This window comes from Bradyrhizobium monzae (assembly GCF_021458635.1).
In the GTDB taxonomy this organism is placed as follows: Bacteria; Pseudomonadota; Alphaproteobacteria; order Rhizobiales; family Xanthobacteraceae; genus Bradyrhizobium.
This window is the reverse complement of sequence record NZ_JAIRDQ010000005.1, coordinates 225766-283436: the sequence shown is the minus strand read 5'-3', so window position 1 is coordinate 283436 and position 57671 is coordinate 225766. Positions and strand designations below refer to the sequence as shown.

Here is a 57671-nt window from a genome sequence, read left to right as displayed (position 1 = left end):
GGCAGGTCGTGTACCGGCAGATAGGCACCGGGCTCCCTCGGATGCGACGGCGTGTCAGCGGCCGACATGTCCGCGAGCTGGCTCGAACAGCCGCCCAGCGCGAGCGCCGCCATCAGCAGCACGCCGCCGGCAAGCCGCGACTTTTGCAGGTCCCACAACGCAAACACCTGGGAATTCCCCTACTCGTCCCATGCGAGGCTGCGGGAGCTTAACCCAACAACCTGCCCAAGCTCAAACCATTGCTGCCCACAAATGGTACGAGCGAGAAATCATCCAAGGCCCACATCTGAAGAGGTGCACTGCGATTGTGACAAAAGCAAGAAGCCTTCTCGCAGTGCAGCACATCTTCGCGCGTGTTTAACGCGAAACCAGCGAGCTTCGCGGTGACGAATACGGAATGAATCGTTACTGTCGCGTCATGAGTAGCGCCACGACCGACACGCCCAAATCCGGGACAAAATTTGAAACGAAGTTCGATGCGGAAGCCTTCGCGATGAATGTCGCGCGGGCGATGGAGAGCGGCGGCAAGGCGCTCGCCGCGTATCTGAAGCCGCGCGAAACCGGCGAGGTGCAGGACCGCCCGCCGGCCGAGCTCGCCGAAGTCGTCAAGACCTTCACGTCGGTCGCCGAATACTGGCTGTCGGACCAATCGCGTGCGTCCGACCTCCAGACCAAGCTCGCCAAGGACTATCTCGATCTCTGGGGCTCGGCGGCCCGGCGGATGGCCGGCCAGGAGGTCCAGCCCGCGATCGCGCCCTCGCCGCGCGACAAGCGCTTTGCCGACCCGGAATGGAAGTCGAACCAGTTCTTCGATTTCATGATGCAACTCTATCTGCTCACGACCAAATGGGCGCAGGAGCTGGTGCAGGATGCCGAGCTCGATCCGCAGACCCGGCGCAAGGCCGAGTTCTATATGCAGCAGCTCACCAACGCGATCTCGCCGTCGAATTTCGTGCTGACCAATCCGGAAGTGCTGCGCGAGACGCTTGCAAGCAGCGGCGAGAACCTCGCGCGCGGCCTGACGATGCTGGCGGAGGACATCGCCGCCGGCAAGGGCATGCTGAAGATCCGCCAGTCCAACCCGGACAATCTCGTGGTCGGGGTCAACATGGCGACGACGCCGGGCAAGGTGATCTACCAGAACGAGATGATGCAGCTGATCCAATATTCTCCGACCACGGAGAAGGTGCTGCGCACGCCGCTGCTGATCGTGCCGCCATGGATCAACAAGTTCTACATTCTCGATCTCAAGCCGGAGAAATCCTACATCAAGTGGTGCGTCGACCAGGGCATCACCGTGTTCGTGATCTCATGGGTCAATCCCGACAAGCGGCTCGGTGCCAAGAGCTGGGAAGACTACATGAAGGAAGGGCCGCTCACGGCAATGGACGTGATCGAGCGGGTCACCGGCGAGATGAAGGTCCACGCCGCCGGCTATTGCGTCGGCGGCACCATGCTCGCCACCACGCTGGCCTGGCTCGCCGAGAAACGGCGCCAGCGCGTGACCTCGGCGACCTTCTTTGCCGCCCAGGTCGATTTCACCCATGCCGGCGATCTCCTGGTGTTCGTCGACGAAGACCAGATCGCAGCGCTCGAGCAGGACATGAAGGCGTCCGGGGTGCTCGAAGGCTCCAAGATGGCGATGGCCTTCAACATGCTGCGCTCCAACGACCTGATCTGGTCCTATGTGGTCAGCAACTATCTCAAAGGCCAGCAGCCGAGCGCGTTCGACCTGCTGCACTGGAATTCCGACGCGACGCGGATGACCCAGGCGAACCATTCCTATTATTTGCGCAACTGCTACCTGGAGAACCGCCTCTCGACCGGCACCATGGTGCTCGACAACACGCTGCTCGACCTCTCGAAAGTCATGGTGCCCGTCTACAACCTCGCCACGCGCGAAGACCACATCGCACCGGCGGAATCGGTGCTGTACGGCTCGCAGTTCTTCGGCGGGCCCGTGAAATACGTGCTGTCCGGCTCCGGCCACATCGCCGGCGTGGTCAATCCGCCGGCCTCGAACAAGTATCAGTACTGGACCAACGATATCATCAAGGACGTCAACGTCGCCGAGTGGATGAAGGGCGCGGTGGAGCACAAGGGCTCGTGGTGGCCGGACTGGCGCGAATGGCTGGGCGGGCTCGATCCGGAGGAAGTGCCTGCGCGCGGCGTCGGGACCGGGGCGTTGCCGCCGATCGAGGACGCCCCGGGCAGCTATGTCAGGGTTCGCGCATAGCGCAATGGCGCGCGCTTTCGTATAAGCTCACGACATCGATTTGGAGGGGACCGGGTTATGACGCGTGAATTGTTCTGGCTGACGTGCACGGTGATCCTGACCGGGATCCTCTGGATTCCCTACACCATTAACCGCTGCCAGATTCGCGGGCTCGGTGGCGCGATGGCCAATCCCTCGCGCGGCGACAAGCCGCAGTCGGAGTGGGCGAACCGCCTGATGTTCGCGCACGACAATGCGGTCGAGAACCTCGTGCTGTTCGCCCCGCTGGTGCTGATCCTGAACGCAATCGATTATTCCTCGAAATGGACGGTGCTCGCCTGCGTGGTCTATTTCTGGTCGCGCGTCGCGCACCTGATCGTCTATGCCCTCGGCGTCCCGGTGTTCCGGACGCTGGCCTTCACGGTCGGCTTCCTCGCGCAGGCCGTGCTGGCGCTGGCGATCTTCAAGGTGTTCTGACCGCGCGTCCCCGGGATGCACGGCGATGCCTAGCGAATCCAGCCGGGATTTCGTTCAGCTCCACGATCTCGGCGCGGACACGATCCTGTCGATCATCGATCGCGCGCAGATCCTCGCGGCAGCGTGGCTCGACCGCGCCATGCCCCAAAGTCTCTCCGGCAAGCGCGTCGCGCTCATCGTCGACGATGGCGGGTGGAGAAACACGACCGCCTTCGATCTCGGCGTCCAGGCGATGGGTGGCATCTGCGTCCGTTCGCCCGTCAGGCTGAATGCCGCCGAGACAACGGCCGATCTGGCGCAATATCTCGACAATTGGTTTGACATCACGGTCGTGCGCACGCGTGAACTGTCAGCCCTGCGAGAGTTGGCGGCGAGCGCCCGCGCGCCGGTCGTCAATGCCAGAACGCGATCGAACCATCCTTGCGAAACGCTCGGCGATCTCGCCTATGTCAGGAGCAGGAGAGCCACGCTCGACGGCCTCAAGGTTGCCGGTGTTGCCCCCGACGCCAACATCCTGCGCTCCTGGGTTGAGGCCTCCATTGCCCTGCCGATCAAGGTGACCCAAGTTTACCCCGCGGATTGGCATGTCCGAGACATCGCAAGCCCACGATTTGAGACCAGCCCAGATCTCGACGCATTGTACGAGGCGGATGTGATCATCACGGATTGCTGGCCTGAAGCCGCACGCGCGGATCAGCTGCGCGACTATCAGCTATCGGCATCGCTGCTCGACAGATGCCGTCCCGACGTCATTTTCCTGCCCTGCCCGCCGGTGACCCGAGGCCAGGAGGTCAGCGCTGACGCGATATCGCATCGCGCCTGCCAGAGCCCGGCGGCCAAGGCCTACCTGCTGCACGCACAAAACGCGCTGCTGGAATGGATCGCCGCCTGATTGGCGCCGGGCGACGGGCGACGGTCGCGATCGCGCTGACGATCAGCCGGCCGGCTTGCGAACGAGGCGATTGAGCATGTTCGCCGGCGTCTGGTCGAAACTCTGGATCACGGACGTCTCCGACGTCAGTGTGATCCAGCGACCCGCGCTGGCGTAGGTCGCTTCAAGGCGGCCGGCATCACCGCGGCATGATTGCCGGCGCCGCAACCGAGTTCGAGGATCGCGCCGCCGGGCGGCAGCAAAGCGTGGACGCCCTTAAGCCGCGTGGACGGCGCCTTGGCCCAGTCAGCATAGGACTGGGCGTTCTGCCGACAGAAATGCAGCGTGCTCTCATCCACGGCGTCACTCGCTCCGGAAGGCTGCGGCACGCCTCCCTACCCTGCCGGCCGCCCGCCACCAACCGTAGCTGTTGCCGAAAAATAACACTGCGGCAAAAACCAACCGCCGCAACATTTTACCAGTACAGGTTGTCGCTCATCCACACCTATATTCAAGCATCGCAATTGCATCGATTCGAGGCAGACATGAATTTGAAGGTTGTATCCGCGCTCGGCGCGCTTTCGCTGGCAACCGTCGCGACCCAGGCCAACGCGGCGGATCTTGCTGCCCGCCCCTACACCAAGGCTCCGCCGATGATCGCGGCGGTCTATGATTGGAGCGGCTTCTACATCGGCGCCAACGGCGGCTATGGCACGTCGCGGAATTGCTGGGACGGCACTGTCGGTTTCCCGGCCGGCATCGCCGAAGGCTGCCATGATGCGACCGGCGCCGTCGCCGGCGGCCAGATCGGCTATCGCTGGCAGAGCAGCGCCTTCGTGTTCGGCCTTGAGGCTCAGGGCGACTGGGCCGACCTCTCGGGCCGGAATGCCAGCACGGTGTTCGGCGTCGCGAACCGCACCCACATCGACGCCTTCGGGCTGTTTACCGGCCAGCTTGGCTATGCCTGGAACAATGCGCTGCTCTATGTGAAGGGCGGCGCCGCGGTGACCAGCAACCAATACCGCGGGATCGGCACGGGCGGTCTGGCCGGAGCCGAGTTCGATACTGCCAACGAGACCCGCTGGGGCGGCGCAATCGGCGTCGGCTTCGAATACGGCTTTGCCCAAAACTGGTCGGTCGGCCTCGAATACGACCACCTGTTCATGGGTCACCACGACGTCACGCTCACGTCGAACGGCGCACTTGCGGCGGTCGGTACATTCTCGCGCACCGACCGTATCGGCCAGGACGTCGACCTGATCACCGCCCGCGTCAACTACCGGTTCGGTGGCCCGGTCGTCGCGAAGTACTGAAGTCTCGTGTCCCGGACTCGCGAAGCGTGAGCCGGGGCCAGAAAGATAAGTAAGCATGGGCCCCGGCTCTGCAGCGCATCACTGAAGAAGTGCTGCGCTGCGTCCGGGGCTCGAGCCTGTTCTACTCTTCCGGCAGGCCCAGCATCAGCCGCATGTTCTGCACGGCTGCGCCTGACGCACCCTTGCCGAGATTGTCCAGCCGCGCGACCAGCACCGCCTGATGGTACTTGTCGCTGGCGAAGACGTAGAGCTCGAGCATGTTGGTCTCGTTGAGCGCTTCCGGCTCGAGCCGGCCGCCCTTTGACGCTTCATTCTGCAACGGCATCGCCGAGACGTATTTTGAACCCGCGTAGCGCTTGGCGAGCGCCGCCTGCAAATCCGCACCGCTCGGCTTGCCCGGCAGCGTGTCGAGCTGGAGCGGGATCGAGACCAGCATGCCCTGCCGGTAATTGCCGACCGAAGGAATGAAGATCGGCCGCCGCGTCAGGTTCGAATAGAGCTGCAGCTCCGGCAGATGCTTGTGCTCGAAACCGAGGCCATAGAGCTCGAAGGACGGCGCGCTGCCGTCTTCAAAGCTCGCGATCATCGACTTGCCGCCGCCGGAATAGCCGCTCACCGCGTTGACGCTGATGGGATGGTCTGATGGCAACAGGCCGGCATCGACGATCGGCCGCAGCAGCGCGATGCCGCCGGTCGGATAGCAGCCGGGATTGGAGACCTTCTTCGCGGCCTTGATCTTGCCGGCCTGGTCCGGTGCCAGTTCCGGAAAACCATAGGCCCAGTCCGGCGCGACCCGGTACGCGGTCGAGGCGTCCAGCACCTTCGGCCCCGCTGCGCCCATGCTGTCGATCAGCGCAACCGTCTCCTTGGCGGCATCATCAGGCAGGCAGAGGATGACGAGATCCACCTCCTCCATCAGCGCCTTCTTGGCCGCGGGATCCTTGCGCTTGTCGTCGGCGATTGTCTTCACCACGACGTCGTTCTGGAGCTTGAGCCGCTCGTTGATGCCGAGCCCGGTGGTGCCGGAGCCGCCGTCGACGAAGACGGTGGCGGGCTTGCTGGCCGCGCTGGTGGTCCGAGCTTTGTGGGTATCAACGAGGCTGGTTTCAGAGAGGCTCATGGCACGCTCCTTTCGAGCTTGTTCGTGTCGTGTTCGAAAACTTGCGGCCTTGCCTGCCGCATCAACTGTGAAATCTGTTTTGCGTCGGCATCGCCCTCGCCGAGCGCAGTCGCGATCGCCGCATAGTCGGCGTCCGATTTGTGCTGGTTGAGCTTGAAGCTGCCTTCGACCTCTTCAACCGTCATGACCAGACCCACGATCGCCTTCTTCAACGTCTCGAACCGGCCTGCCGTCATCTTCGCCGAATTCCACGGCGTCTTCGGCAACAGCCAGCTCTCGAACTTGTCGCTGAGCGTGTCGATCTGCACCGCCAGCTCGTCGTCCGACAACGGCCGCACCGGGCCGCTCAGATGCACCGACTGGTAGAGCCAGGTCGGCACCTGATCCGGCGAGACGTACCAGTCGGGCGATACATAGGCATCGGGGCCGTTGATCGCGAGCAGCCAGGAGGTCGCGCCGTCCGCAAGCTTTACCAGTGGATTGTGACGGGCGACATGAAAGGCGGCCTGCGGTGTGCCGTCCGCGGCGTAGGTCAGATAGAACGGCAGCGGCGACGCGACCGGCTTATGGCCGTCGAAGGCGCACATGGTGCCGAAACCGCGGTCGCCTGCGAATTTCAGGCTCGCGGCGCGGTCCGGCTTGAAAAAGGGTGGCGTGTACATCGTGGTCTCCTGCTGGGCCTCCTCGGGGGCCGCCGGATCAGATCGCGCTGACAGGAGAGAGAATGCCGCGGATCGGATCCAGCGGCAAAGACGATGATCTCAAACGCGATCGACCGCCCAAACCGCTAAAGAGCGGCGGCGACGACGGGCGAACAGGATGGTCGCGGCGTTGATCATGGCGCGCGGCTATAAGGCCAAATCGGCCCGGCGTCAAGGATTTGGAACCATCATTCCACGCCGCCGCAGCCTTGCCGTCACTACCATCTGGCGAGCCCGAGATGACTGAAGAGTGTCCCCCAGAAGGAACCTCCGCGCGTCAGCTCATACAGATGAGCGCCTGCTTGCTCGTTTCCACGAGCCGAGGCCTTGCTGTACCAATTGATCGCCTGCTGGGTATCCTTCGGCACACCCGTACCACTCTCATAGGCCCACCCCAAATTGTATTGGGCCCAGCCGTCGTTCTGATCGGCGGCCTTGCGCAGCAGGGAAATGCCTTTGGCGAGGTCCTGCGGCACGCCTTCGCCTTTGATGTGCAACAGGCCGAGACCCGTCTGCGCGTATGTCGAGCCCTGCTCAGCCGCCCTCGAAAACAGATCGAAAGCGAGGGCAAAGTCCTGGGGAACACCTCGTCCGTCCCTGTACATGGCGGCGAGCCGGGTCTGGCTGTAGGCATTGCCCTGATCCGCTGCCTTGCCATACCAGTCGGCCGCCTGCTTTTCGTCGCGAGCCGTCCCCGTGCTCGTCTCGTAGAGATAGGCAAGTTGCTCCTGACTATAGGCATTGCCCTGTTCGGCGGAGAGACGAAACCACTTGATCGCCTCCGCGCGATCGCGCTTCGTCCCATTTCCGTCGCGATACATCGCGCCCAAATAGGACTGTGCGCGTGCATTGCCGATTTCGGCCAGCGGCTTCAGCCGCTCCATCGCGCGTTGGAAATCGTGAGCAAGATATGCGTTCGCACCATCGGTGAAGTCTGCACTGACCTCGACGACCGAGGCTGCTCCCTTCGGGGTCAGACCGATCAGCCCGTACTTGAACTCGTCGAGCTTATCGAACCCCTTCTCGATAGCCGGACCAAACTCCGCCGGGCAGACCGGTGCGTCGAGCGTAAGGCGAAGAAGCGCATTGGAGCGGATGGTTCGGCCATCGACAGCGATGGTGCCGTTCACCTCGATCCGGCCGTGGACCTCAGCGTTGCCCGTCCTGCCTTCGAACGTCGCCGAATAGGCGATCGGTGCCGGCTTCTCGTAAAAGAAGGTGTTTTCGGGAACCGTGAGTGAAGCGACCTCGCGGTAATCCATCGGTCGGCAGACAAAAGGCCGCCCATTCGTCTGGCGCGCAACCAACCGCAGGAAAGACTGTCTTGGATCGGTCAGAGGCAACATCCTGACGCGCGTGGGCCGGTCGAGATCGACCGGTTTGCTGATCTGGAACGTCGATGTGATCGCATAGTCGTCTGTCAGCTCGCGCGAATTCGGATAGGTGTAATCGCCGGTGCCGGTCAGACCGGCCTGCTCGATCAGCTTCCTGGCGGCCATGCGCCGGTCTTGACCATCCAGTCCCTGTGCGAGCGTGCGCCCCAGCTGCGCGCCGACGCCGGTGCCAGACAGGATCGAGCGGACTTCGCGTTTCCCATCATTGCCGAGGACGTAGTCCGTTTCCGCAGCCATCCGGAAGCGATCCGGACCAGCCATGGGGATACGGCCCAGAGTGCCCTTGTCGATGTTGAGAACCGGCTTCCGCGCAAGGTCCGGCGGCAGGGAGCCGAATGCGAACAGCGAAGCGGTCGGATCGAGATATTGGTCGATTTCCGGAACATAGGCGATCGCGTGGTCGAAGTTCGGCGTGGCGACTTCAGTAAGCGTGTATCTTGCGTCCGAGTTCACCGCGACAAAATTGGCTTCTATGCCCTGGGCGGCAAGCAACGCCTTGAACAGCGTCACATGCGCCTTGCAATCGCCGTAACGCGACGCAAGCACTGCCGAGGCAGGCTGCGATGTCCAGCCGCCGTCCTCAAGTCCGATCCCGACATAGCGGATGTTTCGAGCCACCCAATTGTAGAGGCGTTCGACCTTCGCGCGCGTGCCGACGGCGTCGCCCGCAATCTCCTGGGACAGTCGCGTCAACCTCTCGTCCGGTCGCGCCATCGGTGCGTTGCGTGCGTTCAGCATCGCCGCGAAAGCGGGATAGTCGGCAAATGTGCTCATTTCGAAACGCTCGGCATAGGCGAGAGTCTCGTCGTCGATCTGGTGGGGTCTGGGCACGTCGTGCTTGAAGCGCACGCGATGGACGATCCGATCGTTCACCCTCTCTTCACGGTGTTCGACATTGCGCAACGCGACCCGCAGTGGCCTGGATGCCGGTCCGTCAACGGTCACTTCGAGCACTTCGGGCGGCTGGCTCGCCGGCTCGCTCCAGAAGCGAGCAAACTCACCTGGAAATCTCGGCTGCTTCGCCTTGTAGACCAGACGCCCGCGGATGCTGTCGCCGGGAGCAACATGGGGATAGGCGATGATCCTGTTGCGAACCTCGTCGAAGTAGGGCGAGGAGGTATCTGTCGACGCCGGTTGATCGCGGATGGCGCGCTCATCGACCTCGATCACGGTGCCATCGGCCTTGAGAGTGGCAAGCGCCATCGACGACAAATCGTCAAAATAGCTGTTGTACTGAAAACTCTGCTGCGCGATCGCCTCGGCGCCCTTATCGTCGAGCGCCTTGATTTCGAACTCGAGGACCTCCGTACCCAGCCCCTTCTCGTCGAATGTCACGGCGTAGCGCGCCACCGTTCGCCGCCAGCCCGGATCGACCCAGCCGGGCCGATCAGCGCCGGATGATTCAGCGGCACACGATTTCGACCATGGCGACGCGAGGAGCAACGCCACCAGGAAAGCTGAACAAACGCGTACGATCATATGCTGAGCGCTCGGCTGTTATGTCGGCGCTCAACTAGCAGGCGAACATTACCAGCCACACTCTCGAAAAGAACGACTTTTAGATTTCTTCCGCCCCGCGGGCGCAACCCGTCCCGGGCTCGCTCAGATGACGCGCCAGAGCCATTCCATGATCTTCGCGATCACATCGCCGAACAGCAGGAGCGCCGCCGCCCAGACCAGCGCGGAGACAAAATTGGCGGCCTGAAAACTCCAGTAGGGCATCTCGAAAATGCCTGCCGCGAGCGGCACGGAAGCGCGCAAGGGGCCGAAGAAGCGGCCGATGAAGATGCTGGGCACGCCCCAGCTCCGCACGAAGGCCTCGCCCTTGGGCAGGATTTCCGGATAGCGCGACAGCGGCCACATCTGCGCGACCTTCTCCTTGTAGCGATAGCCGAACCAGTAGGAGACCCAGTCGCCCAGCGCCGCGCCGATCGCGCCTGCAATCCAGATCGGATAGAAGCTGATGCCGCTCACCCCGATCAGCGCGCCGATGGCGACCAGTGCGCCCCAGGCCGGGATCAACAGCGAGATGAAGGCCAGCGATTCCCCGAACGACAAGAGGAACACGATCGGAGCAGCCCAAGCCTGGTGAAGGCGCACGAAATCGGCCAGTGCGTGCGCGTACTGCTCCATTCCAGAATTGCCTTCCCGCCCCGCATCGAGGTCCTGTCAGATGGAAAAGACTGGTAAGCCAAGGGCTTGTGTGACATCAAGTCACAAAGCCCGGGTCGGGCGAGCCGGGGGGTCAAATTGCCGGCACTTGGTTAGCTTGCGGCGTAAATTCGCCGGGATTAGCTACCACCCCACAGCGCCCAAGCTGCCCTGCGGTAACCTTTCGAGGCCAGAAGTGGCATAGTCAGGCCAACCGATTCGCCGCCTTCGCGGCCCTCAGAACGCATCAAGATATATGTCCAAGCAGTTGAAAACAAAAAGTAAAGACGACTTGTTCGACGGCAATGAGCCGAAGGGACGCGCTAGTACCGCGAAGGCGGCCCCGCGCGCGACCGGTGGCGAGGCCGACTACACGGCCGCCGACATCGAGGTGCTCGAAGGCCTGGAACCGGTCCGGCGCAGGCCTGGCATGTATATCGGCGGCACCGACGAAAAGGCGCTGCATCATCTCTTCGCCGAAGTCATCGACAATTCGATGGACGAGGCGCTGGCCGGGCACGCGACCTTCATTGGCGTCGAGCTCTCCGCAGACGGCTTCCTCACCGTCACTGACAACGGTCGCGGCATCCCGATCGATCCGCACCCGAAGTTCCCGAAGAAGTCGGCGCTTGAAGTCATCATGTGCACGCTGCATTCGGGCGGCAAGTTCGACAGCAAGGTCTACGAGACCTCGGGCGGCCTGCACGGCGTCGGCATCTCCGTGGTGAATGCCCTCTCCTCGCGGCTCGAGGTCGAGGTCGCGCGCGGCCAGAAGCTGCATCGCATGACGTTCGAGCGCGGCCATCCCAAGGGCAAGCTCGAGGATCTCGGCAAGGTCAACAACCGCCGCGGCACGCGCGTGCGGTTCAAGCCTGACACCGACATCTTCGGCGCCAAGGCCGCGTTCAAGCCGCAGCGCCTGTTCAAGATGACGCGCTCGAAGGCCTATCTGTTCGGCGGCGTGGAGATACGCTGGAACTGCGCGCCCGACCTGCTCAAGGGCGTCGAGGACGTTCCGCCGGAAGCGACCTTCCATTTCCCCGGTGGCCTGAAGGATTACCTGGCGGCGGCGATCCACGCCGACACGCTAGTGCATCCCGACATCTTCTCCGGCAAGTCCGGCCGCAACGGCGCGCATGGCGCCTGCGAATGGGCCGTGGCCTGGACCGCGGATGCCGACGGCTTCCTGTCCTCCTACACCAACACCGTGCCGACGCCCGATGGCGGTACGCACGAATCCGGCCTGCGCAGCGCGCTGTTGCGCGGCCTGAAGGATCACGCCGAACGCGTCGGCCAGGGCAAGCGCGCTTCGTCCATCACCTCGGAAGACGTCATGGTGGGCGCCGCCGTGATGCTGTCAGTGTTCGTGCGCGAGCCTGAATTCCAGGGGCAGACCAAGGATCGTCTCGCCACTGCCGAGGCGCAGCGCATCGTCGAACAGGCGATGAAGGATCCGTTCGACCATTGGCTGTCGGGCAATCCGAACATGGCCAACCGGCTGCTCGACTTCGTGATCGACCGCGCCGAGGAGCGGCTGCGCCGGCGGCAGGAGAAAGAGACCGCGCGGAAAACCGCGGGCAAGAAGCTGCGCCTGCCCGGCAAGCTCGCCGACTGCACCGACGCGGGCACCGAAGGCTCCGAGCTCTTCATCGTCGAGGGTGACTCGGCCGGCGGCAGCGCCAAGCAGGCGCGCGACCGCAAGACGCAAGCGGTGCTGCCGTTGCGTGGCAAGATCCTCAACGTCGCCTCCGCCGGCAAGGACAAGCTGACGGCGAACGCCCAGCTCTCCGATCTCGTGCAGGCGATCGGCTGCGGCCAGCTTCTGCAATATCGCGAAGAGGATCTGCGCTATCAGCGCATCATCATCATGACCGACGCCGACGTCGACGGCGCGCACATCGCCTCGCTGCTGATCACGTTCTTCTACCGGCAGATGCCGAAGCTGATCGACGAAGGACATCTCTTCCTCGCGGTGCCGCCGCTGTACAAGCTGACCCACGGCCAGAAGTCGGTCTACGCCCGCGACGACAAGCACAAGGAAGAGCTGATCAAGAGCACGTTCACCGCCAACGCCAAGGTCGAGGTGAACCGCTTCAAAGGCCTCGGCGAGATGATGCCGGCGCAGCTCAAGGAAACCACCATGGATCCGGGCAAGCGGACGCTGCTCAAGGTGGTCCTGCTGCCCGACGACCGCGACACCACGGCGGATTCGGTGGAGCGCCTGATGGGCACCAAGGCCGAAGCGCGCTTCGCCTTCATCTCCGACAAGGCCGAGTTCGCCAGCGACGAGCTGCTCGACGTCTGACGCAGCGATTCCCGTCGAAAAGCCCCGGCCCGAAGCCGGGGCTTTTTCGTTTTTGGAGGACGTGCAGCGTTTTTCCCGATGATTCACCCGCCGCAATCCGGTCCTGAAGGTGCGACTCGGCCAACGACTCACAGCGCCAGGTCAGGTCCAAGGCTGAGGAGGATTGCCTCCGTTTCGGACAAAGGCGAATTCCTAATGAAAACTTACCTTGGACAAGGGTTCCGAAACTCGCCTAATCCATTGAAATTACGTATATTTTCTAACCAATGACGTTCGTACCCCGAAACCCGACCAGCTGGCGTTTCCCGGCGACTGTGCCTGCCCTGCAACAGCATTTCGGCGAGAACCGTCTATAGTCCGGGCATCAGATCACACGGACTTCAGTGCGCTCGCGCCTGCTACGAACCAAGGTTGGGGATTTTATCATGAAGAAGATTGCACTCGCACTGACCGCGATTGCGGCAATGACCGGTTCGGCTTCGGCGGCTGACCTTGCGGCCCGTCCCTACGTCAAGGCCCCGATGGTTGCTCCGGTTGCCAACTGGACCGGCTTCTACGTGTTCGGCGGCGGCGGCGGCGGTCTCTCGAACTCCGACCAGTCCGTCCAGTCGACCGTCGGCGCTGTTCCGCTGACCATCACCCAGCGTCAGGGTGGCTCGGGCTGGTTCGGCACCGTCGGCCTCGGCTACGACTGGCAGTTCAGCGGCACTTGGGTCGCCGGCGTGTTCGCTGACGGTCAGTTCGGCAGCATCCGCTCCACCGTGCAGGATCCGCTCACCGGCGTCACCGGCAACCAGAAGCTTGAAGACTCCTGGGCTGCGGGTGTCCGCCTCGGCTGGCTGGTCGCTCCGAACGTTCTCTCCTACGTCAACGGCGGTTACTCCGGCGCTCACTTCGGCAGCACCAACTTCATGACCCTGGCTGGCGTTCCCGCCGGTACCCATCTCAACGGCTACAACCGCAACGGCTGGTTCGTCGGCGGTGGTGTCGAGAACAGCCTGAACATCTTCGGTATCACCTCGCCCGGCTGGTTCATGAAGACCGAATATCGCTCCGCCTTCTACGATGCGAAGACCCAGGACGAGATCTCCAACGTCACCAACCTGCCGACGGGCATCAACAGCATCCGCGCCAACAGCTGGAACCAGACGATCTCGACCTCGCTGGTCTATCGCTTCAACTGGACCGGCCCGGTCGTCGCCAAGTACTGAGCTGAAAAGTACTGAGCTGATCTGAGATTCAGACGTTAAAGCCCCGGCACCGCCGGGGCTTTTTCGTCATGGGGCCCCGGCATCGTCGCACTCCCGCCGTAGGTCAGCGCCGTCACGGGCGCGCTCCGCGTCGCAGCGGTGCTCACGATCATCTTGCGCGCGGACATGCGTCCTCCCCGCGGCCCTGCGTCCGCAGCCATTGTATCCGAACCGAAGCTGCGGCTAGTCTGGCGGGAAGTTTTCGTGACCGGCGGTGATCGTTGATGCCGACGGTCGCGACAGAGTCAGACCGATAGGGAGGAATGCATGCGCAGATTTCTGCTTGTCGCAGGCCTGTTTGCCCTCGCCGTCGGGCTGCTCTGGATCGGACAGGGCACGGGCACCGTCGCCTGGCCGCGATCGAGCTTCATGGTCAACCAGCTGCAATGGGCCGGCTATGGCGCCGCCATGGCAGGCTTCGGGCTGGTGCTGATCTGGCAAAGCAACCAATAGAAGAAACCAGGAAGTGAAAGCATGACATCCAACCGGTTCGATCTCCGCGGCAAGGTCGCGATCGTCACAGGAGGCAATGGCGGCATCGGCCTCGGCCTCGCGCACGGGCTTGCGGACGCCGGCGCCGATATCGCCGTGGTCGGACGCAACGAAACCAAGTCGCTTGCTGCGGTTGCGGATCTCAAAGCGCGCGGCGTGAAAGCGATCGCCGTCACCACCGATGTCACCGACAAGGCGGCGATCGCCGCGATGGTCGAGCGTGTCGTCAAGGATCTCGGCCGCATCGACATCCTCATCAACAATGCCGGGATGAGCATCCGCAAACCGCCGCACGAGCTCGAGCTCGACGAGTGGAATACGGTGATCAATACCAACCTCACCAGCGCCTTTCTGTGCTCGAAGCTGGCTTATCCGGCGCTGAAGGCGTCGGGCAACGGCAAGGTGATCAACATCGGCTCGATGATGTCGATCTTCGGCGCGAGCTTCGCCACCGCATACGCGGCGAGCAAAGGCGGCATCGTGCAGTACACGCGCGCCTGCGCCAACGCCTGGGCGCCCGACAACATCCAGGTCAATGCCATCCTGCCGGGCTGGATCGACACCGATCTCACCCGCGGCGCGCGGAAGCAGGTGTCGGGCCTGCACGAGCGCGTGCTGGCGCGCACGCCCGCGGGGCGCTGGGGCGACATCGACGACTTCGCCGGCATCGCCGTATTCCTCGCCTCGTCCGCCTCGAACTTCGTCACGGGCACCGCGATCCCCGTCGACGGCGGTTTCTCGGTGATGGCGTAAGCCAACTCTCGTCGCATGAAAAAGCCCCGGCTCGCGCCGGGGCTTTGAAGCCGCGCTTGGCAGAAGAAACCAGTATTTCGCGACTACTGCCGTGGTGCCCCGTGCGACTCGCGTTCAAGTCGACGCAAAAAAGAAGCCCCGGGCGAAGCCGGGGCTTTGAATTGTTGGCAGAGCTTTTTTTAGGTAACCGGTTGTTCGTTGTCGCGCTCAGTAGCGCGCGATGACCGGCGCGTCGAACTTGTAGCTGGCGCGAACGACCGCCCACTGGATGTCGCGCGGCTTGGCATCGAAGGTGTAGTTCCCCGAGGTGCCACCGAGCTGATAGGTCTGGCTGCCGAAGGCCGCGTAATTGTACTCGAGGCCGACGATCCAGTTGCGGGTGATGCCGTATTCCCAGCCGGCGCCCACGGTCCAGCCGTTGGCCCAGTGGGTCTGACCGCCCGAACCCGTCGCCGCACCGACCGTGTCGGTCACCGACAGACGGTTGTTCACGCCGGCATAACCGCCCTTGATGTAGAACAGGTTGTTCTGAACCGCGAAGCCGGCGCGACCGACGACGGTCGCGAGCAGGTTCGCACGCCAGGTGAACACGTCGTCGCCCGCGCCGAACGCGTTGTTCACGACGGTGCCCTTGTTGTCGAGGCCGGAGATCGTGCCTTCCATGCCGAACACGTAGTTGTTGGCCTGCCAGTTGTAGCCGATCTGGGCGCCGCCCATGATGCCGGTACCACGCTGACGATAGCCCTGGCCGGGCGTCAGATCACCGAACGGCGCGCCGACGCCATTGTTGATGAACTGCTCATTGGTCCAGGCACCACCGATGTGGCCGCCGACATAGAAGCCGGTCCAGTTGAACAGCGGCTCGATATAAGCGGGCGCCTTGGTGTAGGGACGCGCGGCGAGATCGGCGGCGGAAGAGGCGCCGGCCGAAACCAGAGCTGTCGTGCAGGCGAAGGCAGCAATCAATTTGTTACGCATGGTACACCCCGTGTCCTCTGATGGGCGCACGCTCACACGCAGTTCTTACTCAAATTTGAATCAAGAAAGTTAAGGCGCAGGATTGGCACATCGCGGTCTTTGAATCCGCATCCGCTGTGGCACGAACGCAACGCAAAGCGCGCGATTTAACGCGGCATTATCCCTACCGAATCCCTGCGCTACGCCGCCGGCGCGGCTTTCGAATGCACGTGCTCTGGCCGCACACCGATGGCAAGGAAGCGCGCCGGAATGCCCTGAAGCCATGGCCATGCGGAGATCAACCGCAGGAGCAGCGGTACCTTGAGCGGACGATCGCCGCCCTGCAGCGCCCCGCTGATGATATGGTTCTGCACGATCACTTGCATCGCCTGCGTCATCTTCACGGGAAACTCGCGGCGGCGCCGCACGGCGTCGAGCTCATCCTCCGATGGACAGCCGCGCGTCAGCCTGTCCGCGAGCAGGTTGGCGGTTGCGACCGCATCCTGCACGGCAAGATTGACGCCGACGCCGCCGACGGGCGACATCGCATGCGCGGCGTCGCCGATGCAGAGCAATCCAGGTTGCGTCCAGCGGCTCAGGCGATTGATTGCGACCGTGAGAAGCTTGACGTCGTCAAAGCTCTTCACGTCGGCGATACCCTGCCTGAGAATCGGCGCCATGCGCACGACGTCGTCGAGCAGGGCCTGCAATCCCCTCGCCTTCACCGCATCGTATTGTCCCTTGGCGATGACATAGGCGCATTGCCAGTAATCACCGCGATCGAACGTGACCATCATCTTGCCGGGCTCGATCCGCGCGAAGAGTTTTTCGGTCTCGTCCGGCTTACGGCCGGCGCGAAACCAGAGCACGTCCATCGGCGCGCCGATCTCCTCGACGCCGAGGCCCGCGCGTTCGCGCACCGTCGAATGCCGGCCGTCACAGGCGATGGTGAGATCCGCCTCGATGTCGACGATGCCGTCGGGCCTCCTGGCGCGCACGCCGGCGACGGCATCACCGCGGCGGATCAGATCGACGGCTTCGGTGCTCATCAGCACCTCGAGCGAGGCGAACCGTCGGCCCGCGTCGCGCAGGAAATTGAGAAAATCCCACTGCGGCATGAAGGCGATGAACGGGTACTTCGTATTCAGCCGGCTGAGATCGGCGATCCGCACCTTGGTGCCGCCGAACAGACCGTCCATCTTCTGCAAGCGCTGGTGCGGCAGCTTGAGGAAGCCGTCAATGAGGCCGAGCTCGTCCATCACCTGAAGCGTCGAGGGATGCACGGTGTCGCCGCGAAAATCGCGAAAGAAATCGGCGTGCTTCTCCAGCACCACGACATCGATGCCGGCACGCCCCAGCAGGTAGCCGAGCATGATGCCGGCCGGTCCGCCGCCGACGATGCAGCAGCGGACTTTTCGGACGCGCGTTACGGGTTGATCCGGCGTGACTGTGTCCATGACCCGACTCTCACTGCTGCAATCGCTCGGGCGATTGTAGCGCCGGCGAGCGTCGGCAGCATGTTCAATCTGAGCAAGCGCTCAATTGTTGCTGCGGTTGGCCGTGCGAAAACTCTTGACCTCCGACACGCTGCCGTCGCGGTAGGTCAATTCGACGGACATGAACTGAGTCGCCGGCGGCAGCTTCTGGTACAGCAGCATGCCGGCCGTGATTGCCGAGGGATCGCGCAGATCGCATGGCGGCATCTTCAGCACCTTGTCCGGCACCGCCGTGTCGATGCCGATGCGCACCTCGCGGATCGCGCAGCGGTAGGAGACGAGATGCGTGTAATAGACCAGCAGCCCGTTGAACTCGCGGAACGACAACCAGCTCGTGGCGGTCATGTCGAGGATCTTGCGCTGATCGCGGACCAACGCCGCTTCGGGATCGAACTTGATCGGGAACGGACCCTGCATGTCGCCGGATGCGTCGACATAACGGACCTCGATGGTGCCGGCCTGCGCATCGGGGGGCAGCTCGATCGACGGGTTCGGCATCCGCTTGCGCGTGCGCGGATCCAGCGAGTCCATGAAGCCGGTTTCGCGGAAATCACCGCTGCCGGCCATGCGCCAGGACACCCCGAGCGTGGGATCGGCGAAGGAGAACGTCACGCTCCAGCCGCCATTGTGGCGCGAGAAGCTCGCGATCGGCGCGTTGGTGGTCTCCTCCTTCGGCACACGTGGCACCGAGACGGGCGGCAGCGCCGCGAGCTTCTGCTGCGGGGGATCGGCCGGGCGCGCGGCAGCGGCCGCCGCATCCTTTGCGGCACCGCTGAGGAAGACGTCGTCGACCATCTGGTCGAAATAGACCGGCACCTGCTTGTGCTTGACGGTGTCGGCCATCTCGCTGACCATGCGGCGCGTGCGCTGTGCGACCTGCACGAGGTTCTCGCCGGGCTGCAGCAGCTCCTTGGCAAAGGTGCGCGTGAACACCGAATTGGGATTGGCATCGTCGTTGGAGAGGCGATCGAGCGCGGTCTGCCGCGGGCCTGCCGAGAACACCGAGAACACGCCTTCGGGCAGCTGCGTCATCGGCGCCAGCCCGCCACCGCCGGCGACTGCGCGCGTGCCGCTGCGCTCGAACGGATTGTTGCGGCAGGCGTCGAACACCAGGATCGAGGTGCGCGCCTTCTTGTTCTGGAGTCGCTCGACGATACGGTCGGCGAGAATGGATGCGTCGCGCACCAGCTCTTCCTGGCCTTCAGTCGCCGCCGGCACGTCGGTCGGCAGCAGATAGTTCTGGCCCGCGATCTCGAAGCCGTGGCCGGCGTAGAAGAAGAATGCGGTGTCGCCGGGCTCGATCGCCCGATCGAAGGCGAGCAGCGTCTCGGAGAATTGCTGACGGTTCTGGTTTTCGGCGACCATCACGGTGAAGCCGAGTTGCTTCAGCGTATCGCCCATGGTGCGGGCGTCGTTGACGGCCTTCAGGAGCTTGGGAACGTTCTTGTAGTCGTTGTTGCCGACGACGAGCGCGACGCGCTTTTCGGCATGTGCGGCCCCCGCGAAGCCGCCGAGGCTCGCCGCCAGGCCGAGTGCTGCCAGAATTCTGAAAACCCGACGCATCATCGTGACATTCCCGTTGCGGAACGGCCCCCGTCGGCTCCATGCGGAACCCTACGCCGTTGATGTGATAGTCGGTCCAGCGGTAGCGGCGGTTCAACCGGTCCGAGCCCGCGATTCCACGATCTGGCCTATGGCAGATTCCCGTGGAATCTGCTTTTTTCATGGGCGGAATTCCGTTGGGGACGGGGGCTGCCGTGTATCGCTGGTGCACCGACGAAGTCGAGCCGCACGATCGCTTCGATTTTTGGCGCGAGGTGCGCGCCAAGGGGCTGTTCGGGGTCACGGCGGAACTCGAGCGCGAACAACGCCCAGGCTTTTACGGAGAGTTCTCGCTGAGCCAGGTCGGCAACGGAGCCCTCGTGGAGCTGAAAGCCTCGTCCTATGCGGTCGAGCGCAGCCAGGCCGACATCGGCTACGCGCCGGGTGACAGCATCTGCGTCTACCAGCAGCTCGGCGGCGGCGGCTGGTTCGGCGGCATGCGCTCCAGCGATTTCGCGATCGCCCATGGCGGCTTTGCCACCAGCCATACCGACCTGCCCTACCGCACGCGGCCGCTGGGCGATTCCGGTTTTCACCTGCGTATCCTGAAAATCCCCGTCAGCGGGCTCGCGACACAGGACAAGCGCACGCGTGAGCTTGCGCCCAGGGTTTTCAACGATCCCGCGCTCGCACCTCTGCTCGAAGCCTGCTTTGCCGACCTCGGCGAGACGGCGGCGAATGATGGTTCGTCCGGCGCGGTCCCGCTGGTGCAGGCGCTCGGGCATCTGGCGCTGATCGAGCGCGGCATCGTCAGGCCGGGCAGCCGGCGCGGACAGGCCGCGCTCCGGACCGCCCGCCTGTCACTGGCGCGGCGCCTGATCGCGCGCCATCTTCAAGACCCGGATCTGGCGCCAACGCGAGTGGCCGACCTGCTCGGCGTCTCCGTGCGCCATTTGCACATGCTGTTCGAAGCCGCCGACCGCAGCTTCTCGCAGACCGTGACGGAAGAGCGGCTAAAGCAGAGCCGCCGCTTGATGCGCGAAGCGCCGGAGCGGCTGATCGCCGACATCGCGAGCGCCTGCGGTTTCGAGAGCCTGGCGACCTATTACCGGGTCTTCAATGCCGCGTATGGCATGGCGCCTGGCGATTTCCGAGCCCAGGCCGCAGGGGCGCGTTAACCACCGGGCTTGCCGCCCGCGGCGAAAAGCCGAGCCGCGCCCGGTATTTGGGCAAAAACCTAAGGGTTTTTAGGACCTTCCCGCGCCTGCTCCATTGACTTTGGCCGATTCCGCCCTATGTTCCGGGTCGACGCGGCTCGGTATCGAAGAGCGATTCCTGAGCTTGGCGCTTTGTTCGCGTGAGTCAGCACCCCCAGCTTCTTTGAGAGCGCGCCGTTTCGGGGTGGAACGCGACAGCCTTATTACCCTCGATTCCGAACGGCGGTTTCGACCAGAGGCTCAATGTCCTTTTCCAATCTCGGACTATCCGAAAAAGTCCTCGCCGCAGTGGCGGCCACCGGTTACACCACCCCGACCCCCATTCAGGAACAGGCGATCCCCCACGTCCTCGCACGCAAGGACGTGCTCGGCATCGCCCAGACCGGCACCGGCAAGACCGCGGCCTTCGTGCTGCCGATGCTCACCATCCTCGAAAAGGGTCGCGCCCGCGCACGCATGCCGCGCACGCTGATCCTGGAGCCGACCCGCGAGCTCGCAGCGCAGGTGAAGGAAAACTTCGACCGCTACGGCGCCGGCCAGAAACTCAACGTCGCCCTGCTGATCGGCGGCGTCTCGTTCGGCGACCAGGATGCCAAGCTGACCCGCGGCGTCGACGTGCTGATCGCCACCCCGGGCCGGCTGCTCGACCATACCGAGCGAGGCGGCCTGCTGCTCACCGGCGTCGAGCTGCTCGTCATCGACGAAGCCGACCGCATGCTGGACATGGGCTTCATCCCGGACATCGAGCGCATCTGCAAGCTCGTCCCCTTCACGCGGCAGACCCTGTTCTTCACCGCGACCATGCCGCCGGAAATCCGGCGCATCACCGAAACCTTCCTGCACAATCCGCAGAAGGTCGAAGTCTCCAAGCCCGCGACCACCGCCGTTACCGTCACGCAGTCGCAGGTGCCTGCCGGACGCGAGGCGCATGAAAAGCGCGAGCTGCTGCGCCGCCTGCTGCGCGAGGCCAAGGATCTCAAGAACGCGATTATCTTCTGCAATCGCAAGCGCGAAGTCGCGGTCGTTCACAAGTCACTTCAGAAGCACGGTTTCAGCGTCGGCGCACTGCATGGCGACATGGATCAGCCGGCCCGCATGGCGGCCCTCGAGCAGTTCCGCAAGGGTGAGCTGCCGCTGCTGGTCGCCTCCGACGTCGCCGCCCGCGGCCTCGATATTCCCGAGGTCAGCCACGTCTTCAATTTCGACGTCCCCCATCATCCCGACGATTACGTCCATCGCGTCGGCCGCACCGGTCGTGCCGGCCGCACCGGCACCGCGATCTCGATCGTGACGCCGCTCGACCAGAAGTCGATGGTTGCGATCGAAAAGCTGATCGGCCAGAACATTCCCCGCGCCGAAGGCGAATACGAAGTCCACGCTGAAAGCGGCGAGCGGAGCGACCGTCCTCGCGAATCGCGCGGGCGCGATCGTGAACGTTCCCGCGGCGGACGCGGCAAGCCGCAGCGCGGTCGCGACCGTGAGCGCAGCCACGAGCCGCGCGAGGCGAGACACTCCTCCGAGGCAACGCCTTCGCCGGATGCAGCGCCTACCGCCGAAGCACGGCCCGCGCGCGAAGCGAGGCCTGCACGCGAGGCAAGGCCTCCGCGTGAAGCCAGGCAGTCCGCCGAGCCACGTCATGGCGCACGCCAGCAGGCCAGCAATTCCCATGTGCCGTCGATCGGTCGTCCCGAACCGCGCCGCCAGCGCGAAGCCGATACCGAGCCCGGCGATCACTCGCACCTCCCGGCGTTCCTGCTCCGACCGGTCCGCTCCCCCGCCGGGGCCTGAACCGACAATACACGTGCAAGTTGAACGGCCGGCCGTTTACCGACCGTTCACGATCATCCGTTAGCCTACGAACATAATTTAAGCATTGCTGCGGTCGTGAGCGCACCGACCGTCGTGGGGTATGTTCTGTGGTCAAGGTTCTCGATGAACATGAACGCACGATGGCGTTCGCCGAGGTGGCACTCGGTCAGATCAGGTCGCTGAAGCAGACCGCAATTCCCCGCAACTACGAGATCTGGTACGTTTACGCGACCGGTTACAATGCCCCGCTCAACAAGATCATCAACGAGACGCTGGCACGCAACGGCAAGCTGACCGAAGCCGATCTCGAGCAGATCTACGACACCTATCTCTCCCACATCAAAACGACCGACCGCATCGACAAGGTCGGTGCGCGCGTCATCGGCGAGATCGACGACGTGATGACCGTCTTGAGCGACGCGCTCGGCATGACCGGCGCCTACGACACCAGCCTGTCGGGCGCGACCGAGCAATTGTCCTCTGCGAAGACCCGCGAGCAGATCGAGACGATCGTCGAAGCGCTGCTACGTTCGACCGGCGAGATGCGCGAGACCAACAAGGCGCTGGAAGACCGGCTGACGCTATCGAAGAACGAGATCAGCAACCTCCAGCAAAGCCTCGAAGCGATCCGCGCCGAGAGCCTGACCGATCCGCTGACCGGCCTCGGCAACCGCAAATATTTCGACCGCATGATCGGCATGGCCGTGCAGAGCGCGCTCGCGAGCGGCGAGCCACTGTCGCTCCTGCTGTTCGACATCGACCATTTCAAATCGTTCAACGATTCCTACGGCCATCTCACCGGCGACCAGGTGCTCCGGCTCGTCGGCCTGTCCCTTAAGCAGACCATCAAAGGCCAGGATATCACCGCACGCTATGGCGGCGAGGAATTCGCGGTCGTGCTGCCCAACACCGCACTGCGCCAGGCTCTTACCGTCGCCGACCATATCCGCCGCGCCGTGATGGCGAAGGAGTTGAAGAAGAAGTCGACCGGCGAGATCCTCGGCCGCGTCACCATCTCCGTCGGCGTCTCGATGCTGAAGCAGGGCGACGACACCGACACGCTGATCGATCGTGCGGATGCCTGCCTCTACGCGGCCAAGCGCAACGGCCGCAACCGCGTGATCTGTGAAGTCGACCCCGAATACGCGGTCGAGACCCACAATCGGGTGGCGTGACGCAGAAGCGGCAGGCCGGTCAGCCGCCCGCGCTTGAAATTCCAACCTGACGACCGACATCTTTCTCACCACTTGCAGCGTCTGATCGCGCGTATCGAGGACTTGTTGTCGTGCCCAATCCTCATGATTTTCACAGGCCACAATCGTCCTACACCAGGGACGAACTGCTGAGATCGAGTGACGGCGGCTATTTCGGTCCGGGCAATGCGCAATTACCGGCGCCGCCGATGCTCATGATGGACCGCATCACCGAGATCAGCCTGGACGGCGGCGCGTTCGGCAAGGGGCACATCGTCGGCGAGCTCGACATTGTGCCGGACCACTGGTTCTTCGATTGTTACTATCGCGGTGACGCGATGATGCCGGGAAGTCTTGGCCTGGATGCGATGTGGCAGATGGTCGGCTACTGGCTCGGCTGGTCGGGCTCGCTGGGCAAGGGCCGCGCCATCGGCGCCGGCGAGGTTGAGGTCACCGGCGCCATCACGCCGGAGACGCGATCCGTGCGCTACGAGGTCGCCATGCGCATGGTCCGCCGCGGCAAGCTGGTGCTCGGCATTGCCGATGGCGGCGTGTTGGCCGACGGCACCTGCGTTTTTGTGGCGAAGAATATGCGAGTTGGTTTGACCAAGGCCGCGGATTAAGCCAGCGGTCTCGTTGGGTGGGCAAAGGCGCATAGCGCCGTGCCCGCCATTTTCCCGCGATTGATAATGTGGTGGGCACGCCGCGCTTTGTCCGTCCTACCGCACCGCTTTCTTGGTTGGCTTCTTGCCCGAACGCTTCTTCGCAACGGGCTTGTTTGGTGTGCCCTTACTCGCCTTCTTCGCCACGGCTTTCTTCTTCGGCCGCTTCTTCACCTTGGCGCGCTGGGCGGCGGCAAGCGCGGCCCTCGCCCACCGCGCCAGTTCCTCGGAATCGTCGAACAGGCGCGCCGGCAGCTCCCAATAGGAGTTCACCAGCACAGTCTTGGCGCGTGTCGAATACTGGAATGGTTTCGAGCCTTCCGCTTCAAAGTCCGGAATGGTCACCTCGTCGGCGCGAAAGAACAGGCCAGCACGCAGGGCGAGCGCGAAGTTGACGCCGTCGGCGGAGATGCCGTAGCCGGAGAACATCTTTCGGATGGCGACGGGGCCGAAATCGGCGAACAGGTCGATCAGGAATTCGCGGTCCATCGAGGGCTTTCCGGAGCGAGCAGGTCAGCCTTCATACCACTGCCGTCATTGCGAGCGAAGCGAAGCAATCCAGACTGTTTCCGCGGAGACAGTCTGGATTGCTTCGTCGCTTCGCTCCTCGCAATGACGTCCGGATTTACCCGTCGATCTTGGCCGGGCGAAGCTCGACCGACTCGCCGCAGCCGCAGGCGGAGATCTGGTTGGGGTTGTTGAAGACGAACTGGGCCTGCATCTTGTCGGCCTTGTAGTCCATCTCGGTGCCGAGCAGGAACAGCACGGCCTTGGGGTCGACCAGGATCTTGACGCCCTTGTCCTCGACGACCTCGTCGGTCGGGCGGACATCGTGGGCGTATTCGACCGTGTAGGACTGGCCGGCGCAGCCGCCGTTCTTCACGCCGACGCGCAGGCCGACGATCTCGGAGTCCGCGCGGTTCGTCAGTTCGCTGATGCGCTGGGCAGCGGCGTCCGTCAGCCGCATCACCTGCGGGCGGGGCCGCCGCGGCTTCGGAGTGGATGCTGGTGTTGAGCCGGACGAAATCTGTGTCATGTCAGTGATGTGGTCCGTTGCTGAGCGAATTCAATGCCGGAGGTACGCGTCACCACATATTGAGGACGAGGCGGGCCTCGTCGCTCATGCGTTCCGGCGTCCAGGCCGGCTCCCAGACCACCTTGACGTCGACCACGCCGACGCCGGGAACGCTGGCAACCGCGTTCTCAACCATGGTTGGCAGCTCGCCGGCGGCCGGACAGTTCGGCGTCGTCAGCGTCATCTGCACGTCAACGGAGCGATCGTCCTTGATTTCGACCTTGTAGATCAGGCCGAGCTCGTAGATGTCCGCCGGGATTTCCGGATCGAACACGGTCTTGAGCCCGGCGACGATCTCGGTGGTCAGGCGTTCGGTCTCCTCCGGCGGCAGCGCCGAATGGGTCTCCATCGGATTGGCTTTGATTTCGGCCGTGTCACTCATGCGAACAAATCCCGCGCCTTCAACAGCGCCTGTGCCAGATGATCGACTTCTTCCCGCGTATTATACATGCCGAACGAGGCGCGGCAGGTGGCAGTCACGTTGAACCGCTCTAAAAGCGGCATCACGCAGTGGGTCCCGGCGCGCACCGCGATGCCCTGGCGGTCGATCACGGTGGCGACGTCGTGGGCGTGCGCGCCCTTGAGCTCGAAGGAGATCACCGGGCCCTTGCCCCGCGCGGTACCGATCAGCCGCAGCGAGTTGATCTCGCGCAAGCGATCCTGGGCGTAGGTGACGAGATCGTGCTCGTGCGCGGCGATGCGCTCCTTGCCGATCGAATTGACGTAGTCGATAGCCGCACCAAGGCCGACGGCCTCGACGATCGCGGGTGTGCCCGCCTCGAATTTGTGCGGGGGATCGCCATAGGTGACGACGTCACGCGAGACCTCGCGGATCATCTCGCCGCCGCCGTTATACGGGCGCATCGCGACGAGGTGGTCGTATTTGGCCCAGAGCACGCCGATGCCGGTGGGACCGTACACCTTGTGGCCGGTGAAGACGTAGAAGTCGCAGCCGATGTCCTGAACGTCGACCGGCATATGCACGGCGCCCTGGCTGCCGTCGACCAACACGGGAATGCCGCGGGCGTGCGCAATCTTCACGACGTCCTTGACCGGCACGATGGTGCCGAGCGCGTTCGACATCTGCGTAATCGCGACCAGCTTGGTCTTCGCGGTCAACAGCTTCTCGAACTCGTCGATGAGGAAATTGCCCTCGTCGTCGACCGGCGCCCACTTGATCACGGCACCCTGACGTTCCCTGAGGAAATGCCATGGCACGATGTTGGAGTGGTGCTCCATGATCGAGATGACGATCTCGTCGCCCTCTTTGATATTCGGCCCGCCCCAGGACGAGGCGACCAGATTGATCGCTTCGGTGGCGTTGCGGGTGAAGATCACTTCCTCAGGTCGCGACGCGTTGATGAACTGCGCGGCCTTGGTCCGGCCGCCCTCGTAGGCTTCGGTCGCGGCATTGGCGAGGTAATGCAGGCCGCGATGCACGTTGGCGTATTCGGACTGATAAGCCCGCGTCATGCGCTCGAGCACAGCGCTCGGCTTCTGGGCGGACGCCGCGTTGTCGAGATAGACCAGCGGCTTGCCGTAGACCTGCATGGCCAGCGCCGGAAAATCCTGGCGCACGCGGGCAACGTCATAGGCGCCGTTCTTGACTGCGGGATGCGGCCTCATGACCGGCGCTCCAGCCAGCGCTCGGCAATGCCGATCACATGCTCGCGCAAGACATCATCGGCGATCTGCTCGACCGCTTCGCCGACGAAAGCCTGGATCAGCAGCGCCTGGGCCTGCTTCTCGGGCAAGCCACGCGCCTTCAGATAGAACAGCAGGCTGTCGTCCAGCGCGCCGGCGGTGGCGCCGTGGCCGCAGGAGACGTCGTCGGCAAAGATCTCGAGCTCGGGCTTGTTGTCGGCCTCGGCTTCGTCCGAGAGCAGCAACGCGCGGGTCATCATTTTGCCGTCGGTCTTCTGCGCATCGGGACGAACGATGATGCGGCCCTGGAACACCGAGTGCGCACGATCGTCGATCACCGCACGAAAAACCTCGCGGCTGACGCAGTTCGGGACAGCGTGGTCGACCACCAGCGTGGTGTCGCCATGCTCGGTCTTCTGCAACAGATTGACGCCGTTGGCCGAGAGCTCGCTACCCTCGCCCGCCAGCGTGATGAAGCCTTGCAGGCGGCTGACGGCAGCACCGGTGGTCATGTTGAAGAAATTGAATTTGACGTTGGCGCCGACCGTCACGAAATGCGAGGTCACGTTCAGCGCGTCGGGCGCATCGTCCATCAGGCGGATATGCGCGACATCGGCATCGTCACCGACCGTGACGAGCACGGCATCGTTGATCTGGTAGGCCTTGGCGCCAGCCGCAACGAAGCTCTCGACGATGGTGGCACGAACGCCCTTCCCGATCGCGACCTGCGAGCGGGTGAAGGCCGATGCGGAAGATGCGGTCGCGATGTGGATGACCTGGATCGGTGCGGACAGCTGGGCGCCGTCGGCGATCGACAGCACCACGCCATCGGTCGCCATCGCCGCGTTGAGCGCGATCACGGCATCGGTGGAGGCGGTCTGCAAGAGACCAGCATCCTTCTCCAGCGTCTCCCGCGACGTCTTGACGCCCGCCTCGGCGGTGAGCGCCTTGACGTCTGACAGATCAGCCACGAACACGCCATCGACCAGCACCAGCTTGCGCGCGCCCGCGATCGCATGCGCCTTCACGGCGTCTGCGGCGCGCTTCAGCGCGGCCGCATCGGGCGCGGCTGCCAGGGGCAGCACCTCGCCGACCAGCGCGCGGAGATCAGTGTATTTCCATTCCTCGATCCGGCGGTGCGGCAGGCCGAGACGCTCATAGGTCTCGAATGCCTCGCGGCGCACCGCGATCACGGAAGGCGAACCCGGCAAGCGGCCTTCTGCGCTGGTGAAGAGATCGCTCACCGCGCGGCCCTTTCCGGTCTTTGCCACAGCAACGTTCATTGCAAAATTCCTTACGCGGCATCCTCGAACTGGGCGTAGCCGGACTCTTCCAGCTCCAGCGCCAATTCCTTGCCGCCGCTCTTCACGACACGGCCCTTCGACATCACGTGCACGAAGTCGGGCACGATGTAGTTGAGAAGCCGCTGATAGTGGGTGATGACGACCATCGCACGCTTGGGCGAGTGCAGCGCGTTGACGCCGTCGGCGGCAATGCGCAGTGCGTCGATGTCAAGGCCGGAATCCATCTCGTCGAGGATGCAAAGGCTCGGCTCGAACAGCGCCATCTGCAGTACCTCGTTGCGCTTCTTCTCGCCGCCGGAGAAGCCGACATTGACGCCGCGCTTGAGCATGTCCTGCGGGATGTTCAGCGACTTCGAGACCTCGCGGACCTTCTTCAGGAAGTCCGGGGTGGAATATTCGCTCTCGCCGCGCGCCTTGCGTTGCGCGTTCAGCGCGGTGCGCAGGAAGGTCATGGTGGCAACGCCGGGAATCTCGACCGGATACTGGAACGCCAGGAACACACCCTTGGCGGCGCGCTCGTCCGGCGACATCTCCAGGAGGTCCTCGCCCTTGAACAGGATCTGGCCGTCGGTGACCTCGTAGCCCGGCTTGCCGGCGATGACGTGGGAGAGCGTCGATTTGCCGGAGCCATTCGGCCCCATGATCGCGTGGATCTCGCCCTCGTTCACGGTCAGCGTCAGCCCGTGGAGGATCTCACGCTCCTCGACACGAACCTTGAGGTCTTTCACTTCAAGCAAAGCCATCTTGGTATCCAGTTTATTCAATTGATGTTGGAGCGCGAGTTGCGCACCGCGAGGGTCGGCAATTAGCCAACCGACCCTTCAAGCGAGATCGAGATCAGCTTCTGCGCTTCCACCGCGAATTCCATCGGCAGCTGCTGAAGCACGTCCTTGACGAAGCCGTTGACGACGAGGCCGACGGCTTCTTCCTGCGTGAGGCCGCGCTGGATGCAGTAGAACAGCACGTCCTCGGAGATCTTCGATGTGGTCGCCTCGTGCTCGAACGTCGCCGACGAGTTCTTGGCCTCGATGTACGGCACGGTGTGCGCGCCGCATTTGTCGCCGATCAGCAGCGAATCACAGGCGGTGAAGTTGCGCGCGCCGGTCGCTTTCCGGTGCGCGGTGACGAGGCCGCGATAGGTGTTCTGCGACTTGCCGGCGGCGATGCCCTTGGAGATGATGCGGCTCGACGTGTTCTTGCCGAGATGGATCATCTTGGTGCCCGAATCGACCTGCTGGAAGCCGTTCGAGATCGCGATCGAGTAGAACTCGCCGCGCGAATTATCACCGCGGAGAATGCAGCTCGGATACTTCCAGGTGATCGCCGAACCGGTCTCGACCTGGGTCCAGGAGATCTTGGAATTGTTGCCGCGGCAGTCGCCACGCTTGGTGACGAAATTGTAGATGCCGCCCTTGCCTTCCGAATTGCCGGGATACCAGTTCTGCACCGTCGAATATTTGATCTCGGCATCGTCGTGCGCGACGAGTTCGACCACGGCGGCATGCAGCTGGTTCTCATCGCGCTGCGGCGCGGTGCAGCCCTCGAGATAGCTGACGTAGGACCCCTTGTCCGCGATGATCAACGTGCGCTCGAACTGGCCGGTGTTGCGCTCGTTGATGCGGAAATAGGTCGACAGCTCCATCGGGCAGCGCACGCCCGGCGGCACGTAGACGAACGAGCCGTCCGAGAACACGGCCGAGTTGAGCGTGGCGTAGAAATTGTCCGAAGTCGGAACCACCGAGCCCAGATACTTCTGCACCAATTCAGGGTGCTCGCGGATCGCTTCCGAGATCGGCATGAAGATCACGCCCGCCTTCTTCAGCTCCGCCTTGAAGGTGGTCGCAACCGAAACCGAATCGAAGACAGCGTCCACCGCGATCTTGCGACGCGCGGGATCTTCCTCGCCGGGCTTGGGCTCGACGCCTTCGAGCATGGCGACTTCCCGCAGGGGAATGCCAAGCTTCTCGTAGGTCTTCAGGATCTCCGGATCGATCTCGTCCAGCGAGGTCACCGTCTTCTTCGGCTTCGGCGCCGCGTAGTAATAGAGGTCCTGGAAGTCGATCTTGGGATAGTCGACGCGCGCCCAGGTCGGCTCGGTCATGGTCAGCCAGCGCCGATAGGCTTCCAGGCGCCATTGGAGCATCCAGGCGGGCTCGTTCTTCTTCTCGGAGATGAACCTGACGGTGTCTTCGGACAGCCCCTTGGGGGCCTTGTCGGACTCGATCTGGGTCTCAAACCCATAACGATACTGGTCGACGTCGATGCGCTTGACGCGCTCGACCGTCTCTTGGACGGCTGGCATTCTATCCTCCGCTCGCGGTTTCAAGGACCGCGGTGGATCAAACTCGGACGAGTATTACGATGTTTCTGCGCGGAAAGCACGGGCTTAGAACCGTTCAAGCCGTGTTTCGTCGCTTAGCCTCTAAGTAGGGTATTACCGAGCTTTCGCCAAGCCTCTAACGCCCTGTTGATGTCATCCGGTTCCGTGGACCAGCCCAGACTGAGGCGCACCGCTCCTTGGGCCACGGTGGCATCATAACCCATCGCCGAGAGCACGTGGGACGGCTGGACCTTGCCGGAGGAACAGGCCGAGCCGGAAGATACGGCAATGCCTTCGAGGTCGAAGCCGATCACGGCAGTCTCGGCCTTGAGCCCTGGCGCAGTGAACAGGACGGTATTTGGCAACCTCTTCACGTCGTCCGCGAAGATGGTCGCCCCGGCAGTGCCCCGAAGACCGTTTTCCAAACGATCTCTAAGACTTGTCACCTGCTCCGCATGTTCCGGCAGAGCCTGAAGGGCGGCGTTCACGGCCGCACCGAAGCCGGCAATCCCTGCGACATTCTCGGTCCCCGCCCTTCGTCCGAGCTCCTGCCCGCCGCCGCGCAGCACCGGTTCCAATCCGGCGAGGCCCTCGGCGACAACCAGCGCGCCGACACCTTTGGGGCCGCCGATCTTGTGCCCCGAAAAGCTCGCAAGGTCCGCGTCTAGCGCGTTAATATTGAACGCAATTTTGCCAAGCGCCTGGATCGCATCGACGTGCAGCAGGCCGCCGGCCTCGTGAACCAGCGCTGCCGCTTCTGCAAGCGGCTGGAGCGCGCCGGTCTCGTTGTTGGCCGCCATGATCGACACCAGCGCCGGCGGGCCCTCGGCGAGCAGCCCCCGGAGATGATCGAGGTCGACGACGCAGGAACGCGTGACCCGAATCTGGCTAATGTCACTCGCCGGGAATCGGCCGCCCGCGAGCACCGAGGCATGCTCGACCGCGGAGACCAGAAGCCGACGCACCGGCTCGCCCGATCGGCTGCGCAAGCCCGGCGCCAGCGCCAGCGCGTTGGCCTCGGTTCCGGCGGAGGTGAACACCACGTTCCGGGGCAGCGCGCCGACGGCGGCCGCAAGCGAGCTACGTGCGTCCTCGACCAGGCGTCGCGCCTCCCGCCCCTCGGCATGGACCGAGGACGGATTGCCGATCAGTTCGTAAGCGGCCAGCATCGCTGCGCGCGCCTCGGCGCGCAGCGGCGTGGTCGCATTCCAGTCGAGATAGACGCGGCTCGGCATGGCGCCCTCTTAGCACCTTTTCCCCTCGCGCCAATCGGCGGCCGCCGCACATCAGGCCGGCTGTTGCCGCGCGATCCCGGCGGCGGAACGGGGCTCCATCCGCAGCCCGAACAGCGGACGCAGCCAGCCGATGCGGCGTGCGATCTCGTAGGTGACGACACAAGTGAGCGCGGTGCCGGATATCACGATGGCGGCTTCGCTTCCGGCTGATAGCCCACTGCCCTGCAATGCGTGCGCGATCACGATGATCGCGGTCTGATGCACGATGTAATAGGGAAAGATCGCATCGGTCAGATAGCGCCGCACGGGGCCATCGGCGGTCAAATGACGTCGCGCAAAGCCGAGCACCGCCGCCATCGCCAGCCATTGGTAGCAGCCATAGACCGAGCCGGCGAACCATCTGAGCATCGGCGACGGCGGAAGCAAGCCGGCATAAACGAGGACGAAGGCGACGAAGCAAGCGGCTGCAAGCATCAGCGTTGTCCACCGTCGCCGCTCGAGGTCGTGCCAGATGCCGCCCTCGCGTGCGAGCAGGAAGCCGATCAGAAAGGCGGTCGCGTAGTCCGCGTGGCTATACCAATCGCCGAACAACGCATGCGTCGACGGGAAGACCGGCGCGAGAAACAGCCGCCAAGCTGCAAACAGCAGGCATGGCAGCACCAGCAGCCATGGCCCGGCAAGCACGGCCGCCAGCCTCTCACCAATCCAGTCGGCAGCCGCCGGCCAGATGCACAGCACGCCGGCCAGCGCCATCGTGTAGACCCAGAGATAGACCACGAACCAGAGATGGTTCCAGGTCGGCTGCACGATGCAGGGGTTCGGACAGAACTGCGCGCCGAACGCCAGATAGTGATGGACGTAGAAATCAGCAAAACCTGCCGGGTAACCAAGGCTCTCGACGATCTGCAGATAGGACTGCGGCGGCACGATCACGAGCATGCCGAAGATCAGCGGGATCAAGAGCCGCACCGACCGGGCGCGGGCGAAGGCGGCGAGCGTGACTTTGCTCAGCATGAAGCGGCTGGCGACCCCGGAGACCAGGAACAGCAGCGACAACCGCCAGGGATTGAGCACCAGCATCACCGGCTCGAGCCAGGTCAGCCGGTGCTCGCTCTTGATGTGAAACCCCCAGGACACATAGAGCATGCCGACGTGGTAGAAGATCAAGAGCCCGAAGGCTAAAATCCGCACCCAATCCAGATCGATGCGTCGTTCCGAAGTCGAAACTTGCTGCGGTGTTAACATGGTTCTCTGCTCCTTGGCGGGACGGCAAACGCGGTTTTCGGGCCATGGCTGACGGCCAAAATGCCTCCGAAACGGAGCACGTCGAGACGGTTTGGGATCGGGACCGGGCGCGAGGGGACGAGGCGTCGGCGTCCGGGACGAGCGGTTGGTCCGGCGGGATCAGTGGCGACTGGACGATGTTCGCCGCGATCGCAGCCGTCGCGCTCGCCATCGGAATCGTCAATGCGCTCTCCGGTGCACAGGACGCCGCCTGGCGTGGCGACAGCTATGACATTGGCCGGCGACTGTTCTGGGAACTGTCGAGCATCATCGTCATCCTGCTGCTGGTACCGATCCTGGCGCTGGCCGTCCGGCGCATGCGCGGGACGACGCTCCTGGTAGCGCGGATCGGAATCGCGGCAGTCGCCCTGCTCGGCTTCTCGGCCCTCCACATCACCGGCATGGTTGGCTTGCGGAAACTCCTGCTTTGGCTCATGGGGAGCGTCTACGACTTCCATTTCTCGCTGGCGGCGGTCCTGTACGAGTTCCGCAAGGATGCCGTCACCGCCCTGCTGCTGGGAGCAACGCTGTGGCTGATCGAAAGCCGGCGTGAGCTGAGGAAGGCCGCAGGCGCGGCCGCCTCCATGCCGGCCGTTCCGCAGGAGCAACCATCATCCGATCTGATCTGGCTCCGGGACGGCACCAGCCGCACCCGCGTCGCTCCGCGTGACATCCTCTGGGTTGCCTCTGCCGGCAACTATATCGAATACGTCCTCGCCGACGGCGCCCGGCACCTGATCCGCGGCACGTTGGCCGCGACCGAAAGCGAGCTCGGCCGCTTCGCCATCGTGCGCGTGCACCGGACCAGGCTCGCCAATCTCGACCGGGTGAGCGGCGTGGACTTCAGGCCGTCAGGCGATTTCGAACTCACCTTCGACAACGGGCAAACGCTTGGGGGCAGTCGCCGCTACCGGCCCGCGGTCGCCTCGCTCGGAGGGCGCACCGCGACTGTGTGAATCGCTCCTCGGATCGCCCGACGGTCGATAAACAATCGTGATTCCAATCAGTTGCTGCGACGGATGCAAGCCGAACCATTGCCCCGCTCCATCCCGGTCGCCACGGGCACGACACCGCGATGACCGGCTAAGTTCTTGAGCGCATTGGCAGATGTCGAAGATGCTTGCTTTTAGCCCCGCAGCCTATGTTAGAACGCGGCCGTCAAGTCACCGCGCGCCATCTGCGCATCACCGCGAGGCGCACGCCTTCTCGTCCTTCCATTCGCGCTCTCGCCGGCGTTGCTGCCGATGAGGCCACAATCGGTTGATTGCGGAGAACCGTCTCTCCAGGACATCAATCAAGAGATCATCCATGCCTGAAGTTATTTTCACTGGCCCCGCCGGCCGTCTCGAAGGCCGCTATCACCCGGCCAAGCAGAAGAACGCGCCGATCGCGATGATCCTGCATCCGCATCCGCAGTTTCACGGCACGATGAATCATCAGATCGTGTACCAGTGCTACTACGCCTTCGCGCATCGCGGCTTCTCAGTGCTGCGCTTCAACTTCCGCGGCGTCGGCCGCAGCCAGGGCTCGTTCGACCACGGCACTGGCGAATTGTCGGATGCGGCGGCAGCCCTCGACTGGGCGCAGACCATCAATCCCGAAGCGCGCGCCTGCTGGGTCGCCGGGTTCTCCTTCGGTGCCTGGATCGGCATGCAGCTCCTGATGCGCCGTCCCGAGGTCGAAGGCTTCATCTCGATCGCGCCTCCGGCCAATCTCTATGACTTCTCGTTCCTTGCGCCCTGCCCGTCCTCGGGTCTGATCGTGCATGGCGAGAAAGACGCGGTGGTGCCGCCGAAGGACGTCAACACGCTGGTCGAGAAGCTGAAGACGCAGAAGGGCATCGTGATCGACCAGCAGGTCATCCCCGGCGCCAACCACTTCTTCGACGCCAAGCTCGAGCCGCTGATGGAAACCATCACGGCCTATCTCGACATGCGCCTGGCCAACGTGCGCTGACCGCTATGTTTTGAGCATGATCTTATCGGAGAACCGCTTCACACTTTTCCGGATCATGCTCTGATGGCCGCGTTCGTAGCCCTGCTGCGTGCGGTCAATGTCGGAGGCACCGGCAAGCTGCCGATGACCGAACTCAAGACGATGTGCGAGGAGCTCGGCTTTGTTGCCGTGCGCACCTACATCGCCAGCGGCAATGTGGTCTTCACCAGTCGCAAATCGGAATCCGCAATCAAGGCGGCGCTGGAAAAGCGCTTGCACACCTACGCCGGCGCGCCAGTCGGCGTTCTCGTGCGCAGCGCTGCCGAGATGGCAGAGGTTTTGGCCGACAACCCGTTTCCCAAAATGGCGCCGAACCGCACGGTCGCGATCTTCCTCGACAAGGTGCCGCCCGCGGATACGCTCACCGGAATTCGCGGACAGAAGGACGAAGAGGTCAAGCTCGGCCGCCGCGAGATCTACGTGCATTACGGTAACGGCATGGGGACATCGAAACTCGCGATCCCCGCCGCCAAGAGCGGCACCGCACGCAACATGAACACCATCGCGACCCTGGCGAAGATGGCCGCGGAACTCTAGCTGAACGAAGACGATATCGCACTGTCGGGGAGACAAGCATTGAAGGCTTATCTGGTGCTCGACCTCTCGGTGCACGACTTTGCCGGCTTCAAGACATACATCGCCGAAATCCCCGCCTTCATCGCCAGGCACTCCGGGCAATACATCGTCCGCGGCGCGGAGCCGACCACAATCGAAGGCGATTGGGCGCCCGAGCGCATCGTCATCATCGAATTTCCGGAGCGCGAGAACGCGCAAGCCTTTCTGGATGATCCCGACGCTCAGGATCTGTTCAAGCTGCGCCACACCACCACGACGAGTAGGCTGCTGCTTGCCGACGGCTGCACCTGATTGACGTGGCGTCACCTAGGCCAGCTTGAGCGCGACGATCCCCATCAAGACGAGCACGATGCCGGCAAGCTTCATCGCGCTCAAGGTCTCGCCGAACAGCACGATGCCCATGACGAAGGTGCCGGCGGCGCCGATTCCGGTCCACACCGAATAGGCAACGCCGACCTCGAGCACCCTCAAGGCGCGCCCGAGCAGGAAGACGAAGGCGGCGAGCAGCACCAGCGAAACGATGCTCCAACCGATGCGCGTGTAGCCCTCCGCATACTTCATCGATATCGCCCAGCCGACATCGAGCGCGCCGGCGATGACCAGCATCATCCAGGCCAGAGATGGCGACATAGCTCAGGCCGCGAGCTTCAAGAGATGCGCGTCGTGGCGCACGAGGAAAGCACGCAGCAATTGCGCATAGTCCGCGCCGACCGCGGTGCGCACGCTCGGACGTTTCGCCAGCTCTGTCCGCCACGCCCGCACCTTCGGGACATCGCGGAAGATGCCGTGCTCGGTCAGCTCATCGAACAGGTCGAAATAGCGGAAGACCGGCGCGAACACGGCGTCGACCAGGCTGAACGCCTCGCCTGCGAAAAATGGGCGCGCACTGAGCGCGGCTTCGACGCGCACGAACTTCGTCGCCAGCGCCTGGCGCTTGCTTTCGAACGTCGCGGGATCGGCCGTGGTCTCCAGCCCCCACAGATCACCGAGGATCGCCGAACCGAACTCCATCCAGGCGCGGTGCTCGGCACGCTCCAGCGCGTCGGCCGGATGCAGCTTGAGGCCCGGTTGCGTCTCCTCGATGTATTCGCAGATCACGTTGCTCTCGAACAGCGCGACCTCGCCCTGGTCGGTCGTGACCACCAGCACCGGCACCTTGCCGAGCGGCGACAGTTTCAAAAACCAGTCCGGCTTGTTGGCGAGATCGATATCGACCCGCTCGAACGGCACGCCCTTCTCTTTCAGAGCGATAACCGCGCGCTGCACGTAGGGACAAAGCTTGTGGCTGATCAGTTTAAGTGAAGCGGTCATGGCTAATCCCGGCGGTTCGATCCAACTGCATCCAAGATAGATGCAATTGCATGCACCCGTCAAGATCAATGCAGCTGCATCAACCTCCCGTGACCTCAGGTAGTCCTTCTTAGGGTCTGGCGATCACCCCGCCCGTCATCGGCATCGGCACGCCTGTCGTGGCCGGATAGGACAGCGGCAAGCCCTTCAGGCCGCGGGCAGCCAGGAAGCCGAAGGCCTGCGCCTCGATGGCGTCGGAGGCCCAGCCGAGAGTCTCGGCGGCCTCGACGGTCGCCGTGCCGACCCGGTCCCGCAGCATGCGCAGCATGGTGAGATTGCGCGCGCCGCCGCCGCAGACGATCCAGCTGCGCGGCCGCCGCGGCAGCAGCGAAATGATGCGCGCGATCGCAGCCGCAGTGAAAGCAGTGAGCGTCGCAGCACCATCGGCCGGCGGCACATCGCCGAGCTTGAGCGCGGCAAAGTCGTTGCGGTCGAGCGATTTCGGCGGCGGCACCGCGAAGAACGGCCGCTCCAGCGCTCGCGCGATCCACGCCTCGTCGGCGTTGCCGAGCGCTGCGAACTTGCCCTCCGCATCGAAGGCCTGGTTCATGGTGCGGTACATGAAATCGTCGAGCAGCGCATTGCCGGGCCCGGTGTCGCAGGCGATCAGCGTGTCGTTGCCGTCGATATAGGTGATGTTGGAGACGCCACCGATATTGACCACGACGATCGGCCCTTCGCGCGCCAGCGAATTGGCGAGCGCCCGATGGTAGACCGGCACGAACGGCGCGCCCTGCCCGCCGGCCTCGACGTCGGCGGCGCGGAAGTCGTGCATCACCGGAATATGGATCGCCCTGGCCAGCGTCTGCGCATCGCCGATCTGCACCGTCAGGCGCCGCTCGGGCCGGTGCAGCACGGTCTGGCCGTGGAAGCCGACGATGTCGATGTCTTCGAGCTTCATCCGGTTCTGGGCGACGAAGGCGGCGACGGCCTCGGCATGCGCCAGCGTCACCACGCGCTCGGCCTCGGCCAGGATTCCCGGCCGGGCATCGCGCTGCTGCAGGTGTACCGCCTCGGACAGCGCCTGGCGCAGCAGATTGCGCTCGGCCGGGCCATAGGGCCGGTAGCCGGACGGTCCAAACGCCTTCACCTGCTTTCCGTCGGTTTCGATCAGCGCGACATCCACCCCGTCAAGCGAGGTGCCGCTCATCAAACCGAGTGCCGTCAACATCATGGGATCAGCGTCCTCAAAACACCCCCTCCGGCATGCCGATCTTGTGCCAGAGGGACACATCTTATAATGCCACAGCGCCAAATGGCGGGCAGCAATCGAGTTCCAACGGAAGACCCTTAAATTGCTCCCAAAACAGTAAACCAAGAATTGTCAGGCATGCCGACAGATGACTGCATTTAAATCGGATTTCCTCAACACCCTGCAGGAACGTGGTTTCATCCACCAGTGCTCCGATTTCGAGGGGCTGGATGCGCTCGCCGACAAGGGCGAGGCGATCGCCTATGTCGGCTACGATTGCACCGCTCCCTCGCTGCACATCGGCAACTACCTGACCATGATGCTGCTGCACTGGTTTCAGCAGTCCGGCAACAAGCCGATCACGCTGATGGGCGGCGGCACCACCATGGTCGGCGATCCCTCCGGCAAGGACGAGACGCGCGCGATCCGCACTATCGCCGAAATCGAGGCCAACAAGGCCTCGATCCGCGGCGTGTTCGCAAAGGTGCTGCGCTATGGCGACGGCAAGAGCGACGCCATCATGCTGGACAATGCCGAGTGGTTGACCAAGCTCAACTGGATCGAGATGCTGCGCGACGTCGGCCGGCATTTCTCGGTCAATCGCATGCTGTCGATGGACTCCGTGCGCCTGCGCCTCGAGCGCGAGCAGGAGATGAGCTTCATCGAGTTCAACTACATGATCTGCCAGGCCTACGACTTCGTTGAACTCGCTAAGCGCACCGGCTGCCATTTGCAGATGGGCGGTTCGGACCAGTGGGGCAACATCATCATGGGCGTCGATCTCGGCCGCCGCATGGGCACGCATCAGCTGTTCGCGCTGACGACGCCGCTGCTGACGACCGCATCGGGCGCCAAGATGGGCAAGACCGCGCAAGGCGCGGTCTGGCTCAACGCCGACCAGTTCTCGCCCTATGATTTCTGGCAGTACTGGCGCAATACCGAGGACGCCGACGTCGCCAAATTCCTGAAACTGTTCACGACGCTGCCGATGAGCGAGATCAAGAAGCTCGAGGCGCTCGGCGGCTCTGAGATCAACGAGGCCAAGAAGGTGCTCGCCACGGAAGCGACCGCGCTGCTGCATGGTCGCGACGCAGCAAACGAAGCGGCCGAAACCGCACGTCGGACTTTTGAGGAAGGCGCACTCGCCGAGAGCCTGCCGACAGTGGAAATTCCGCGCGGCGAGCTGGAGGCCGGACTCGGCGTGCTCAACGCCTTCGTCAAGGCGGGCCTCGTCGCCTCCAACGGCGAGGCACGGCGTCAGATCAAGGCTGGCGGCCTGCGCGTCAACGACGATGCCGTCACCGACGAGAAGATGGCGCTGTCAGCGGCCAATCTGACGCCGGAAGGCGTGATCAAGCTGTCCTTCGGCAAGAAGAAGCACGTCCTCATCAAGCCTGCATAGGCGTATGAGCTTTTGATGCTTGTCAGGGCGCGTCGAAGCGGGCTCCCTGACGGGCAATGGACCAGAACACGCCCAGGGAACAAGTAGCGAGCACGCAGCAGGACGCGGTGCGCACCGCGCTCGTCGTGCTCGCGCTGTGTTTCACGCTGGCCGTGCTCGGCCGCGGCCTGAGCGAAAGCTTCACCGTCTTCCTCAAGCCGATCTCCGAAAATTTCGGCTGGGACCGCGCACAGGTGGTCTCGATCTATTCGCTGACCTGGCTCATCAGCGGACTGACTGCGCCGCTGGTCGGGCGGCTGTTCGATCATTCCGGACCGCGCATCGTCTACGCGCTCGGCCTGTTGCTGCTCGGCGCGGCCTTCCTGATCGCAGGCCATGCGCAGGCGCTCTGGCAATTCCAGCTCTCGATCGGATTGTGCGTCGGCATCGGCGTTGCCTTCATCGGCAACGTGCCGAACTCGATCCTGCTCGGCCGCTGGTTCGGTCCAAAGCTGCCGACCGCGATGGCGGTGGTGTACTCGGCGATGGGCGGTGGCGTGCTGGCGCTGCTGCCGGCCTCGCAGCTCCTGATCGATCATCTCGGCTGGCGCGAGACCTACCAGGTCTACGGCTTCATCACACTCGGACTGCTGGTGCCGCTCATGCTGTTGCCGTGGCGGCTGTTCGCGATGGGCTCGCCGCACGTCGCGAAAAAGACCGATCCTGATTTCATCGACAACGGCTGGACGCTTGTGAGCGCGGTGCGTCACCACGCATTCTGGGCGCTGTTCTCGACTTTTTTCTTCACCGCGGTCGGCATGTACTGCATCGCCGCGCAGATCGTAGCCTATCTGATCGACGCCGGCTTCCCGCCGCTGCAGGCCGCGACCGCCTGGGGCTTTTCGGGTGTCGTGCTGGTGTTCGGCATGATCGGCGTCTCCGCGCTCGACGGGCTGATTGGGCGCCGGCCGTCGGTGCTGCTGAGCTACGCGATCTCGATCCTCGGCATCTTTCTGCTCTGGCTGCTTCAGTATTATCCGAATGTCATCCTGCTCACCGGTTTCGTCGTCTGCTTCGGGAGCATGATGGGCTCGCGCGGGCCGCTCATCACGGCAACGGCGATGAAGATCTTCAGGGGCAAGCGGGTCGGCACCATCTTCGGCACGATCTCGATCGGCAGCGGGCTCGGCTCGGCCTTCGGCTCCTGGAGCGGGGGCCTGATCCACGACGCCACCCACGGCTATAATGCGCTGCTCGTGTTCGCACTTGCAAACGTGATCCTCGGGATGATCCCGTTCCTGATCGTGCCGGCTTTGCGGCGCTAGGTCTCCCGGAAGTAACCTGCGCTCATTCGCGACACCGGGGAACTACGGGTGGGCGTGGCGCGTAGACGTTGAAAAAATGCGGACGACACGCGGCTGAAATCGCAGCCTGCGGTGTTTTGTCCGACATGACAAAATTGTCAGCGCAAATTGACCTGGCGCAGCTTGCAGGGTGGAACTGAATGCGGTCCTAGTCGCAGCATTGGATGGAGGGCACGAACCAATGAACTTTCCCTATCTCACTCGCTTTCAGCCGGTTCTCTTGAGCCTGTTTCGCTTCATCACCGGACTGCTGCTGTTCCAGTACGGTGTCGCCAAGCTGTTCAAGTTCCCGGTGCTCCCCTACTTCGCCGACGTCCCGCCGCTGATCTATGTGGCCGGCACGCTCGAGCTGGTGCTCGGTGCGACGCTGATGCTTGGCCTGTTCACCCGGCTCACGGCCTTCATCCTGGCGGGTGAAATGGCCTTCGCCTACTTCATGGGCCATGTCATGAAGACCGGCACGCCGGTCCTCCTGCCGCTGCTCAACGGCGGCACCGCCGCGATCCTGTTCTGCTTCGCCTGCCTCTACATCTCGGCAGCGGGCGGCGGCTCCGTCAGCGTCGATGCGCTGATCGGCAAGGAGAACGAAGCGTCGGGCGGCGCCTTCGCGCGGCGCTGAGGCGCGCAACCGACACGCAAACCGGCACTGGCGTTTCGCCGGTGCCGGTTCACCGCGAGCCCAGCACGTTCCAGATCAGGACGAGGGCCGCCACGAGCAGCACGGACATGATGATGCGGTGAACGAATCGGTTCATTGCCCGTCCGGCCAGGCTCGATCACCACCAAAGTCTGAGATCATTTTCCTCCCGCAAAAATACGGGCGCATGGCAGCGCATCGCGATTTGCCTGCACGATTGCGCATGGGGCTGCGAAGGATCATCCGTGCAGCAGCCGCGCGCACGCCTGTCTTCATGATTGGTAAGAACTTCATGTTAGCAAAGTTGACAATAACAACCATTCCGTAGGGGCTGTGATGAAGCTGCTGAGCCATCTGAAGATCCGCACCAAGCTTGCCAGCATGGTCGGCCTCGCAGCTCTGACCGTCACGGCCATCATCGCGGTATCGACCGTCCTCAGCAAGAGCCGCATGATGGACGACCGGGTCCAGCAGATGAAGGCCGCGGTCGATCTGCTCCACGGCCTCGCACAGACTTTCCAGGATGACGCCGCCGCCGGCAAGATGACGGTGGACGACGCCAAGTTGCAGTTTCGCCAGCGTGCCCGCAACATGAAGTTCGGAGGCGGCCAGGGCTATCCCGTCGTCTACAATTCCGACACGTCGATCCTGGTCAACGGCGCCAATCCGCAGCTCGAAGGCAAGATCACGGGCGCCACGGATTCAAACGGCGTCCTGATTGCCGATGCTCAGCTCAACGCCGCCAGGCAGGCGCCGCAGGGCGGCGTCACATCCTATCTCTACCCTCGTCCCGGCCAGACCGAGCCCGTCCGCAAGACCGTGTTCGTCCGCCAGTTCACGCCCTGGAACGCCACGATCAGCTACGGCCTCTATGTCGACGACATCGACGCCGACGTGCGCGCGCTGACGCTCGAGCTCGCCGCGATTGGCGCGGGCCTGATGCTGCTGATGGCAGCCTTGTCCTGGCTGATCGCCCGCGACGTACTGAGCGCACTCGACCGTCAGAAGACCCGCATGCAGGACATCGCCGACGGCGCCATCGACAAGCCGGTCGAGGAGACCGATCGCGGCGACGAGATCGGTCGTATGGCGGAAACGCTCGAAGTGTTGCGGCAGACCGCCATGACGGCGCGCACGCTGGAAGCCGAACAGGTTGCGGCCAAGGCCCGCAGCGAGCAGGAAAAGCGCGACGCCTTGATCTCCCTCGCCGACCGCTTCGATGCGTCGGTCGGTCAGCTCGTGGGTCAGATGGCCTCGGGCTCCGGCGAGCTGGAAACCACGGCGAAGTCGATGTCGTCGACCGCCGAGGGCACCAACCGCCGCGCCGCCGTGGTCGGCTCGGCTGCGACCGAAGCCAGTCAGCGCGTCCAGACGGTGGCGGCAGCAGCCGAGGAGCTCTCCTCCTCCATCACCGAAATCAGCCGCCAGGTCGCGCAATCGGCCGAAGTCACCGGCCGCGCGGTGGAAAGCGCGCGCCACACCGACACCATCGTGCGCGCGCTGTCCGACGGCGCCCAGCAGATCGAGCACGTCGCCGAGCTGATCTCCAGCATCGCCGCACAGACCAATCTGCTCGCGCTCAATGCCACCATCGAGGCCGCGCGCGCCGGTGAAGCCGGCCGCGGCTTCGCTGTCGTCGCCTCCGAAGTGAAATCGCTGGCGAGCCAGACTGCAGAGGCCACCCGCGAGATCGGCGACAAGATCGCCCAGATCCAGGGCGCGACCAAGGAAGCCGTCGACGCCATCGGCGGCATTACCGCCACCATCGAAGAGGTCAGCCGCATCGCCACCTCGATCGGCGCCGCGATCGAGGAGCAAGGCGCGGCCACTGCCGAGATCGCCCGCAGCGTATCGCAGACCGCCGAGGCCACCATGGAAGTCACCACCAATATCGGTGGCGTCAGCGCGGCGGCCAACGAAACCGGAAACGCCGCGGGCATGGTGCTCAGTGCCGCGTCAAACCTCTCCAAGCAGGCCGAACAGCTCTCGGGCGAAGTCAGCACGTTCCTGGCTGGCGTGCGCGCGGCGTAAGCTTACGAGCGCTCAAACCTCCACATGCGTCATGGCCGGGACAAACCGGACAAGCCGGGCATGACGGCTCGTTAGCATTCGCTGCTACCGCCGCGCGACGCTGCAACCGCTGGACAGCGGCCTTGCCGATCCCGTCGGGCTGTCGCTGGATTGCGACGACGGCAGCTCGTCTATCGGCGAGTTCTGCTTGCCGGTGTTGAACTCGAATATCTTGCGGAACACGCCGGGCACCATCGCGGAGATCGGATTGACGCGCATCACGGGAGCCGCAGGCGTGCCGACGACCTCGTAGGTGACGCCGATCAACCCTTCCTTGTCACCACCGCCGAGGAAGAGGCCGAACAGCGGGATCTGGCCGAAGATGTTGTTCACGCCATACATCGGCACGAAGGTGCCGCTCATGCAGACCTGGTTGCCGGGATAGTCAATCGAGCCCTCGATGGTCGCGCCGATCATCGGCCCCTTGACCAGGCCATCGCGTACCGTCAGCGCGCCATTCTGCCGGGTGAACTCTGCGCGCAAGGCGCTGAACGAAATGCCGCCGCCGCCCGGAGTGCCGTTCGGTGCACCCGCGGCGACGCGTTCGAGCTGCGCCTCGCCCTTCACGGTGAAGTCGCGCACGTTGATGAGGCCCTCGCGCGCCGTGGTCGGCTCGGATGTCGGCGGCTCCATCGCCACCACCATCTGGCCGCCGACCGCCTTGGTATAGGTGTCGGTGAACTTCAGTAGCGATCCGGCATCGTTGGTCTGGAGATAGATCACCTCGCGGCTGCCCTGCGCACGCCCACCGCGCAAGTCCGCCGCCACCGGCGTGTTCTGACCGATCCTGCCGCTCAGCGAGAACGCCTTGATGGCGCCGCTGCGCTTCGACATCTTGGCATCGACGCTGCGCATCGCCTCGCCGTTGAAGCCCGCGACCGTACCGAGTTTCACGTCGATGTCGAAATCGACGTTCTTCAGCTTGCTCTTGCCGTCGTCCTTGGAATTGCCTGAGATCGCCGATTTCAGGAAGCCGCGGCCGTCGAACACGTCGCCACGCATCGTGCCACGGACCACGCCGTCCTGACCACGCTCTACCTTCAGCGACGTCTTGTCGCCGTCGGACGGCGAATAGACCGGGAAGTTCGCGTTCATGAGGTCGCCGTTCGGGTCGACTTCCAGCGAGCCCTTGATCGAGGCGCCGCCGCCTTCGATGACGATGTCCTCGAGCCGCGTCGATTGTGCCGTCGGCACCACCTTGAACGTCGCCTTGCTCGCCTTGCCCGGCAGCTTGACCCAGCCGGGAAGGATGTTGTCGAGCTTGACCGAGGTGAGGTCGGCCTCGATGCCGAGCTTCGTCGTCTGGTCGGGTCCGCCGGCAATCTTGCCGGACACCTTGATCGGCACCGACCCGCTGACGGCCGGACTGAGGTCGAAGCCAAGGCGCGCACGGCTGGCGTCGTCCAGCGTCGTCTGCAGCTTGACGTCCGCATCGCCATCGGTCGCCTTGCGGTAGTCGAGCGAGGCCGCCTGCCCGTTGATCTTGACGTCGCCCTTGACCTGATAGCCCTGGTTGTTGGCGACGATCTTGAGATTGTTGGCCTCGAGCTTCTGGTTCATCACCAGCTTGTCGGCGGCAAAGCCGTTCAGATCGGCGGTGACGGCGTAGACGGTATCCGCCTTGGTCAACTCACCCTTGACCGGCAAGCCCAACTGGATGTTGGCCGTGAACGTGCCCTTGCTGGTGTTGGGATCGACGACGGTTGAGGACAGATCGCTCAGCCGATCGTTTGACAGCATTTCGGCCGCCGCCGGCACCGGGCCTTCGACGCGGAAGCGGGTCCGCGAGGGCGAAGGTTTCGGCGCCATGTCCGGCACCTCAAAGGTGAAGTCGGAAATCGTGATCTTGCGGCCCGCAGGGGTATCGGCAATGCCTTGGGCGATATTCACGGTGGCGGTGCGTCCGGTCACGTGCGCCTTCAGATCGGCGTCGTGCACCACCGGCATGCCGTCAACGGGACGAACCGCGACGCCGCTCGCCACGATGTTGACCGACAGGCCGTCATCGGGAATCGGCGGTCCCTTGCGCGGAAGATTCCGCGTCGGCGAGTTGATGCCGACCTCGATGCGCTGGAGCGTGCCGCGCTCGATCCGCTCGATCACCCATTGGCGCAATTCCGGTACGACCAGCGTCGGCCACATCCGTTTCATCGCCGAGGCCGACATCGGCGTTCCCGCAAAACCCAATGTCAGGCGCGGCTCGCCAGAATAGTCGATCGCGCCGGTGCCGGCGACGCCGATCTCGCCGTTGGAGATATCGGCCTGCGTCAGCAGCATACGCTTGTGATCGGTGTCGAAGCGGAAGCCGATCGCGATACGGTTGAAGACCAGCGGCGGCTCGTTGTCGATGCCACCGAGCAGGATCGAACCGCCGCTGAAGCCGAGCTGCCAGTCATTGATCGTGCCGTTGGGCGGCTCGAGATGGGCCAGCAGTGTCAGGCGATTGGCGCCTGAGAGGATCTTGAACGGTGCGACCAGCACCCGACGTCCAGCATCCCACTCGACGTTGATCTCGGCCGAGTCGATCGCCATCGGATAATCGGGCGTGTCGGTGTCGATGATGTTGCCCGCACCGATCGTGACCTTGCCGCGGAAGAATGTTGGCACGCCGTCCCGGCCGAGCTCACCCTTGAGCTCGCCAGTGAGAGGCAGGTCGGCTGTATAGGTGAGGTCCTTGACGCGCAGCGCGAGCAGGATGTTGGCGGTCGACACCTTGTCGGCGCGGATGTCGATCGAGCGTACGCCATTCTCGCTCGGTCCGATCGTGGCGCGCAGCGACCACGGGCGCGCGCCCTCTTCGCCGAAGCTGAGCGCGACGCCGCCATGGGTCGGCCGGCGCAGGCTGAGCGTGATGTTTTCAAACGTCCATTTGCTGCCGCGCTGCTGGTCGTCGACGATCAGATTGCCGTTCTTGAGACCGATCTCGTTGAGGTTCTGGCCGTCGAGGCCGGTCAAGCTCAGGCTGTCGAGCCAGTCGAGGCCCTGAAGAATTCCACTCTGCGCGACGGGCTGAGGTGCGGCCTGGGACGCGTCCGGAGTTGCAGGCGCCATCCCGAACGGCGGCGGCGGAACGCCGTTGCGCGGGAATGTCGGCGGCAGGCCCGCTTCCTTCTTGGACGCCACGCCGGTTGCGAGCGGTTTCGCCGTGTCGCCAGCGGACACCGTGACGGTCCCGTCGGGCGCGATCCGGATCGCGAGCTCGGCATCGACGAGGTTGAGGCTTTCGGCGCGCAGATGCCCGGTGAGAAGGGCTGCCCCCGACAGCCGCACTTCGGCCTTCGGTGCGCTGGCGACGATGGCATGGTCGTGATCGCGGACGATGATGTCGCGGATCCGTACGGCAATCCGGACCCGCCCGGCGCGCTCGATCTGGGTGCCGCCGACCTCCACGGTGTTGCCGTGGCCGATATTGTCCTCGATGGCAGCGGCGAGCCAGGGCGTCGCCATGTCGAGGTTGATCGGACCGGCGCCGAGCCGCCACCACAGCGCGCCAAAGCAGCCGACGAAGATAACGATCAAGGCGCCGAGGACGACGGCCGTCCGGCGAAGCCAGCGTCCGCCCGGCAGCACCCGTCGAAACGCCGAGAAGCCGTCGCCGACGCGGAAGCGCGAGTTGGAACGCGACAACAGGCGGCGTGCGCGATGACCCGCCTCCTCTTCTTCCGGGTCTTGATCCCAGCCGGCCTCGTCCCATTCCGGCTGCGCGTGAGGGCCGCCGTGCCGATCGAAATCCCGATTGTGATCCTGGGGCGACCTATTCCTTGCCATTGCCTCTCGATACAGGCGCCCGTCGTGGGATTGAGCGCCGCCGGGACCGCAGCCGTCGACGGGAATCGAGGCTCCCCGCCCCGGCACTGCTGCCATACCTCGAATGTTCCTGCTGTTCGTCATTTCGCCCCGGGAGCGCGTTCAACGAGCAGTGGGGTGGTGCGTGGAATTCCTTGTAACCATACTCCGTGGCCGCCAAAATTGCCCAGCCGAAGGCGCGAATCCGGCACACCGGACGAGAGTTGCAATACCGCTTTGGTTGACCCGCCGAAAGCGACGAAAGGAAGGCGTATGTCCAAGAAATCCCGAAAGAAATCGTCCAAAACGCCCTCCGGCAGCCCGACCGCTAAAAAGAAGCCCCTGAAGACACGGGCATCGACTCAAACAATTGGCGCGAAAACACAGCCGGCATCGGCAAGCAAATCAAGCAAAGCAGGCGCCAAGGCAGCATCGCATAAGGCCGCATCGAAACGGTTAAAATCTTCTGAAAAGCCCTCTCAGCCCGCGGCTGCGGGGGCGTCCGCAGTTTCAGCAACGTCCTTATCGTCGAAGTCCTTCCCGTCGAAGTCCTTGGCCGAGGGCCAGAAGGCGCCGGCCTTCCGCCTGCCCCGCGACGGCGGCAACGTCGTGACCCTGTCGGACTACGCCGGCCAGAAGCTTGTCCTGTTCTTCTACCCCCGCGCCGATACGCCGGGTTGCACCCGCGAGGCGATCGATTTCACTCGGCTCAAGGACGCCTTTACCGCTGCGGGCACCGCCGTGCTCGGCATTTCGGCCGATCCGTTAAAGGCCCAGGAGAAGTTTCGCGACAAGCACAGCCTCGGCATCCCCCTGATCTCGGATGAGCAGCACGAAATGCTGGAGGCGTATGGTGCTTGGGGCGAAAAATCCATGTATGGCAGGAGCTTCCTCGGGATTCTTCGCACCACGGTGCTGATCGGATCCGACGGCAAGATGGCCAGGATCTGGCGCAACGTGCGGGTCGATGGCCATGCCGACGAGGTGCTGCTAGCTGCAAGAAGTCTTTAACCAGCTCGTTAAAATCGATCGTTCCCGTTTCCGGAAAATTAACCATGACAGGCCCAGATTGCCGCGGCAATTTGGCCGCAAGGAACCGTTCCGACCGGCGCGGGAGTGCCGATGTCGAAAAGTTCTGCCCAATACTTGCAGCACCCGCAGCATCACCCTCACGACCACGGACGGACCTTCCATCGCCGGCCGGCCCCTGCAGCGGCAGCCGCTGCGATTCCCCTGCCCGACGCCGACGACGCCTACACCATCGTGCATCACGGCAAGCAGGTTCGCCTCGGGCCCGTCGTGTTCTGGATCGTCGTCGGCACCGTCGTGCTGCTCGGGCTGTGGTCGGCGGCGACTGCCACCTATTTCGCCTTTCGCGACGACGTCCTGACCCGGCTGATCGCCCGCCAGGCCGAGATGCAATACGCCTATGAGGACCGCATCGCCGAGCTGCGGGCCAAGGTCGACCGCACCACCAGCCGGCAATTGCTCGACCAGGAACAGTTCGACCAGAAGCTCGACCAGATCATGAAGCGTCAGACGGCGCTGGAGTCCCGGGCCACGGCGCTTGGCGCCATGCCCGATGTCACCGGATCGATTCCCCGCTCGGCGCCGCAGCGTGGTGACGCGAACCAGACGACGCAAGGCACGCCCAAACCGTCACCGATCAGCGACACCGTGATCTTCGTGGCGCCGCCTGACCGCGAAGCGCGGCTCGAATCGCGTGCGCCGGCCGTGATTGCCCCGCCGGTCAATCAATTCGCCAAGAATCAGGGCTTTGACAATGTCCTGGTCCGTCTGACGAACTCGCTCGACCAAGTCGAGCGCCGCCAGGTCGCGGCGCTCAACGCCGTCGAGGAAGGCATGGATTCACGGATGCGGCGGATGCGCGGCGTGGTCAGCGACCTCGGCCTGAGCATCGCCAATCTCGAGGCCGCCGTGCCGCGCGCCGCAATGGGCGGACCGTTCGTGCCGGTGAAGCTCACCGCGAACGCGGGGCCCTTCGAAAAGCAGCTCTATCGCATCAACACCACTCGCGCCGAGATGGACCGGCTCAACCGTACGCTGGCGCAGGTGCCCTATCGCAAGCCTGTCGTCGGCGAGGTCGAATTCACCTCCGGCTTCGGCGTACGCAGCGATCCCTTCCTCGGCCGGCCCGCGATGCATACCGGCCTCGATTTCCGTGCCGCGACCGGTGATCCCGCGCGCGTCACCGCCAACGGCAAGGTGGTCTCGGCCGGCTGGTCCGGTGGTTATGGTCGCATGGTCGAGGTCGATCACGGTAACGGCCTGTCGACCCGCTACGGCCATCTCTCCGAGATCAACGTCAAGGTCGGCGAGATCGTGAAGATCGGCCAGGTCATCGGCCTTGTCGGCTCGACCGGCCGTTCCACCGGCCCGCATCTCCACTACGAAACCCGGATCGACGGTGAAGCGGTCGATCCGCAGAAATTCTTGCGCGCCGGCGTGCGCCTGAGCGCGGGCTAAACTCCAGCGCGGCGGAAGCCGGTCACGACCGCGCGGCATGTCGCTGAAGGCGATAGCCCGCAGCCGCCCCTGATTACTGGCTGCGCTCGTGGCCGACCTCGCCGGTGATGACGTCGCCGAACAGCTCCCAGCTCTGCCCGTTGAAGCGCATCAACTGCATCTGCTCGATTGGGAAATAATCATCGGCTGAGGTGTTGACCATGATGCCGGGCAGCATCAGGTCGGTGTGAAAATTCTTGAGGTTCGCCGCCTGCTTCATGACGTTGTCGCGCGTCAGATTGTCGCCGCACTGTTTCAGAACCTGCACCATCGCCTCGGCCTGCACATAGCCGTAGACGTTGTTGGCGTTGGTCTTGTCGCCGTCCGGATAATACTTGTCCATGAACTCGCGCCACTTCACCACTGCGGGATCCTTGTCCCAGGTCGGATCAGTCGGCTCCTTCAGATAGAGGGTCGAGATGATGTCCTTGGCGTAGTCGAGGCCGGCGGGCTTCAGCACCGAAGCGACCGAGGTCGCCGTATTGGCCAGGAAGAATTTTGGTTTCCAGCCGAGCTCGCCGACCTTGCGGATCGCCTGCGCCGACCCCTTCGGCGCGGCCCATGAGAAAAAGATGTCGGCGCCGGAATCATGCAGCGCGACGATCTGCGAGTCGATCGAGGGATCGCTGACCTCGTAGGATTTGTCGGCGATGATCATGCTGGCCTTGTCGCCGAGCCCGTCCTTCAGGCCCTTGAACTGGTCCTTGCCGGCATCGTCGTTCTGCCAGAACACCGCGATCTTGCCGTTCGGGAAATTGTCGCGAATGTATTTTGCGTAGATCCGCCCCTCGCTCTGGTAGTTCGGCTGGAAACCCATGGTCCACGGAAAGTTCTTGGGATCGCCGAACTTGGTGCCGCCGGAGGCGACGAAGAGCTGCGGCACCTTCTTGGCGTTCATGTATTTCATGATCGCGGAATTCGAGGGCGTGCCGAGCGCCTGGAAGATCAGCAGCACCTCGTCGCTCTCGACCAGCTTGCGCGCCTGCTCGATCGCCTTCGGTGGCGAGTAGGCATCGTCATAGCTGATGAAGTTGATCTTGCGGCCGTTGATGCCGCCCTGATCGTTGATCATCCTGAAGAACGCGGCCTCGGTCTTGCCGATCACGCCATAGGACGACGCCGGTCCGCTGTAGGGCATGATGTTGCCGATCTTGATTTCGGTGTCGCTGGCGCCGGGGTCGTATTTCTTCTGCGCCAAAGCCGGTGTCGTGACGAGCACTCCGGCGGCAAGCATGGCGAGGGCAGCAAGCCTGTTGCAACGACCCGGCATGGTTCTCTCCCCTATGTTTTGCAGTTTTGTTTTGGAGACAGTGTCGCAAGGTCGCCCGCGGCTGGCAAGCGCCGCTATTTTCCGCAGCGTGAAACCACCGGGATCGGAAATTGCGTCGTGGCGGTACTCGAAAGGTCTGAGGCCGACCCGCTCAGGCGCCGTCTAGCTCCCGTTTCCCACGGTTAGAACTTCACCGATTGCTTTCTCGACCAATTGCCAGTCGGTCCTCGGAACTAATTTCAACGCAGCGTCAAACGATCGCGTCCGCTGCTCGTGCTCCCTGATCAATCCTGGAACGTCGACCTGTATCTCAGGCGGAAGATGGCCTGATGCGGCCTGATCGACCCTGGCCGCCATCTGCTCCATCAGCCGGTCGTGAAACGATCTCATCTCCTCGACGAATTGATCTCGCGGCATCTGATGGTTACCGAGCGTCGCGGACCAGGCTGGTTCACCAGCAAATCGCCGGTCGCGATTGTCCCATTCGATGTGAACGCGATCATGATCGGACCAGATTGCGATGTCAGCAGACGGAGCGAGGTAAGCGCTGCCCAGGTGACGCTTTTTGCTCCACGTACTCGCCGTAACAGTCAGCTCGAAACGATGGTCGGCATCGGGGCCATCATCGCTTCCGGCACACCAGGCGTCACAGGCATCTCGCAGGATTTTCGCCTGCTCGCCGAAGACAAAGTGCGCAAGCGGTCCAGGCACAGGCTCCATGATGTCGGGAAGCATGTCCGTCAGGTCTTCATAAAGGCGGACGACTTGATAGTCGCAATAACGTCCTGCACCTGCGATCTGCGCATGATCGCTGTACTCAAAGAGCGAGGCGTCGCCGGCCTGTATCCAATACTCTCCATAGGTCAGGCCAAACCAGTGAAGGCGATAGCTCCCAGGCTGCCCCCAAGGCACGATGTTTTCTAGCGGCGCGAGCGTGAAGTTGATGAGCACGACAAAGCCTGGCCGAACTGTGGGGACACCCGAGTCTATTCTGCCGGCATGGATTTTCCAACCCGATATCCGGCAACAGGCTAGCGGTCCAGCTTCTTGGGCCGCGAGACCAGCTCGATCATCTTGCCTTCGTCATCGTCGGGCATCGCGGCCTTGGCCTGCGCGTAGGACTCGACTGCCGCGCGCGAGACCAGCGGCTCGTCAGCCAGCAGGCTCTCCGCGAGCTTCACGGCGTAGGCGGCATCCTTGTGCCGCAGCGCGGCCGTGAACGTCGCGCCGCTGAAGTCGCGTGCGACCATGCGCTTGGAATGGCGCTGCACCTGCGGGCTCGCGGCAACGCCGGCCTGGATAGACTCCAGCACCAGCTTCATGTCGAGCCCGGCCTGCTCGGCGATCGCAAGACCCTCGGCAAGGCCTGCGATCTGGATCGCGCCCATCAGATTGTTGATGAGCTTGTAGACCGTGCCGGAGCCGACCGCGCCGAAATGGCGGATGGTCGAGCCGATCGGCTCGAGGAATGGGCGCGCCCGCTCGAGGTCGGCCGCGTCAGCGCCGGCGAGCAGCGTCAGCTTTCCGCTCGCGGCCGCGTCGGGCAATCCCGTCACGGGGCAATCGATGTAGATCAGCCCGCGCGCATTGAGCTCGCGGCCCATCTCGCGCGCATGGTCATAGGAAACGGTGGAGCACTCGATCGCGATGGTGCCGGCCTTGGCCGTCTTCGCCGCGCCGTTGAGCCCGAGCCAGACCACGCGCGAGGCCTCGTCATCGGCGACCATGGTCACGACCGCGTCGGCGTCGATCGCAGCATCCTCAGGCGAGGTCGCCCATTTCGCGCCGCGCGCGATCAGGTCGTCTGCTTTTGCCTTGCTGCGATTCCACAGCGTCACGGTGAAACCGGCATCGAGATAGCGGCCGGCCATGCCGTGGCCCATCCGTCCGAGCCCGATGAAGGCGACGCGGGTCATGGCTAATCCACGTCCTCGATGTCGGCGCCGGTGGTGCCGAAGGCGCGTTGCGCCAGGGTCGCGGCCATGAAGTCGTCGAGCTCACCGTTGAGCACGCCCGAGGTGTCGGAGGTCTGCACGCCCGTGCGCAGATCCTTCACCATCTGATAGGGCTGAAGCACGTAGGAGCGGATCTGGTGGCCCCAGCCGATATCGGTCTTGGCGGCCTGGTCGGCCGCGGCCTTCTCCTCGCGCTTCTTCAGCTCGATTTCGTAGAGACGCGCGCGCAACATGTCCCAGGCCTGCGCCCGGTTCTTGTGCTGGGAGCGGCCAGCCTGGCAGACCACCGCAACGCCGGTCGGAATATGCGTCAGTCGCACCGCGGATTCGGTCTTGTTGACGTGCTGGCCGCCGGCGCCGCCCGACCGCATCGTGTCGACGCGGACGTCGGCGTCCTTGATGTCGATCTTGATGCTGTCGTCGATGACTGGAAATACCTGCACGCTCGAAAACGAGGTGTGCCGGCGCGCGTTGGAATCGAACGGCGAGATGCGCACCAGCCGGTGCACGCCGGCTTCCGTCTTCAGCCAGCCATAGGCGTTGTGGCCGGAGACCTGGATGGTCGCAGACTTGATGCCGGCCTCTTCGCCCTCGGACTCTTCCAGGAATTCGACCTTGAAGCCGTGCGTCTCGGCCCAGCGCGTGTACATGCGCAAGAGCATCTGTGCCCAGTCCTGGCTCTCGGTGCCGCCGGCACCGGCATGGACTTCGAGATAGGAATCGAAGCGATCAGCCTCGCCCGACAGCAGCGCTTCGAGCTCGCGCCGCGCCACTTCCTTCTTCAGGCTCTTGAGCGCGGCTTCAGCCTCGGCCACGACACCCGCATCGCCCTCGGCTTCGCCGAGTTCGATCATGCCGATATCGTCTTCGAGCTCCTGCTCGACCTTGCCGATGCCCGAGAGCGAATCCTCGAGCGAGGTGCGCTCCTGCATCAGCTTCTGGGCTTTCTGGGGATCGTTCCAGAGGTTGGGATCTTCTGCGAGCTTGTTCAGCTCAGCGAGGCGCGCCGTCGATTTCTCGACGTCAAAGATGCCTCCTCAGCAGCCCGACTGACTGCTTGATCTCTTCTACCAACCGTTCGATTTCGGCGCGCATGTCGTTCTCTGGTCTCGCGGAATCCCGCGTGCAATTGAGATGGGGATGTAGCGGCGGCGGCTGCAAAGCGCAACCGCCACCGCGAAGAACGTCTCCGCCTGGTCCTAAGCCTAGTAGAGCCCGCCCGTGCCCGGCCGCATGAAGAAGCCTGAATCCGGCTGCTGCTGGGGCGCCCCCGGCACGCCGCCGCGCCCGTCGGCGTCGGCAACGCCAATGACCGAGTAGTTATCCGGCGGCGCCGTACCCGGCTTGAAGGCTTCCAAAATGGTTCCACCGGACTCGCCGGGGCCGGCGCGCATGCCGGTCTTGGAGACGACGCGGATCAGCTTGATGCCGGCGGGCACCTTGAACGGAACAGCGGGCTTGTCGGCGAGCGCAAGCTTGAGGAAATCGCGCGCGATCGGAGCGGCCAGATGCCCGCCGGTCGCGGCGTTGCCTTTGCCGAGCGGACGCGGCTTGTCGTAGCCCATGTAGATGGCGACCGCGACGTCAGGCGAGAAGCCGACGAACCAGGCGTCCTTGGCCTCGTTGGTCGTACCGGTCTTGCCGGCGATCGGCTTGCCGACTTCCCTCACGACGGTCGCCGTACCGGCCTGGACCACGCCTTCCAGCAACTCGGTGATCTGATAGGCGGTCATGGAGTCCAGCACCTGCTCGCGGCGGTCGATCAGCTGCGGCTCGTTCTGGTTCTTCCAGCCGCCGGGCGCGTCGCAGCCGCGGCATTCGCGCTGGTCGTGCTTGAAGATGGTATGGCCGTAACGGTCCTGGATACGGTCGATCAGGGTCGGCTTCACGCGGCGGCCGCCATTGGCGAGCATCGAATAGGCCGTGACCATGCGCATCGCCGTGGTCTCCCCGGCACCGAGTGCGTAGGACAGATAGTTGGGCAATTCGTCATAGACGCCGAACCGGCGTGCATATTCGCCGATCAGGGGCATGCCGATGTCCTGTGCGAGGCGCACGGTCACCGTGTTGAGCGACTGCCGCAGCGCGTTCCGCAGTGTCACCGGTCCCTGATATTTGTTCGCCGAGAAGTTTTCAGGTCGCCACACACCGGCGCCCTGGCCCTGGTCGATCTCGATCGGCGCGTCGAGCACGACGGTCGACGGTGTGTAGCCGTTGTCGAGCGCGGCCGAATAGACGATCGGCTTGAACGACGAACCGGGCTGCCGATAGGCCTGCGTGGCGCGGTTGAACTGGCTCTGGTCGAACGAGAAGCCGCCGACCATCGCGAGCACGCGGCCGGTCCAGGGGTCCATCACCACCATCGCGCCGGACACTTCGGGGATCTGACGCAGACGGTACTGGCCTTCGACCGGCTGTCCTTCCTTGCTGTAGAGCGGATCGGCATAAATCACGTCGCCGGGCTGCAGCACCTGCGACACACCCGTGGCAGCCCTGCCCTTCGCAGCTCCTGAAGCCGCCTTCGCCCATTTGACGCCGTCGAGCGTGATCAGGCCGGTCTCGCGCTGCTTGCTGATGGCGCCGCCGAGTTCGCGGTTCGGCTGGAAGCCGATCCGCGCCGACTGGTCGCTGGTCTCCAGCACCACCGCCATGCGCCACGGCGAGATGTCGGAGAGCGACTTGATCTCGGCAAGCTTCACGCCCCAGTCGCCCGAAATATCGAGCTTGCTCATGGCTCCGCGATAGCCCTGCTGCTCGTCATAGTTCACGAGGCCGGCGACCATGGTCTTGCGCGCCATGACCTGGATCTTCGGATCGAGCGTGGTGCGGACCGAGAGGCCGCCTTCGTACAGCTTCTTCTCGCCGTAGCGCTCGAAGATGTCGCGGCGGACTTCCTCGGCGAAATACTCGCCGGCGAAGGTGTGGGCGCCATTGGAACGGTTGGTGACGGCCAGCGGTTCCTTGCGCGCCTTCTCGGCGTCGGCCTGCTTGATCCAGCCGTTCTCCTGCAGGCGGTCGATCACGTAGTTGCGTCGCTCGATGGCGCGGTCGCGGTTACGCACCGGATGCAGCGTCGCCGGCATCTTCGGCAGGGCCGCGAGATAGGAAGCTTCCGCCACGGTGAGTTCGTTCACCGACTTGTCGAAATAGACCAGTGAAGCGGCAGCGATGCCGTAGGCGCCGAGGCCGAGATAGATTTCGTTCAGGTACAGCTCGAGGATCTTGTCCTTCGAATAGGTCTTCTCGATGCGCATCGCGAGCAAGGCTTCCTTGATCTTGCGTGCAAAGGAGACCTCGTTGGTCAGAAGGAAGTTCTTGGCGACTTGCTGGGTGATCGTCGACGCACCCTGCGGGCGGCGGTTGGAGCCGTAGTTCTGGAGATAGACCAGGCCGGCACGGGCCATGCCGGTGTAGTCGATGCCGCCATGCTCGTAGAAATTCTTGTCTTCGGCGGCGAGGAACGCGTTGATCACAAGCTTCGGCACCGCCTGGATCGGCAGATAGAGCCGCCGCTCCTTGGCGTATTCGCCGAGCAGCGAACCGTCGACCGCGTGCACACGGGTCATCACCGGCGGCTCGTAATCCTGAAGCTGAGAGTAGTCGGGCAAGTCTTTGGAGAAATGCCAGATCAGGCCTGCAACGGCACCGACACCGACAAGGAACAACACCGTTCCCGCGGCGAACAGGAAGCCCATGAACCGCACAAGCAAGCGCATTATGTGTTTATCCGTTCAATCCCAGGATCAGCCCAAGGCGCCCAAACCAAATAAGGCGCCATCCTCACGTCGCGAATTCACCGGCCTTACTCAATACTATCGATGCCGGACCGAAAGACGCTTGCCGAACGGGATTCTCGTCGATTCCGGAACCCCCTGCGTCGTTTTTATAAAGCGTCCGCTGTGGCCAAACCAGGGCTTAACATCGGAACCGGCATTCCCTGCTTAATTCCCGGCCCCCGCCGTTGCCATCCGCTTGGCCAGGAACGTGTCGATCGCCTGGGCCATCGAGCCCACCGCGCGCGACCGCCAGCCCTCGGACACGAGGTGCTCGAGGTCGCCCTTGTTGGAGACGTAGCCGATCTCGACCAGCACCGAGGGCACATCGGGGGCCTTCAGCACCCGGAAACCGGCCGACTTCAAGGGATGCTTGTGCATCCGTACCGTCGACTTCATTTCACCCATCAGCAAATGCGCAAAACGGTTTGAAAAGGTGCGGGTTTCCCGCTGCGTCAGGTCGATCAGGATATCGGCGACGTCGGTCGGCTCCTCCGCGAGATTGAAGCCGGCAATCGCGTCGGCGCGGTTTTCGGCATCGGCCAGGCGCTGGGCCTCGGCGTCGGAGGCCTTGTCCGAGAGTGTGTAGATGGTGGCGCCCTGCGCATCGCCCTCGGCCTTCGGCAGTGCGTCGGCGTGGATCGAGACGAACAGCGCGGCGTTCAGACTGCGGGCGATTTTGGACCGGTCATTGAGCGGAATGAAGGTGTCGTCGTCCCTTGTCATCACCACCCGGTATTTGCCGGCCTTTTCCAGCCGGTCGCGCAGCGCCAGGCCAAACGCGAGCACCAGGTTTTTCTCGCTCTCGCCGCTCGACTGGGTGCCGTTGTCGATGCCGCCGTGGCCGGGATCGATCACGACGACCGGGCGTCCATCGGCCGGCGCCCCCGGCTTCTGCGGCGTCGCTTCGGGCGCGGCAGGAACCGTTGCCGGCGGCGCGGCGGCGATCGTCGACCGCAACTCGGGGCGATTCTCCGGGGCGGGCGTCGGCACGAAAGCCGCGCGGTCGACCTCCT

51 protein-coding genes (2 of these 51 only partly in view) are annotated in these 57671 nt (G+C 63.8%); 22 read left to right on the top strand and 29 right to left on the bottom strand.

The window, feature by feature from the left end; genetic code table 11:
- On the bottom strand, positions 1-167 hold the 5' portion of the coding sequence (locus tag K3F49_RS20620) for a hypothetical protein (protein WP_234682777.1). It extends 109 nt beyond the left edge of the window; only the first 167 of its 276 coding nucleotides appear in the window; the start codon lies at positions 165-167; its stop codon lies off the left edge, out of view.
- Positions 168-418: 251 nt separating this feature from the next.
- Here K3F49_RS20620 and K3F49_RS20615 point away from each other — a divergent pair, with 251 nt between their 5' ends.
- The 3 genes from K3F49_RS20615 to K3F49_RS20605 are packed head-to-tail and all read left to right on the top strand — an operon-like array spanning position 419 to position 3584.
- Positions 419-2236, top strand: a complete 1818-nt coding sequence (locus K3F49_RS20615; RefSeq protein WP_234683012.1) for a PHA/PHB synthase family protein — start codon at positions 419-421, stop codon at positions 2234-2236.
- A gap of 57 nt (positions 2237-2293) precedes the next feature.
- Positions 2294-2692, top strand: a complete 399-nt coding sequence (locus tag K3F49_RS20610) for an MAPEG family protein (RefSeq protein WP_234682776.1) — start codon at positions 2294-2296, stop codon at positions 2690-2692.
- Positions 2693-2717: 25 nt separating this feature from the next.
- Positions 2718-3584 (top strand): ornithine carbamoyltransferase, encoded by an 867-nt coding sequence (locus tag K3F49_RS20605; RefSeq protein WP_234682775.1) that lies wholly within the window; start codon positions 2718-2720, stop codon positions 3582-3584.
- A gap of 125 nt (positions 3585-3709) precedes the next feature.
- Here the strand turns inward: K3F49_RS20605 and K3F49_RS20600 are convergent, their stop codons facing one another.
- The gene (locus tag K3F49_RS20600; RefSeq protein ID WP_234682774.1) at positions 3710-3922 is read right to left on the bottom strand and encodes a hypothetical protein; all 213 of its coding nucleotides are present in this window, start codon (positions 3920-3922) and stop codon (positions 3710-3712) included.
- Positions 3923-4108: 186 nt separating this feature from the next.
- Between K3F49_RS20600 and K3F49_RS20595 the strand changes: the two genes are divergently transcribed.
- Positions 4109-4876, top strand: a complete 768-nt coding sequence (locus K3F49_RS20595; RefSeq protein ID WP_234682773.1) for an outer membrane protein — start codon at positions 4109-4111, stop codon at positions 4874-4876.
- A 121-nt stretch (positions 4877-4997) separates the two neighbouring features.
- Here the strand turns inward: K3F49_RS20595 and argC are convergent, their stop codons facing one another.
- The 4 genes from argC to K3F49_RS20575 all read right to left on the bottom strand — a co-directional run bounded on the left by argC (position 4998) and on the right by K3F49_RS20575 (position 10224).
- Positions 4998-5996 carry an N-acetyl-gamma-glutamyl-phosphate reductase gene (gene argC, locus K3F49_RS20590; protein ID WP_234682772.1) on the bottom strand — a complete coding sequence of 333 codons (999 nt, stop codon included), beginning with the start codon at positions 5994-5996 and terminating at the stop codon, positions 4998-5000.
- The gene (locus K3F49_RS20585; protein WP_234682771.1) at positions 5993-6658 is read right to left on the bottom strand and encodes an FMN-binding negative transcriptional regulator; all 666 of its coding nucleotides are present in this window, start codon (positions 6656-6658) and stop codon (positions 5993-5995) included. Before K3F49_RS20585 ends, argC begins: the two co-directional genes overlap by 4 nt.
- Positions 6659-6915: 257 nt before the next feature.
- A complete protein-coding gene (locus tag K3F49_RS20580) occupies positions 6916-9570 on the bottom strand; it encodes a DUF3857 domain-containing protein (RefSeq protein WP_234682770.1) in 2655 nt (884 codons plus the stop codon).
- 123 nt (positions 9571-9693) lie between these two features.
- Positions 9694-10224 (bottom strand): DedA family protein, encoded by a 531-nt coding sequence (locus K3F49_RS20575; RefSeq protein ID WP_234682769.1) that lies wholly within the window; start codon positions 10222-10224, stop codon positions 9694-9696.
- 274 nt (positions 10225-10498) lie between these two features.
- Here K3F49_RS20575 and parE point away from each other — a divergent pair, with 274 nt between their 5' ends.
- Positions 10499-12547, top strand: coding sequence for a DNA topoisomerase IV subunit B (gene parE / locus K3F49_RS20570; RefSeq protein WP_234682768.1), 2049 nt, complete (start codon positions 10499-10501; stop codon positions 12545-12547).
- Positions 12548-12972: 425 nt separating this feature from the next.
- Positions 12973-13758 carry an outer membrane protein gene (locus K3F49_RS20565; protein ID WP_234682767.1) on the top strand — a complete coding sequence of 262 codons (786 nt, stop codon included), beginning with the start codon at positions 12973-12975 and terminating at the stop codon, positions 13756-13758.
- Between the two features lie 35 nt (positions 13759-13793).
- On the opposite strand, the gene K3F49_RS39205 is transcribed toward K3F49_RS20565, so the two are convergent.
- Positions 13794-13925, bottom strand: coding sequence for a hypothetical protein (locus K3F49_RS39205; protein ID WP_276575402.1), 132 nt, complete (start codon positions 13923-13925; stop codon positions 13794-13796).
- A 139-nt stretch (positions 13926-14064) separates the two neighbouring features.
- Between K3F49_RS39205 and K3F49_RS20560 the strand changes: the two genes are divergently transcribed.
- Positions 14065-14250 carry a hypothetical protein gene (locus K3F49_RS20560; RefSeq protein WP_007591540.1) on the top strand — a complete coding sequence of 62 codons (186 nt, stop codon included), beginning with the start codon at positions 14065-14067 and terminating at the stop codon, positions 14248-14250.
- A 21-nt stretch (positions 14251-14271) separates the two neighbouring features.
- Positions 14272-15042 (top strand): glucose 1-dehydrogenase, encoded by a 771-nt coding sequence (locus K3F49_RS20555; RefSeq protein WP_234682766.1) that lies wholly within the window; start codon positions 14272-14274, stop codon positions 15040-15042.
- Between the two features lie 207 nt (positions 15043-15249).
- Here the strand turns inward: K3F49_RS20555 and K3F49_RS20550 are convergent, their stop codons facing one another.
- The 3 genes from K3F49_RS20550 to K3F49_RS20540 all read right to left on the bottom strand — a co-directional run bounded on the left by K3F49_RS20550 (position 15250) and on the right by K3F49_RS20540 (position 19061).
- A complete protein-coding gene (locus tag K3F49_RS20550; RefSeq protein WP_234682765.1) occupies positions 15250-16020 on the bottom strand; it encodes an outer membrane protein in 771 nt (256 codons plus the stop codon).
- Between the two features lie 179 nt (positions 16021-16199).
- On the bottom strand, positions 16200-17456 hold the full coding sequence (locus tag K3F49_RS20545; protein ID WP_234682764.1) for an FAD-dependent oxidoreductase: 1257 nt from the start codon (positions 17454-17456) through the stop codon (positions 16200-16202).
- Between the two features lie 81 nt (positions 17457-17537).
- Entirely contained in the window at positions 17538-19061 is a 1524-nt protein-coding gene (locus tag K3F49_RS20540; protein WP_234682763.1) for a caspase family protein, read from the bottom strand.
- Between the two features lie 191 nt (positions 19062-19252).
- Here K3F49_RS20540 and K3F49_RS20535 point away from each other — a divergent pair, with 191 nt between their 5' ends.
- From K3F49_RS20535 to fabA, 4 genes are all read left to right on the top strand, one after another.
- Positions 19253-20215, top strand: a complete 963-nt coding sequence (locus K3F49_RS20535) for a helix-turn-helix transcriptional regulator (protein ID WP_234683011.1) — start codon at positions 19253-19255, stop codon at positions 20213-20215.
- 282 nt (positions 20216-20497) lie between these two features.
- A complete protein-coding gene (locus K3F49_RS20530) occupies positions 20498-22042 on the top strand; it encodes a DEAD/DEAH box helicase (RefSeq protein WP_234682762.1) in 1545 nt (514 codons plus the stop codon).
- Between the two features lie 128 nt (positions 22043-22170).
- Entirely contained in the window at positions 22171-23238 is a 1068-nt protein-coding gene (locus K3F49_RS20525; RefSeq protein WP_234682761.1) for a GGDEF domain-containing protein, read from the top strand.
- Between the two features lie 110 nt (positions 23239-23348).
- Positions 23349-23879: a bifunctional 3-hydroxydecanoyl-ACP dehydratase/trans-2-decenoyl-ACP isomerase gene (fabA, locus tag K3F49_RS20520; RefSeq protein ID WP_234682760.1), complete on the top strand. Its 531-nt coding sequence runs from the start codon at positions 23349-23351 to the stop codon at positions 23877-23879.
- A 96-nt stretch (positions 23880-23975) separates the two neighbouring features.
- Here fabA and K3F49_RS20515 read toward each other — a convergent pair whose 3' ends face one another.
- The 9 genes from K3F49_RS20515 to K3F49_RS20475 form a co-directional block, all read right to left on the bottom strand.
- Positions 23976-24407: a TfoX/Sxy family protein gene (locus K3F49_RS20515; RefSeq protein WP_234682759.1), complete on the bottom strand. Its 432-nt coding sequence runs from the start codon at positions 24405-24407 to the stop codon at positions 23976-23978.
- Between the two features lie 136 nt (positions 24408-24543).
- Positions 24544-24954, bottom strand: a complete 411-nt coding sequence (locus tag K3F49_RS20510) for a HesB/IscA family protein (RefSeq protein WP_094974332.1) — start codon at positions 24952-24954, stop codon at positions 24544-24546.
- Positions 24955-25003: 49 nt separating this feature from the next.
- Positions 25004-25375: an SUF system Fe-S cluster assembly protein gene (locus K3F49_RS20505; protein ID WP_234682758.1), complete on the bottom strand. Its 372-nt coding sequence runs from the start codon at positions 25373-25375 to the stop codon at positions 25004-25006.
- Entirely contained in the window at positions 25372-26619 is a 1248-nt protein-coding gene (locus K3F49_RS20500) for a cysteine desulfurase (RefSeq protein ID WP_234682757.1), read from the bottom strand. The genes K3F49_RS20505 and K3F49_RS20500 overlap by 4 nt, the downstream gene beginning before the upstream one ends.
- The gene (gene sufD / locus K3F49_RS20495; protein ID WP_234682756.1) at positions 26616-27920 is read right to left on the bottom strand and encodes a Fe-S cluster assembly protein SufD; all 1305 of its coding nucleotides are present in this window, start codon (positions 27918-27920) and stop codon (positions 26616-26618) included. The genes K3F49_RS20500 and sufD overlap by 4 nt, the downstream gene beginning before the upstream one ends.
- A gap of 11 nt (positions 27921-27931) precedes the next feature.
- Positions 27932-28684, bottom strand: coding sequence for a Fe-S cluster assembly ATPase SufC (gene sufC / locus K3F49_RS20490; RefSeq protein ID WP_234682755.1), 753 nt, complete (start codon positions 28682-28684; stop codon positions 27932-27934).
- Positions 28685-28746: 62 nt separating this feature from the next.
- Complete coding sequence (gene sufB / locus K3F49_RS20485; protein ID WP_234682754.1) at positions 28747-30243, bottom strand: Fe-S cluster assembly protein SufB; 1497 nt, start codon at positions 30241-30243, stop codon at positions 28747-28749.
- A gap of 113 nt (positions 30244-30356) precedes the next feature.
- Positions 30357-31496, bottom strand: coding sequence for a cysteine desulfurase family protein (locus K3F49_RS20480; RefSeq protein ID WP_234682753.1), 1140 nt, complete (start codon positions 31494-31496; stop codon positions 30357-30359).
- Positions 31497-31547: 51 nt separating this feature from the next.
- Positions 31548-32741, bottom strand: coding sequence for an acyltransferase family protein (locus K3F49_RS20475; RefSeq protein ID WP_234682752.1), 1194 nt, complete (start codon positions 32739-32741; stop codon positions 31548-31550).
- Between the two features lie 44 nt (positions 32742-32785).
- Here K3F49_RS20475 and K3F49_RS20470 point away from each other — a divergent pair, with 44 nt between their 5' ends.
- From K3F49_RS20470 to K3F49_RS20455, 4 genes are all read left to right on the top strand, one after another.
- A complete protein-coding gene (locus K3F49_RS20470) occupies positions 32786-33736 on the top strand; it encodes a LytTR family DNA-binding domain-containing protein (RefSeq protein WP_234682751.1) in 951 nt (316 codons plus the stop codon).
- Between the two features lie 352 nt (positions 33737-34088).
- A complete protein-coding gene (locus tag K3F49_RS20465) occupies positions 34089-34736 on the top strand; it encodes an alpha/beta hydrolase (protein WP_014495555.1) in 648 nt (215 codons plus the stop codon).
- Between the two features lie 63 nt (positions 34737-34799).
- Complete coding sequence (locus K3F49_RS20460; protein ID WP_234682750.1) at positions 34800-35312, top strand: DUF1697 domain-containing protein; 513 nt, start codon at positions 34800-34802, stop codon at positions 35310-35312.
- A gap of 39 nt (positions 35313-35351) precedes the next feature.
- Positions 35352-35642 carry a DUF1330 domain-containing protein gene (locus K3F49_RS20455; protein WP_234682749.1) on the top strand — a complete coding sequence of 97 codons (291 nt, stop codon included), beginning with the start codon at positions 35352-35354 and terminating at the stop codon, positions 35640-35642.
- Positions 35643-35657: 15 nt separating this feature from the next.
- Here K3F49_RS20455 and K3F49_RS20450 read toward each other — a convergent pair whose 3' ends face one another.
- The 3 genes from K3F49_RS20450 to K3F49_RS20440 all read right to left on the bottom strand — a co-directional run bounded on the left by K3F49_RS20450 (position 35658) and on the right by K3F49_RS20440 (position 37875).
- Positions 35658-35981 carry a DMT family transporter gene (locus K3F49_RS20450; protein WP_234682748.1) on the bottom strand — a complete coding sequence of 108 codons (324 nt, stop codon included), beginning with the start codon at positions 35979-35981 and terminating at the stop codon, positions 35658-35660.
- A gap of 3 nt (positions 35982-35984) precedes the next feature.
- Positions 35985-36662: a glutathione S-transferase family protein gene (locus K3F49_RS20445; RefSeq protein WP_234682747.1), complete on the bottom strand. Its 678-nt coding sequence runs from the start codon at positions 36660-36662 to the stop codon at positions 35985-35987.
- Between the two features lie 109 nt (positions 36663-36771).
- Entirely contained in the window at positions 36772-37875 is a 1104-nt protein-coding gene (locus K3F49_RS20440) for an anhydro-N-acetylmuramic acid kinase (RefSeq protein ID WP_234682746.1), read from the bottom strand.
- Positions 37876-38041: 166 nt separating this feature from the next.
- On the opposite strand from K3F49_RS20440, the gene tyrS reads away from it, so the two are divergent.
- From tyrS to K3F49_RS20420, 4 genes are all read left to right on the top strand, one after another.
- A complete protein-coding gene (tyrS, locus tag K3F49_RS20435; RefSeq protein ID WP_234682745.1) occupies positions 38042-39295 on the top strand; it encodes a tyrosine--tRNA ligase in 1254 nt (417 codons plus the stop codon).
- Between the two features lie 56 nt (positions 39296-39351).
- Positions 39352-40599: an MFS transporter gene (locus K3F49_RS20430; RefSeq protein ID WP_234682744.1), complete on the top strand. Its 1248-nt coding sequence runs from the start codon at positions 39352-39354 to the stop codon at positions 40597-40599.
- Between the two features lie 220 nt (positions 40600-40819).
- Entirely contained in the window at positions 40820-41257 is a 438-nt protein-coding gene (locus K3F49_RS20425; RefSeq protein WP_234682743.1) for a DoxX family protein, read from the top strand.
- Positions 41258-41611: 354 nt separating this feature from the next.
- Positions 41612-43306 (top strand): methyl-accepting chemotaxis protein, encoded by a 1695-nt coding sequence (locus K3F49_RS20420; protein ID WP_234682742.1) that lies wholly within the window; start codon positions 41612-41614, stop codon positions 43304-43306.
- Positions 43307-43390: 84 nt separating this feature from the next.
- Here the strand turns inward: K3F49_RS20420 and K3F49_RS20415 are convergent, their stop codons facing one another.
- The gene (locus tag K3F49_RS20415; RefSeq protein ID WP_234682741.1) at positions 43391-47209 is read right to left on the bottom strand and encodes a YhdP family protein; all 3819 of its coding nucleotides are present in this window, start codon (positions 47207-47209) and stop codon (positions 43391-43393) included.
- 195 nt (positions 47210-47404) lie between these two features.
- Here K3F49_RS20415 and K3F49_RS20410 point away from each other — a divergent pair, with 195 nt between their 5' ends.
- Together K3F49_RS20410 and K3F49_RS20405 are read left to right on the top strand one after the other, a co-directional pair.
- Positions 47405-48142, top strand: coding sequence for a peroxiredoxin (locus tag K3F49_RS20410; protein WP_234682740.1), 738 nt, complete (start codon positions 47405-47407; stop codon positions 48140-48142).
- A gap of 111 nt (positions 48143-48253) precedes the next feature.
- Positions 48254-49618 (top strand): M23 family metallopeptidase, encoded by a 1365-nt coding sequence (locus tag K3F49_RS20405; protein WP_234682739.1) that lies wholly within the window; start codon positions 48254-48256, stop codon positions 49616-49618.
- Positions 49619-49691: 73 nt separating this feature from the next.
- On the opposite strand, the gene K3F49_RS20400 is transcribed toward K3F49_RS20405, so the two are convergent.
- The 6 genes from K3F49_RS20400 to K3F49_RS20375 all read right to left on the bottom strand — a co-directional run.
- Positions 49692-50927, bottom strand: a complete 1236-nt coding sequence (locus tag K3F49_RS20400) for an ABC transporter substrate-binding protein (protein WP_234682738.1) — start codon at positions 50925-50927, stop codon at positions 49692-49694.
- Between the two features lie 162 nt (positions 50928-51089).
- Positions 51090-51878, bottom strand: coding sequence for a DUF5984 family protein (locus K3F49_RS20395; RefSeq protein WP_234682737.1), 789 nt, complete (start codon positions 51876-51878; stop codon positions 51090-51092).
- Positions 51879-51958: 80 nt separating this feature from the next.
- Positions 51959-52843: an NAD(P)-dependent oxidoreductase gene (locus K3F49_RS20390; RefSeq protein ID WP_234682736.1), complete on the bottom strand. Its 885-nt coding sequence runs from the start codon at positions 52841-52843 to the stop codon at positions 51959-51961.
- 2 nt (positions 52844-52845) lie between these two features.
- A protein-coding gene (gene prfB, locus K3F49_RS20385; RefSeq protein ID WP_234682735.1) for a peptide chain release factor 2 occupies positions 52846-53977 on the bottom strand; the annotation gives its coding sequence in 2 pieces (ribosomal slippage) (positions 52846-53907 and positions 53909-53977; 1131 coding nt in all).
- Between the two features lie 110 nt (positions 53978-54087).
- The gene (locus K3F49_RS20380; protein ID WP_234682734.1) at positions 54088-56598 is read right to left on the bottom strand and encodes a penicillin-binding protein 1A; all 2511 of its coding nucleotides are present in this window, start codon (positions 56596-56598) and stop codon (positions 54088-54090) included.
- A gap of 225 nt (positions 56599-56823) precedes the next feature.
- Positions 56824-57671, bottom strand: partial view of an N-acetylmuramoyl-L-alanine amidase gene (locus K3F49_RS20375; protein WP_234682733.1) — the 3' portion only. 451 nt of this gene lie beyond the right edge of the window; the window shows 848 of its 1299 coding nt (coding positions 452-1299); the start codon falls outside the window, past its right edge; its stop codon occupies positions 56824-56826.

Bases quoted from the DNA above. Each gene is read 5' to 3' on its own strand.
- K3F49_RS20615 (WP_234683012.1), top strand. From the start codon at position 419: ATGAGTAGCGCCACGACCGACACGCCCAAATCCGGGACAAAATTTGAA.
- K3F49_RS20610 (WP_234682776.1), top strand. From the start codon at position 2,294: ATGACGCGTGAATTGTTCTGGCTGACGTGCACGGTGATCCTGACCGGG.
- K3F49_RS20605 (WP_234682775.1), top strand. From the start codon at position 2,718: ATGCCTAGCGAATCCAGCCGGGATTTCGTTCAGCTCCACGATCTCGGC.
- K3F49_RS20595 (WP_234682773.1), top strand. From the start codon at position 4,109: ATGAATTTGAAGGTTGTATCCGCGCTCGGCGCGCTTTCGCTGGCAACC.
- argC (WP_234682772.1), bottom strand. From the start codon at position 5,996: ATGAGCCTCTCTGAAACCAGCCTCGTTGATACCCACAAAGCTCGGACC.
- K3F49_RS20585 (WP_234682771.1), bottom strand. From the start codon at position 6,658: ATGTACACGCCACCCTTTTTCAAGCCGGACCGCGCCGCGAGCCTGAAA.
- K3F49_RS20580 (WP_234682770.1), bottom strand. From the start codon at position 9,570: ATGATCGTACGCGTTTGTTCAGCTTTCCTGGTGGCGTTGCTCCTCGCG.
- K3F49_RS20575 (WP_234682769.1), bottom strand. From the start codon at position 10,224: ATGGAGCAGTACGCGCACGCACTGGCCGATTTCGTGCGCCTTCACCAG.
- parE (WP_234682768.1), top strand. From the start codon at position 10,499: ATGTCCAAGCAGTTGAAAACAAAAAGTAAAGACGACTTGTTCGACGGC.
- K3F49_RS20565 (WP_234682767.1), top strand. From the start codon at position 12,973: ATGAAGAAGATTGCACTCGCACTGACCGCGATTGCGGCAATGACCGGT.
- K3F49_RS39205 (WP_276575402.1), bottom strand. From the start codon at position 13,925: ATGTCCGCGCGCAAGATGATCGTGAGCACCGCTGCGACGCGGAGCGCG.
- K3F49_RS20560 (WP_007591540.1), top strand. From the start codon at position 14,065: ATGCGCAGATTTCTGCTTGTCGCAGGCCTGTTTGCCCTCGCCGTCGGG.
- K3F49_RS20555 (WP_234682766.1), top strand. From the start codon at position 14,272: ATGACATCCAACCGGTTCGATCTCCGCGGCAAGGTCGCGATCGTCACA.
- K3F49_RS20550 (WP_234682765.1), bottom strand. From the start codon at position 16,020: ATGCGTAACAAATTGATTGCTGCCTTCGCCTGCACGACAGCTCTGGTT.
- K3F49_RS20545 (WP_234682764.1), bottom strand. From the start codon at position 17,456: ATGGACACAGTCACGCCGGATCAACCCGTAACGCGCGTCCGAAAAGTC.
- K3F49_RS20540 (WP_234682763.1), bottom strand. From the start codon at position 19,061: ATGATGCGTCGGGTTTTCAGAATTCTGGCAGCACTCGGCCTGGCGGCG.
- K3F49_RS20530 (WP_234682762.1), top strand. From the start codon at position 20,498: ATGTCCTTTTCCAATCTCGGACTATCCGAAAAAGTCCTCGCCGCAGTG.
- K3F49_RS20515 (WP_234682759.1), bottom strand. From the start codon at position 24,407: ATGGACCGCGAATTCCTGATCGACCTGTTCGCCGATTTCGGCCCCGTC.
- K3F49_RS20510 (WP_094974332.1), bottom strand. From the start codon at position 24,954: ATGACACAGATTTCGTCCGGCTCAACACCAGCATCCACTCCGAAGCCG.
- K3F49_RS20505 (WP_234682758.1), bottom strand. From the start codon at position 25,375: ATGAGTGACACGGCCGAAATCAAAGCCAATCCGATGGAGACCCATTCG.
- K3F49_RS20500 (WP_234682757.1), bottom strand. From the start codon at position 26,619: ATGAGGCCGCATCCCGCAGTCAAGAACGGCGCCTATGACGTTGCCCGC.
- sufD (WP_234682756.1), bottom strand. From the start codon at position 27,920: ATGAACGTTGCTGTGGCAAAGACCGGAAAGGGCCGCGCGGTGAGCGAT.
- sufC (WP_234682755.1), bottom strand. From the start codon at position 28,684: ATGGCTTTGCTTGAAGTGAAAGACCTCAAGGTTCGTGTCGAGGAGCGT.
- sufB (WP_234682754.1), bottom strand. From the start codon at position 30,243: ATGCCAGCCGTCCAAGAGACGGTCGAGCGCGTCAAGCGCATCGACGTC.
- K3F49_RS20480 (WP_234682753.1), bottom strand. From the start codon at position 31,496: ATGCCGAGCCGCGTCTATCTCGACTGGAATGCGACCACGCCGCTGCGC.
- K3F49_RS20475 (WP_234682752.1), bottom strand. From the start codon at position 32,741: ATGTTAACACCGCAGCAAGTTTCGACTTCGGAACGACGCATCGATCTG.
- K3F49_RS20470 (WP_234682751.1), top strand. From the start codon at position 32,786: ATGGCTGACGGCCAAAATGCCTCCGAAACGGAGCACGTCGAGACGGTT.
- K3F49_RS20465 (WP_014495555.1), top strand. From the start codon at position 34,089: ATGCCTGAAGTTATTTTCACTGGCCCCGCCGGCCGTCTCGAAGGCCGC.
- K3F49_RS20460 (WP_234682750.1), top strand. From the start codon at position 34,800: ATGGCCGCGTTCGTAGCCCTGCTGCGTGCGGTCAATGTCGGAGGCACC.
- K3F49_RS20450 (WP_234682748.1), bottom strand. From the start codon at position 35,981: ATGTCGCCATCTCTGGCCTGGATGATGCTGGTCATCGCCGGCGCGCTC.
- K3F49_RS20445 (WP_234682747.1), bottom strand. From the start codon at position 36,662: ATGACCGCTTCACTTAAACTGATCAGCCACAAGCTTTGTCCCTACGTG.
- K3F49_RS20440 (WP_234682746.1), bottom strand. From the start codon at position 37,875: ATGATGTTGACGGCACTCGGTTTGATGAGCGGCACCTCGCTTGACGGG.
- tyrS (WP_234682745.1), top strand. From the start codon at position 38,042: ATGACTGCATTTAAATCGGATTTCCTCAACACCCTGCAGGAACGTGGT.
- K3F49_RS20430 (WP_234682744.1), top strand. From the start codon at position 39,352: ATGGACCAGAACACGCCCAGGGAACAAGTAGCGAGCACGCAGCAGGAC.
- K3F49_RS20425 (WP_234682743.1), top strand. From the start codon at position 40,820: ATGAACTTTCCCTATCTCACTCGCTTTCAGCCGGTTCTCTTGAGCCTG.
- K3F49_RS20420 (WP_234682742.1), top strand. From the start codon at position 41,612: ATGAAGCTGCTGAGCCATCTGAAGATCCGCACCAAGCTTGCCAGCATG.
- K3F49_RS20415 (WP_234682741.1), bottom strand. From the start codon at position 47,209: ATGGCAGCAGTGCCGGGGCGGGGAGCCTCGATTCCCGTCGACGGCTGC.
- K3F49_RS20410 (WP_234682740.1), top strand. From the start codon at position 47,405: ATGTCCAAGAAATCCCGAAAGAAATCGTCCAAAACGCCCTCCGGCAGC.
- K3F49_RS20405 (WP_234682739.1), top strand. From the start codon at position 48,254: ATGTCGAAAAGTTCTGCCCAATACTTGCAGCACCCGCAGCATCACCCT.
- K3F49_RS20400 (WP_234682738.1), bottom strand. From the start codon at position 50,927: ATGCCGGGTCGTTGCAACAGGCTTGCTGCCCTCGCCATGCTTGCCGCC.
- K3F49_RS20390 (WP_234682736.1), bottom strand. From the start codon at position 52,843: ATGACCCGCGTCGCCTTCATCGGGCTCGGACGGATGGGCCACGGCATG.
- K3F49_RS20380 (WP_234682734.1), bottom strand. From the start codon at position 56,598: ATGCGCTTGCTTGTGCGGTTCATGGGCTTCCTGTTCGCCGCGGGAACG.